76 protein-coding genes and 1 tRNA gene (1 of these 77 only partly in view) are annotated in these 51,405 nt (G+C 67.1%); 46 read left to right on the forward strand and 31 right to left on the reverse strand.

What is annotated here, in order from left to right:
* The 8 genes from IPJ61_RS19705 to IPJ61_RS19740 all read right to left on the reverse strand — a co-directional run.
* Nucleotides 1–373, reverse strand: a 373-nt coding sequence (locus IPJ61_RS19705) for a hypothetical protein (protein WP_297111942.1), incomplete at its 3' end; no start/stop codon positions are given.
* 10 nt (nucleotides 374–383) lie between these two features.
* Nucleotides 384–773: a hypothetical protein gene (locus tag IPJ61_RS19710; protein WP_297111944.1), complete on the reverse strand. Its 390-nt coding sequence runs from the start codon at nucleotides 771–773 to the stop codon at nucleotides 384–386.
* A gap of 203 nt (nucleotides 774–976) precedes the next feature.
* Nucleotides 977–1,576 (reverse strand): hypothetical protein, encoded by a 600-nt coding sequence (locus IPJ61_RS19715; RefSeq protein ID WP_297111946.1) that lies wholly within the window; start codon nucleotides 1,574–1,576, stop codon nucleotides 977–979.
* Nucleotides 1,577–2,074: 498 nt separating this feature from the next.
* On the reverse strand, nucleotides 2,075–2,917 hold the full coding sequence (locus tag IPJ61_RS19720; RefSeq protein WP_297111947.1) for an OLD family protein: 843 nt from the start codon (nucleotides 2,915–2,917) through the stop codon (nucleotides 2,075–2,077).
* Complete coding sequence (locus IPJ61_RS19725) at nucleotides 2,914–3,438, reverse strand: hypothetical protein (RefSeq protein WP_297111949.1); 525 nt, start codon at nucleotides 3,436–3,438, stop codon at nucleotides 2,914–2,916. Before IPJ61_RS19725 ends, IPJ61_RS19720 begins: the two co-directional genes overlap by 4 nt.
* Nucleotides 3,435–4,124 (reverse strand): N-6 DNA methylase, encoded by a 690-nt coding sequence (locus tag IPJ61_RS19730; RefSeq protein ID WP_297111951.1) that lies wholly within the window; start codon nucleotides 4,122–4,124, stop codon nucleotides 3,435–3,437. Before IPJ61_RS19730 ends, IPJ61_RS19725 begins: the two co-directional genes overlap by 4 nt.
* Entirely contained in the window at nucleotides 4,075–4,749 is a 675-nt protein-coding gene (locus IPJ61_RS19735) for a hypothetical protein (RefSeq protein ID WP_297111952.1), read from the reverse strand. Before IPJ61_RS19735 ends, IPJ61_RS19730 begins: the two co-directional genes overlap by 50 nt.
* A gap of 82 nt (nucleotides 4,750–4,831) precedes the next feature.
* Nucleotides 4,832–5,539 carry a hypothetical protein gene (locus tag IPJ61_RS19740; RefSeq protein ID WP_297111953.1) on the reverse strand — a complete coding sequence of 236 codons (708 nt, stop codon included), beginning with the start codon at nucleotides 5,537–5,539 and terminating at the stop codon, nucleotides 4,832–4,834.
* Between the two features lie 248 nt (nucleotides 5,540–5,787).
* Between IPJ61_RS19740 and IPJ61_RS19745 the strand changes: the two genes are divergently transcribed.
* From IPJ61_RS19745 to IPJ61_RS19760, 4 genes are all read left to right on the forward strand, one after another.
* Nucleotides 5,788–6,108 (forward strand): hypothetical protein, encoded by a 321-nt coding sequence (locus IPJ61_RS19745; protein WP_297111955.1) that lies wholly within the window; start codon nucleotides 5,788–5,790, stop codon nucleotides 6,106–6,108.
* Nucleotides 6,109–6,181: 73 nt separating this feature from the next.
* Nucleotides 6,182–6,319, forward strand: coding sequence for a hypothetical protein (locus tag IPJ61_RS19750; RefSeq protein ID WP_297111957.1), 138 nt, complete (start codon nucleotides 6,182–6,184; stop codon nucleotides 6,317–6,319).
* Between the two features lie 275 nt (nucleotides 6,320–6,594).
* A complete protein-coding gene (locus IPJ61_RS19755) occupies nucleotides 6,595–7,284 on the forward strand; it encodes a hypothetical protein (protein ID WP_297111959.1) in 690 nt (229 codons plus the stop codon).
* A 31-nt stretch (nucleotides 7,285–7,315) separates the two neighbouring features.
* Entirely contained in the window at nucleotides 7,316–7,681 is a 366-nt protein-coding gene (locus tag IPJ61_RS19760; RefSeq protein WP_297111961.1) for a hypothetical protein, read from the forward strand.
* Here the strand turns inward: IPJ61_RS19760 and IPJ61_RS19765 are convergent.
* From IPJ61_RS19765 to IPJ61_RS19775, 3 genes are all read right to left on the reverse strand, one after another.
* A complete protein-coding gene (locus IPJ61_RS19765) occupies nucleotides 7,678–8,349 on the reverse strand; it encodes a hypothetical protein (protein ID WP_297111963.1) in 672 nt (223 codons plus the stop codon). The two genes, IPJ61_RS19760 and IPJ61_RS19765, sit on opposite strands and share 4 nt — an antisense overlap.
* Nucleotides 8,350–9,331: 982 nt before the next feature.
* Nucleotides 9,332–9,937, reverse strand: coding sequence for a hypothetical protein (locus IPJ61_RS19770; protein ID WP_297111965.1), 606 nt, complete (start codon nucleotides 9,935–9,937; stop codon nucleotides 9,332–9,334).
* Nucleotides 9,938–11,212: 1,275 nt separating this feature from the next.
* A complete protein-coding gene (locus IPJ61_RS19775; protein WP_297111967.1) occupies nucleotides 11,213–13,099 on the reverse strand; it encodes a zinc ribbon domain-containing protein in 1,887 nt (628 codons plus the stop codon).
* A 93-nt stretch (nucleotides 13,100–13,192) separates the two neighbouring features.
* Here IPJ61_RS19775 and IPJ61_RS19780 point away from each other — a divergent pair, with 93 nt between their 5' ends.
* From IPJ61_RS19780 to IPJ61_RS19805, 6 genes are all read left to right on the forward strand, one after another.
* Entirely contained in the window at nucleotides 13,193–13,396 is a 204-nt protein-coding gene (locus tag IPJ61_RS19780; RefSeq protein ID WP_297111969.1) for a hypothetical protein, read from the forward strand.
* A gap of 7 nt (nucleotides 13,397–13,403) precedes the next feature.
* Nucleotides 13,404–13,640: a hypothetical protein gene (locus tag IPJ61_RS19785; RefSeq protein WP_297111971.1), complete on the forward strand. Its 237-nt coding sequence runs from the start codon at nucleotides 13,404–13,406 to the stop codon at nucleotides 13,638–13,640.
* A gap of 5 nt (nucleotides 13,641–13,645) precedes the next feature.
* The gene (locus IPJ61_RS19790) at nucleotides 13,646–14,224 is read left to right on the forward strand and encodes a HesA/MoeB/ThiF family protein (protein WP_297111973.1); all 579 of its coding nucleotides are present in this window, start codon (nucleotides 13,646–13,648) and stop codon (nucleotides 14,222–14,224) included.
* Nucleotides 14,225–14,970: 746 nt separating this feature from the next.
* Nucleotides 14,971–15,037, forward strand: a tRNA-Arg gene (locus IPJ61_RS19795).
* 641 nt (nucleotides 15,038–15,678) lie between these two features.
* On the forward strand, nucleotides 15,679–15,990 hold the full coding sequence (locus IPJ61_RS19800) for a S24/S26 family peptidase (protein WP_297111975.1): 312 nt from the start codon (nucleotides 15,679–15,681) through the stop codon (nucleotides 15,988–15,990).
* A 14-nt stretch (nucleotides 15,991–16,004) separates the two neighbouring features.
* Nucleotides 16,005–16,175 (forward strand): hypothetical protein, encoded by a 171-nt coding sequence (locus tag IPJ61_RS19805; RefSeq protein WP_297111977.1) that lies wholly within the window; start codon nucleotides 16,005–16,007, stop codon nucleotides 16,173–16,175.
* On the opposite strand, the gene IPJ61_RS19810 is transcribed toward IPJ61_RS19805, so the two are convergent.
* Nucleotides 16,154–16,420, reverse strand: a complete 267-nt coding sequence (locus IPJ61_RS19810) for a hypothetical protein (protein WP_297111979.1) — start codon at nucleotides 16,418–16,420, stop codon at nucleotides 16,154–16,156. The two genes, IPJ61_RS19805 and IPJ61_RS19810, sit on opposite strands and share 22 nt — an antisense overlap.
* A 188-nt stretch (nucleotides 16,421–16,608) precedes the next feature.
* Between IPJ61_RS19810 and IPJ61_RS19815 the strand changes: the two genes are divergently transcribed.
* Entirely contained in the window at nucleotides 16,609–17,403 is a 795-nt protein-coding gene (locus IPJ61_RS19815) for a hypothetical protein (RefSeq protein WP_297111981.1), read from the forward strand.
* Here the strand turns inward: IPJ61_RS19815 and IPJ61_RS19820 are convergent.
* Complete coding sequence (locus IPJ61_RS19820; RefSeq protein ID WP_297111983.1) at nucleotides 17,400–17,795, reverse strand: hypothetical protein; 396 nt, start codon at nucleotides 17,793–17,795, stop codon at nucleotides 17,400–17,402. The genes IPJ61_RS19815 and IPJ61_RS19820 overlap by 4 nt on opposite strands.
* Nucleotides 17,796–17,844: 49 nt before the next feature.
* Between IPJ61_RS19820 and IPJ61_RS19825 the strand changes: the two genes are divergently transcribed.
* On the forward strand, nucleotides 17,845–18,066 hold the full coding sequence (locus IPJ61_RS19825; RefSeq protein ID WP_297111985.1) for a hypothetical protein: 222 nt from the start codon (nucleotides 17,845–17,847) through the stop codon (nucleotides 18,064–18,066).
* Nucleotides 18,067–18,082: 16 nt separating this feature from the next.
* Here IPJ61_RS19825 and IPJ61_RS19830 read toward each other — a convergent pair whose 3' ends face one another.
* The 4 genes from IPJ61_RS19830 to IPJ61_RS19845 form a co-directional block, all read right to left on the reverse strand.
* A complete protein-coding gene (locus IPJ61_RS19830; RefSeq protein ID WP_297111987.1) occupies nucleotides 18,083–18,367 on the reverse strand; it encodes a hypothetical protein in 285 nt (94 codons plus the stop codon).
* 13 nt (nucleotides 18,368–18,380) lie between these two features.
* Nucleotides 18,381–18,788 (reverse strand): hypothetical protein, encoded by a 408-nt coding sequence (locus IPJ61_RS19835; RefSeq protein WP_297111989.1) that lies wholly within the window; start codon nucleotides 18,786–18,788, stop codon nucleotides 18,381–18,383.
* 144 nt (nucleotides 18,789–18,932) lie between these two features.
* Nucleotides 18,933–19,223, reverse strand: a complete 291-nt coding sequence (locus tag IPJ61_RS19840) for a hypothetical protein (RefSeq protein ID WP_297111991.1) — start codon at nucleotides 19,221–19,223, stop codon at nucleotides 18,933–18,935.
* A gap of 53 nt (nucleotides 19,224–19,276) precedes the next feature.
* Complete coding sequence (locus tag IPJ61_RS19845; protein ID WP_297111992.1) at nucleotides 19,277–20,914, reverse strand: P-loop NTPase family protein; 1,638 nt, start codon at nucleotides 20,912–20,914, stop codon at nucleotides 19,277–19,279.
* A gap of 131 nt (nucleotides 20,915–21,045) precedes the next feature.
* Between IPJ61_RS19845 and IPJ61_RS19850 the strand changes: the two genes are divergently transcribed.
* From IPJ61_RS19850 to IPJ61_RS19950, 21 genes are all read left to right on the forward strand, one after another.
* On the forward strand, nucleotides 21,046–22,608 hold the full coding sequence (locus tag IPJ61_RS19850) for an SNF2-related protein (protein WP_297111994.1): 1,563 nt from the start codon (nucleotides 21,046–21,048) through the stop codon (nucleotides 22,606–22,608).
* Between the two features lie 72 nt (nucleotides 22,609–22,680).
* A complete protein-coding gene (locus IPJ61_RS19855) occupies nucleotides 22,681–23,838 on the forward strand; it encodes a hypothetical protein (protein WP_297111996.1) in 1,158 nt (385 codons plus the stop codon).
* Complete coding sequence (locus IPJ61_RS19860; protein ID WP_297111998.1) at nucleotides 23,835–24,758, forward strand: AAA family ATPase; 924 nt, start codon at nucleotides 23,835–23,837, stop codon at nucleotides 24,756–24,758. Before IPJ61_RS19855 ends, IPJ61_RS19860 begins: the two co-directional genes overlap by 4 nt.
* A 72-nt stretch (nucleotides 24,759–24,830) precedes the next feature.
* Nucleotides 24,831–25,427, forward strand: a complete 597-nt coding sequence (locus IPJ61_RS19865; RefSeq protein ID WP_297112000.1) for a hypothetical protein — start codon at nucleotides 24,831–24,833, stop codon at nucleotides 25,425–25,427.
* Nucleotides 25,428–25,563: 136 nt separating this feature from the next.
* Nucleotides 25,564–26,118, forward strand: a complete 555-nt coding sequence (locus tag IPJ61_RS19870; RefSeq protein ID WP_297112002.1) for a hypothetical protein — start codon at nucleotides 25,564–25,566, stop codon at nucleotides 26,116–26,118.
* Nucleotides 26,118–26,483: a DUF7768 domain-containing protein gene (locus IPJ61_RS19875; protein ID WP_297112004.1), complete on the forward strand. Its 366-nt coding sequence runs from the start codon at nucleotides 26,118–26,120 to the stop codon at nucleotides 26,481–26,483. The genes IPJ61_RS19870 and IPJ61_RS19875 overlap by 1 nt, the downstream gene beginning before the upstream one ends.
* Nucleotides 26,480–26,863 carry a hypothetical protein gene (locus IPJ61_RS19880; RefSeq protein ID WP_297112006.1) on the forward strand — a complete coding sequence of 128 codons (384 nt, stop codon included), beginning with the start codon at nucleotides 26,480–26,482 and terminating at the stop codon, nucleotides 26,861–26,863. Before IPJ61_RS19875 ends, IPJ61_RS19880 begins: the two co-directional genes overlap by 4 nt.
* A gap of 110 nt (nucleotides 26,864–26,973) precedes the next feature.
* Entirely contained in the window at nucleotides 26,974–27,210 is a 237-nt protein-coding gene (locus tag IPJ61_RS19885) for a DUF3310 domain-containing protein (RefSeq protein WP_297112008.1), read from the forward strand.
* A gap of 80 nt (nucleotides 27,211–27,290) precedes the next feature.
* Nucleotides 27,291–30,077, forward strand: coding sequence for a DNA polymerase (locus IPJ61_RS19890; RefSeq protein ID WP_297112010.1), 2,787 nt, complete (start codon nucleotides 27,291–27,293; stop codon nucleotides 30,075–30,077).
* Nucleotide 30,078: 1 nt separating this feature from the next.
* Nucleotides 30,079–30,594, forward strand: a complete 516-nt coding sequence (locus IPJ61_RS19895; RefSeq protein ID WP_297112011.1) for a hypothetical protein — start codon at nucleotides 30,079–30,081, stop codon at nucleotides 30,592–30,594.
* 23 nt (nucleotides 30,595–30,617) lie between these two features.
* Nucleotides 30,618–31,085 (forward strand): hypothetical protein, encoded by a 468-nt coding sequence (locus IPJ61_RS19900; RefSeq protein ID WP_297112013.1) that lies wholly within the window; start codon nucleotides 30,618–30,620, stop codon nucleotides 31,083–31,085.
* A 40-nt stretch (nucleotides 31,086–31,125) separates the two neighbouring features.
* Nucleotides 31,126–33,252 (forward strand): Dam family site-specific DNA-(adenine-N6)-methyltransferase, encoded by a 2,127-nt coding sequence (locus IPJ61_RS19905; RefSeq protein WP_297112015.1) that lies wholly within the window; start codon nucleotides 31,126–31,128, stop codon nucleotides 33,250–33,252.
* 41 nt (nucleotides 33,253–33,293) lie between these two features.
* The gene (locus IPJ61_RS19910) at nucleotides 33,294–33,683 is read left to right on the forward strand and encodes a nucleoside triphosphate pyrophosphohydrolase family protein (protein ID WP_297112016.1); all 390 of its coding nucleotides are present in this window, start codon (nucleotides 33,294–33,296) and stop codon (nucleotides 33,681–33,683) included.
* Nucleotides 33,680–34,240 carry a 5' nucleotidase, NT5C type gene (locus IPJ61_RS19915; RefSeq protein ID WP_297112018.1) on the forward strand — a complete coding sequence of 187 codons (561 nt, stop codon included), beginning with the start codon at nucleotides 33,680–33,682 and terminating at the stop codon, nucleotides 34,238–34,240. Before IPJ61_RS19910 ends, IPJ61_RS19915 begins: the two co-directional genes overlap by 4 nt.
* Before the next feature lie 477 nt (nucleotides 34,241–34,717).
* The gene (locus IPJ61_RS19920; RefSeq protein ID WP_366505977.1) at nucleotides 34,718–35,467 is read left to right on the forward strand and encodes a DNA adenine methylase; all 750 of its coding nucleotides are present in this window, start codon (nucleotides 34,718–34,720) and stop codon (nucleotides 35,465–35,467) included.
* A gap of 6 nt (nucleotides 35,468–35,473) precedes the next feature.
* Entirely contained in the window at nucleotides 35,474–36,907 is a 1,434-nt protein-coding gene (locus IPJ61_RS19925) for a DUF4326 domain-containing protein (protein ID WP_297112022.1), read from the forward strand.
* On the forward strand, nucleotides 36,904–37,314 hold the full coding sequence (locus IPJ61_RS19930; protein ID WP_297112023.1) for an NUDIX domain-containing protein: 411 nt from the start codon (nucleotides 36,904–36,906) through the stop codon (nucleotides 37,312–37,314). Before IPJ61_RS19925 ends, IPJ61_RS19930 begins: the two co-directional genes overlap by 4 nt.
* A 47-nt stretch (nucleotides 37,315–37,361) precedes the next feature.
* Complete coding sequence (locus IPJ61_RS19935) at nucleotides 37,362–37,517, forward strand: hypothetical protein (RefSeq protein ID WP_297112025.1); 156 nt, start codon at nucleotides 37,362–37,364, stop codon at nucleotides 37,515–37,517.
* Nucleotides 37,518–37,528: 11 nt separating this feature from the next.
* Nucleotides 37,529–37,804 carry a hypothetical protein gene (locus tag IPJ61_RS19940; protein WP_297112028.1) on the forward strand — a complete coding sequence of 92 codons (276 nt, stop codon included), beginning with the start codon at nucleotides 37,529–37,531 and terminating at the stop codon, nucleotides 37,802–37,804.
* A 3-nt stretch (nucleotides 37,805–37,807) separates the two neighbouring features.
* A complete protein-coding gene (locus IPJ61_RS19945; RefSeq protein WP_297112029.1) occupies nucleotides 37,808–38,356 on the forward strand; it encodes a JAB domain-containing protein in 549 nt (182 codons plus the stop codon).
* 47 nt (nucleotides 38,357–38,403) lie between these two features.
* Nucleotides 38,404–38,622 (forward strand): hypothetical protein, encoded by a 219-nt coding sequence (locus tag IPJ61_RS19950; RefSeq protein ID WP_297112031.1) that lies wholly within the window; start codon nucleotides 38,404–38,406, stop codon nucleotides 38,620–38,622.
* A 2-nt stretch (nucleotides 38,623–38,624) separates the two neighbouring features.
* Here the strand turns inward: IPJ61_RS19950 and IPJ61_RS19955 are convergent, their stop codons facing one another.
* A complete protein-coding gene (locus IPJ61_RS19955; protein ID WP_297112033.1) occupies nucleotides 38,625–38,924 on the reverse strand; it encodes a helix-turn-helix domain-containing protein in 300 nt (99 codons plus the stop codon).
* A 365-nt stretch (nucleotides 38,925–39,289) separates the two neighbouring features.
* Here IPJ61_RS19955 and IPJ61_RS19960 point away from each other — a divergent pair, with 365 nt between their 5' ends.
* Nucleotides 39,290–39,496 carry a hypothetical protein gene (locus IPJ61_RS19960; RefSeq protein ID WP_297112035.1) on the forward strand — a complete coding sequence of 69 codons (207 nt, stop codon included), beginning with the start codon at nucleotides 39,290–39,292 and terminating at the stop codon, nucleotides 39,494–39,496.
* 214 nt (nucleotides 39,497–39,710) lie between these two features.
* Here IPJ61_RS19960 and IPJ61_RS19965 read toward each other — a convergent pair whose 3' ends face one another.
* Entirely contained in the window at nucleotides 39,711–40,265 is a 555-nt protein-coding gene (locus tag IPJ61_RS19965) for a hypothetical protein (protein WP_297112037.1), read from the reverse strand.
* Nucleotides 40,262–41,188, reverse strand: coding sequence for a DUF5661 family protein (locus IPJ61_RS19970; RefSeq protein ID WP_297112039.1), 927 nt, complete (start codon nucleotides 41,186–41,188; stop codon nucleotides 40,262–40,264). The genes IPJ61_RS19965 and IPJ61_RS19970 overlap by 4 nt, the downstream gene beginning before the upstream one ends.
* 26 nt (nucleotides 41,189–41,214) lie before the next feature.
* Between IPJ61_RS19970 and IPJ61_RS19975 the strand changes: the two genes are divergently transcribed.
* On the forward strand, nucleotides 41,215–41,460 hold the full coding sequence (locus tag IPJ61_RS19975; RefSeq protein WP_297112041.1) for a hypothetical protein: 246 nt from the start codon (nucleotides 41,215–41,217) through the stop codon (nucleotides 41,458–41,460).
* Between the two features lie 138 nt (nucleotides 41,461–41,598).
* Here IPJ61_RS19975 and IPJ61_RS19980 read toward each other — a convergent pair whose 3' ends face one another.
* Nucleotides 41,599–41,976, reverse strand: a complete 378-nt coding sequence (locus IPJ61_RS19980) for a hypothetical protein (RefSeq protein WP_297112043.1) — start codon at nucleotides 41,974–41,976, stop codon at nucleotides 41,599–41,601.
* 35 nt (nucleotides 41,977–42,011) lie between these two features.
* Here IPJ61_RS19980 and IPJ61_RS19985 point away from each other — a divergent pair, with 35 nt between their 5' ends.
* Genes IPJ61_RS19985 through IPJ61_RS20000 form a run of 4 tightly spaced genes read left to right on the forward strand, consistent with a single transcriptional unit; the run spans nucleotide 42,012 to nucleotide 43,196 of the window.
* The gene (locus tag IPJ61_RS19985) at nucleotides 42,012–42,311 is read left to right on the forward strand and encodes a hypothetical protein (RefSeq protein WP_297112045.1); all 300 of its coding nucleotides are present in this window, start codon (nucleotides 42,012–42,014) and stop codon (nucleotides 42,309–42,311) included.
* 22 nt (nucleotides 42,312–42,333) lie between these two features.
* Nucleotides 42,334–42,669, forward strand: a complete 336-nt coding sequence (locus IPJ61_RS19990) for a hypothetical protein (protein ID WP_297112046.1) — start codon at nucleotides 42,334–42,336, stop codon at nucleotides 42,667–42,669.
* 18 nt (nucleotides 42,670–42,687) lie between these two features.
* Entirely contained in the window at nucleotides 42,688–42,861 is a 174-nt protein-coding gene (locus tag IPJ61_RS19995) for a hypothetical protein (protein WP_297112048.1), read from the forward strand.
* A gap of 32 nt (nucleotides 42,862–42,893) precedes the next feature.
* Nucleotides 42,894–43,196 carry a hypothetical protein gene (locus tag IPJ61_RS20000; protein WP_297112050.1) on the forward strand — a complete coding sequence of 101 codons (303 nt, stop codon included), beginning with the start codon at nucleotides 42,894–42,896 and terminating at the stop codon, nucleotides 43,194–43,196.
* Here IPJ61_RS20000 and IPJ61_RS20005 read toward each other — a convergent pair.
* Both IPJ61_RS20005 and IPJ61_RS20010 read right to left on the reverse strand, forming a co-directional pair.
* Nucleotides 43,193–43,486, reverse strand: coding sequence for a hypothetical protein (locus IPJ61_RS20005; RefSeq protein WP_297112052.1), 294 nt, complete (start codon nucleotides 43,484–43,486; stop codon nucleotides 43,193–43,195). The two genes, IPJ61_RS20000 and IPJ61_RS20005, sit on opposite strands and share 4 nt — an antisense overlap.
* Before the next feature lie 13 nt (nucleotides 43,487–43,499).
* Nucleotides 43,500–44,294 carry a hypothetical protein gene (locus tag IPJ61_RS20010; protein ID WP_297112054.1) on the reverse strand — a complete coding sequence of 265 codons (795 nt, stop codon included), beginning with the start codon at nucleotides 44,292–44,294 and terminating at the stop codon, nucleotides 43,500–43,502.
* Between the two features lie 106 nt (nucleotides 44,295–44,400).
* Between IPJ61_RS20010 and IPJ61_RS20015 the strand changes: the two genes are divergently transcribed.
* Nucleotides 44,401–45,069 (forward strand): esterase/lipase family protein, encoded by a 669-nt coding sequence (locus IPJ61_RS20015; protein ID WP_297112056.1) that lies wholly within the window; start codon nucleotides 44,401–44,403, stop codon nucleotides 45,067–45,069.
* A 286-nt stretch (nucleotides 45,070–45,355) separates the two neighbouring features.
* Here IPJ61_RS20015 and IPJ61_RS20020 read toward each other — a convergent pair whose 3' ends face one another.
* The gene (locus tag IPJ61_RS20020) at nucleotides 45,356–45,700 is read right to left on the reverse strand and encodes a hypothetical protein (protein WP_297112058.1); all 345 of its coding nucleotides are present in this window, start codon (nucleotides 45,698–45,700) and stop codon (nucleotides 45,356–45,358) included.
* 4 nt (nucleotides 45,701–45,704) lie between these two features.
* Nucleotides 45,705–46,073: a hypothetical protein gene (locus IPJ61_RS20025; protein ID WP_297112059.1), complete on the reverse strand. Its 369-nt coding sequence runs from the start codon at nucleotides 46,071–46,073 to the stop codon at nucleotides 45,705–45,707.
* A 55-nt stretch (nucleotides 46,074–46,128) separates the two neighbouring features.
* Here IPJ61_RS20025 and IPJ61_RS20030 point away from each other — a divergent pair, with 55 nt between their 5' ends.
* Together IPJ61_RS20030 and IPJ61_RS20035 are read left to right on the forward strand one after the other, a co-directional pair.
* A complete protein-coding gene (locus tag IPJ61_RS20030; RefSeq protein WP_297112061.1) occupies nucleotides 46,129–46,602 on the forward strand; it encodes a hypothetical protein in 474 nt (157 codons plus the stop codon).
* Nucleotides 46,603–46,646: 44 nt separating this feature from the next.
* Nucleotides 46,647–46,856, forward strand: coding sequence for a hypothetical protein (locus IPJ61_RS20035; RefSeq protein WP_297112063.1), 210 nt, complete (start codon nucleotides 46,647–46,649; stop codon nucleotides 46,854–46,856).
* Nucleotides 46,857–46,860: 4 nt separating this feature from the next.
* Here IPJ61_RS20035 and IPJ61_RS20040 read toward each other — a convergent pair whose 3' ends face one another.
* From IPJ61_RS20040 to IPJ61_RS20065, 6 genes are all read right to left on the reverse strand, one after another.
* Nucleotides 46,861–47,070: a hypothetical protein gene (locus tag IPJ61_RS20040; protein WP_297112065.1), complete on the reverse strand. Its 210-nt coding sequence runs from the start codon at nucleotides 47,068–47,070 to the stop codon at nucleotides 46,861–46,863.
* A 19-nt stretch (nucleotides 47,071–47,089) separates the two neighbouring features.
* Nucleotides 47,090–47,398 carry a hypothetical protein gene (locus IPJ61_RS20045; RefSeq protein WP_297112067.1) on the reverse strand — a complete coding sequence of 103 codons (309 nt, stop codon included), beginning with the start codon at nucleotides 47,396–47,398 and terminating at the stop codon, nucleotides 47,090–47,092.
* Between the two features lie 102 nt (nucleotides 47,399–47,500).
* On the reverse strand, nucleotides 47,501–47,632 hold the full coding sequence (locus IPJ61_RS20050) for a hypothetical protein (RefSeq protein ID WP_297112069.1): 132 nt from the start codon (nucleotides 47,630–47,632) through the stop codon (nucleotides 47,501–47,503).
* 2 nt (nucleotides 47,633–47,634) lie between these two features.
* Nucleotides 47,635–47,808 carry a hypothetical protein gene (locus IPJ61_RS20055; protein ID WP_297112071.1) on the reverse strand — a complete coding sequence of 58 codons (174 nt, stop codon included), beginning with the start codon at nucleotides 47,806–47,808 and terminating at the stop codon, nucleotides 47,635–47,637.
* 19 nt (nucleotides 47,809–47,827) lie between these two features.
* A complete protein-coding gene (locus IPJ61_RS20060; RefSeq protein WP_297112073.1) occupies nucleotides 47,828–48,139 on the reverse strand; it encodes a hypothetical protein in 312 nt (103 codons plus the stop codon).
* A gap of 2 nt (nucleotides 48,140–48,141) precedes the next feature.
* Nucleotides 48,142–48,534, reverse strand: coding sequence for a hypothetical protein (locus IPJ61_RS20065; RefSeq protein ID WP_297112075.1), 393 nt, complete (start codon nucleotides 48,532–48,534; stop codon nucleotides 48,142–48,144).
* A gap of 48 nt (nucleotides 48,535–48,582) precedes the next feature.
* On the opposite strand from IPJ61_RS20065, the gene IPJ61_RS20070 reads away from it, so the two are divergent.
* The 4 genes from IPJ61_RS20070 to IPJ61_RS20085 all read left to right on the forward strand — a co-directional run.
* On the forward strand, nucleotides 48,583–48,873 hold the full coding sequence (locus IPJ61_RS20070) for a hypothetical protein (protein WP_297112077.1): 291 nt from the start codon (nucleotides 48,583–48,585) through the stop codon (nucleotides 48,871–48,873).
* A 94-nt stretch (nucleotides 48,874–48,967) separates the two neighbouring features.
* Nucleotides 48,968–49,534 (forward strand): hypothetical protein, encoded by a 567-nt coding sequence (locus IPJ61_RS20075; protein WP_297112080.1) that lies wholly within the window; start codon nucleotides 48,968–48,970, stop codon nucleotides 49,532–49,534.
* Nucleotides 49,531–50,850 (forward strand): hypothetical protein, encoded by a 1,320-nt coding sequence (locus tag IPJ61_RS20080; RefSeq protein WP_297112082.1) that lies wholly within the window; start codon nucleotides 49,531–49,533, stop codon nucleotides 50,848–50,850. The genes IPJ61_RS20075 and IPJ61_RS20080 overlap by 4 nt, the downstream gene beginning before the upstream one ends.
* 2 nt (nucleotides 50,851–50,852) lie before the next feature.
* Nucleotides 50,853–51,405 carry the 5' portion of a hypothetical protein gene (locus IPJ61_RS20085; RefSeq protein WP_297112083.1) on the forward strand. 23 nt of this gene lie beyond the right edge of the window, so 553 of the gene's 576 nt are visible here — the first part of the coding sequence; its start codon is at nucleotides 50,853–50,855; its stop codon lies off the right edge, out of view.

Consider the following 51,405-nt stretch of genomic DNA (forward strand, 5'->3'; position numbering starts at 1 on the left):
CGTCGATCGTCGCCCGCGCAGGCTTGGTCGACGTGCGGTGACGCAGGATGACGCGGACGTCAACGTCTCTGAGGTTAAACGTCTGCGCGCGCTCGACGGTGCCGGGCTCGACCGTGATCGTCGCGATAGACCCGCGCCGGCTCGGTGTGTTGTAGCCGGTCAGGCCGGCGCGATGGAGCTGCCGCCAAACCTTGTCGGCGTACGCAGGCCGCATGACGATCTCGATCCACTCGGGCGTCAGCTTGTCCAAGCCGCTGTCGATATCTTGCTCCACCAGCTGGGCGTACGTGTACGTCCCGGCACCGAGCCGCTTGAGCACGCCCGCACAGCGGTCGGCACGCGGGTCGATGATGGATGCATGGATGCGGCTCATGACCTAGCTCCTAGAACGGCGCGGGAACGCCGCGTGATGCCGCGACCGCGTTCATGCGCTGCTGGAACGCAGCCCACGACGGCGCCGTCAGTTGTGCGCCCGCCGTCGCCCAATCCGGGATCGGGTCCCAGGCGTCGGTAGCCTCGTCGTAGACGATCAGGCCGGCGCGGACGAGCTGGTTGAGATGATCACACACGATCTCGGCTTGGGTGTACGACGCGACCTTGCCCGGAAAGCCGTGCGCACGCCGTGCGAGATCCTGGACGGCCAGCGAGGTCAACCCCGGGCATCGTGCGCATACGCGATCGACCTCGATCCGCCAGCCGTGCACGTTGACGATGACGAACGGGCCCTCGGTCAGGAGGACGTGGTTCGCGAAGTATCCGACTTGTTGGGCCATGGTGATGCTCAGGCGTCGGTCGAGACGTAGCTGCCAGGTCGAGCTGCCGTGGCTTGAGGTCGGGGTCGTGGCTCGGACGCCCACGGCTCGGGCGCAGGTGCACCTTGAGCGTGCCACCCAGGAACGGCACGAGGTACGCGTACTGGATAGCTAAGCCTTACGTGTCCACCCGCTCTCACGTCTTGAACCCAGGCCGCGCAGGTCTACAGGCGCGTCGCCCACTCGCCGGACTCGGCGCAGATCGCGTCGGCGCACTCGGCCGAGACGCGCAGCCGGACCGCGCCGTTGTGCGGATAGACGCCGTGGTTGCCGGCGGCGACGTGCGACGCGCGCTGATCCTCGGGCATCCACTCAACGGTCATCAGATCGCAGGCGGGGCCTGAGTGCTCGCACTGCTCGCCGAGCCACGCGCCGCACTCGCAGCGGGCAACCTTGACCAGCGGCGCCGAGTAGGCGATCCGGTGCGTGCCCGACGGCGCGAGGTTGACGGCGTTCGACCAGTCGACCGCGTACCCCTCGGGGATTTCGCGCTCGACCGTCGCCTCGTCCTGCGCGCCGTAGGTGACGCGCGGCCCGGTCGCCGAGTCGAGGTCGATCACGATCTCGGTCGGCTCGACGGTGCGCGTCTGCTGGTCGGAGTTGTAGCCATCGTCCTCGGACTCGCCGCGCACAGGCTCAGCGTACAGGGTGACCGCCTCGCCACGCTCGTCGGCGAGCCGCTGCGCGGTGCGGTAGGCGGTGTGCTCGGGCAGGCCCGCGGCGAGCTGGTTTCCGTCGCCGGTGTCGATGCTGTAGTTCGCCATGATCAGTGCTCCATGTCGCCGGGGTTCCATTGCCGGCTACAGAAACCATCATAGCGATTCGGGCGCTAATCGCAAGTGGTGACCTGCGATTATTTTCGGCTTGGTTGATATCCCACGTGATTTCAGCTACTTACGGCTGTCTATGACGCCGCGCTTTTTGCCGATCCCGGACCCGCCGGAGGTGTCTGGGACACCGGATCCGGTCGGGGGCCGGCGGCCGGCGGCAGTCAACACAGACCTCGCGTTGCTTGCGGCGGACGCGAGCCTGCTGGCTAGCAGCGGCGATCTGACGGCGGCCGTCAGCCGTCGTACGGAGGCGCTTGTACCGGGCCTGGTCGCGCGCACGGCGGGCGGCACGGCGGGCGGCGCGGTTCCGGCGGTAGGCTCGTGCGCGCCGCCGCTGACACCGCTGGCAGCACACCCGGCCCTTGATGGCGACCAAGCCACACTTGACGCACTGACCGTTGCGGCGGCGGAAGTGGTACAGCTCGCGGGGCGTCACTTCCGGTTACGGCGTGCCTTGACGCGAGCCCGTGCTGCCTTGATCGTAGCAGCGGCCGGCTTGGTGAGCGGCGCGTCCACCCACGTCGCGAGATTGGCGATCGCGCGCTGCGCCGGTGCGAGCGTGCCGGGTACCAGCTCGATGTAGTTGGCCTCGGGGAGGTTAAGCGCGAAGACGGCGTGTGAGGCGACGATGAACTGGACATCGCCTGCATACACGCGCAGGAAACGCCAGATCGCATGTTGCGCCGCCAGGTCGAGGCTCCGGTCAGGCTCGTCGAGGAGGACCGTCGGCGGCCCCATAGCCCCCGTCGCCGCCAAGAAGCGGTCTGCAGCGTCGAGCCGTGCCTGCCAGACGTCGTTCACGCTGGTACGCTTGATGCGACGCTCGAGCGTCGGCACCGCGCCGGCCGCGATCTCGTCGATGAGCTGATCGAACCGGAACAGCGTCGTCTGACCCGCCGAGCCCTTGAACATCGTGTTGTGGAGCCCAGCGACGGTGAAGTCGTAGTCGAACGACCCGGCGATGAGGCCGACGGCGTTGCCAGGGTCGAAGCACCGAACGCCTTGCCCATCATGCTGGACTTCGGCACCGCTGAGATCTTGGTCAGCCAGCTCACCTATCGACGTGCTCGTCATGACAGGTTGCCCGCTCTGTTCGCAGTGGAACACCCGCGCGAGCAGCTTGATCACCGTCGACTTGCCGACGCCGTTCGCGCCCCACAAGACGTTGAGCCCTGGCGTGAACTCGAACGTCCGTGGCTGTGCCAGCGCAGTGACCTTCGGCAGCCACTTGATCGGCGTCTTCGCCGGGTCCTTGATGTCGAGCTTGTAGATCATGGCGGAGTCTCCAGATCGAGGTTGTCCGTCGGGCCGCTGTCCGGGAACGCTTTGGCGCGCACCGCGTCGAGCGCGAACGCGAACACAGGCGCACCGCTAGCGCTGTGCCGGTAACCCTGACGGTGGCGTCGCGGCGCCATGCGGGGCCATACAGACCACAACTGCGACATGTCGCTATCGTCACGGACGGTCCACCGGAACACAGCACCGGTACGCTCGACGATGTGCCGATCACTCCCGAACGCGCCGCCAGGCGTGGTCGCGACGACGCTGAGGTGCGCGACGAGCGCACGCCCCGTAATCAGCCCGTACTCGATGTCCGTCGGCGGCGTCGGCCATTGCTCGCGCGCGGCGACGTCGAGGAGCGCCGCGACGCAGTTGTCATCGAGGACAGGCGGCGCATCCGGATCGAAGGCTTCGCCGCGGTCGACGTGGTACGTCGCGTTGACCTCGCGCTCGACGAAGGTGTTGCCGAACCGGTTGTAGCTCCGGACGACCCAGATACGGTAGGCGACGTTCATGCAGCTTCCTTTCGAGCCAGCCGCGCTGACCACCCACCCCAGACATGCGCAGGCGTATACCACCGCTCACCCTGGCTGGGCGCACGGAGCGTATCGCCGATGATCAGCACGGCGGGGATGTGGCAGAGCGACAGTTGGGCGTAGGCCATGTGGACGGCCTTGGGGTCGATGTCCTGGCAGGTGACGTGCAGCGCGTGCTGGTAGTTGATGTTGGCGTCACGCAGTGCTGCCGCCATCGCGAGCGGGAAGGCGCCGGCGCCGACGGCAGGATCGCTCATGGTAACGTAGCCACGGTCCGCGATCTTCGCGCGGAGGTCATCGTCGATCTGTAGCTCGGCGGTCATCCGGCAGACGGAGAACGGCGTGAAGAACTGCCCGGCCCACTTGTTGCCTAGCTCCAGGTCCATGAAGGCGCGGCCGAGCACGTCGTCGATACCGTCCTCGAGCTGCAGAACGAGCGCCGCGAACGCCTGCGCGAACGCATCGAGCTGTGGCCGCGTGTACCGCTTGATGATCGCAAGGTACCGCGCCTCGCGCTCGGCGTAGTGGGCGAGGTCGACGTGGTTGCTGATCGTGATCGCGGCGATCTCGCAGAAGTCGCACCAGGCTTGCCAGATGCCGACGCCGTGGGCAAGGTCACGGAGAATCGTGACGAGCGCGGGCTTCACAACGAGCGTAGGCTTCATGGGTCCACGCGGACGTCTGCGGCCGTGGCGGGTCGGCGGTGTGCGGCGGCGGCGGCGCGACCGGCGCGCGGAACGCCGGGCCGTAGCCGTCGGGGCGTACGCCCACGCGCTGGCAGGCTATCCTGAGTCTCCAAAGGAAGACGATGCTCCCCAAACAAGCCGGCACCGAGGAGAGGGGCGGCTGGGGCGCGCGGGGCCGTGGCCGCGTGATAGCGTCGCCGTTATCCTGGACGACGTCGTGCCAGTGGTGGCCACCTTTCCCCAGCTTGAGACCCGCCATAACCTTGGCACCCTGGATGAGGGCCTCACGGTCGAGGCGCCAGGTACCTTTGGCGTGCGACGGACGCTTGGTCTTGCCCGGATCCTCGATGACGGTGATCAGGATGGCGGCGCCGAGGAAGGGCCAGTCCTGGAGGTAGATACCTTCCTTGTTGACCTTGTCCACGTCGACAACCTCAGCACCCTGGATCCAGTAGTTGCTGCCGCCCTCGAAGGCCGAGGTGAGCTGGCACCAGAGCCGGTAGTCGGTCGTGTGTTGCGGGGCCTCGTCGATGACCTTGGCGCTAGCTTCGTGCTGGAAGTTGAACGGGAAGTGGTCGTCGGTCGGAGTAGCGTCGGCGGTCATGGCGCACCTGAGCTGTTGTTCCCGTTGAACATGCCGGGGTCGCGTGCACAAGTCAATAAATCGCGTTTGAGAAACGCAGTTTTTATTTGCGCTTCGCGCGCTTGACTGGCGGCTTGATTGTGGGCGCAAAGCGCTTGAAGGCTTCGCCGAGGGTGGTGGGGAGGCGCGCCTTCTTCTCGTGGCGGCGGGCCTCCTTCTTGGAGATCTGCGCGAGCGTCTCGTTGAAGCGGACGTACTCGGTCCACTCCGGATCCTGCGGACCTGTCGACGACGCAGGCTTCCAAACGGCACCGACGGCACGCATGGCATACTGAAACGCCGTCAGCTCAGCCATGCTATCGATCACCTGAGTGGGTACCTCCAGCTTGTCGACGAGACACATGGACAGGTGGTCACCGACGCTGATGACGCCGGGCAGCTCGGAGTGAAAGGCCCAGCTACCCAGGTCATCGCCCCGAGGTAGGACGAAGTCAGAGATCAGGTAGTCGCCGAAGACGGGGTCGGCCGGATGGTCCTGCTTGTCGAAGTGGGCTAGGACCTTCTTCCACGCGGCACGAACGCCTACCTTGAAGGCGTCGAGCCCGTACCAGACCGTCTCGCCGTATTCGGTCGCCAGCACACGGTGCTCAACCTCGGGCGGAAACACGGGGCCGTGCGTGTACGTCGAGCCCTTCTTGTGCGGCTTGAGGGGCTTCTTGTTGACCATCTTCGACGGGCACTGCCGATTCTTCTTGTGGTAGTATGCCTCTTGGCCACAGGTCGTACAGTCGAGGTAGACCCCTTCGACCACTGGTACGTGATGGCGGCCTGCCAGACGTCTTCGCGCACCATGGCGAGACGGACGGGAAGGCGCTTGTCGTCGGCGGCTTTTTGACCCGAGGCCATGTCCCACAATGGACCCGTGAAACGTTGATCCTTGCTGGGTGGATTCGTTACGAGCAGGTCAGCGCAGTCAGCGTAACGACCTGAGCCCGCAGCGATCATCGTAACGAAGCCCGCTTTCGTCACGATGGTATCGGCTTTCTTCAAGCCTGCCACGTGCTTCGCACCTTGCATATACCGACCAAAGCGCACGCGCACGAGGTAGGGCACCGGCTCGTCGACGGTGTAGCCCTCGCCCAGGAGTCGCTTGATCCGCTTGAACATCGGCACCGACTGATCGGTCGGTTCGGCGTCATCGTCGACGGCACGCGGCATCGGCCGCCGCCAGAAGTGCTGTGCGTCTTGCACGACTTCTATGCGCCGCTCCCACAGCGCCATCAAGAGCTGATCGAACGTCATGTCCTTGGTCGCCGGCACGTCGTGGCACTGGTTGTCGCCGGGACCTTTTTCGACGAGATCCTCGCGCAGGCCGCGTAGCCACAGGTTCGCGGTGAACTCGTCTTCCTTGTTGATGTCCTCGATGGAGCCGTAGTCGTTGTACCTCGCGCGGATGGGCGGGGTTCGTACGACCCAGGCGTTGCGCGAGTCGTCGTCGTCGCCGTACGGCGACGCAACGAGGAGAAGACAACGGACCGGCGTCCCGCCGGTGATCGCCAACCCGGAGACGCTACAGGTGAAGGAGAAGTGACCCATGTTAGTTCGCCGCTCCGCTTTGACACCGCATGCAGCTGCACTTGTGTGCGGTCGTTGACGCGCACGGTTGCTGAGCCGTATGCCGTGCACGACACCTAGCCAAACGTTCCGCGCGGTTCCACGGCATGAATGGGATCAGGGCACACCCGATCGCGCATCCAAGCACTTCCCACAGGATCGTGTTCAGCACGTACCGACCTTCGCAGCCCACTCAGAGAAAGTCAACCGTCGCATTTGCGAAAATGTACGGGATGCGGTAGATAGACCGCCGTGGCTTTCAAGAACGCCAAGCAGTTGATCACCGAGACGCTGACGCTCGACTTCTTCCAGGACGATCCGCCTGCGATTCCGTACGTCTGGACGCCTGCCAAGGCAAGCTGCCCGCTCGTCACCGTCGTCGGCGAGAACGCCGGCGGCAAGAGCTTCTTCCGTCGTTGCGTGAGCGCCATCTGCCGCGAGGCGAAGCGCGAGATCATCCCGATCTCGATGGAAGGCCGCCGAAAAGTCGCCTATAACATCGGGCTCGTGTTCGTCTACGGTGACGAGGAGTACGAGGCGACGGGCGTGAACTCCATCAACACCGTGCTCGCCGGTATCAAGACGTGCCGCAGCCGCGAGACGCCGCACGTCATCTTCTGGGACGAGCCTGACATCGGGCTCTCCGAGGGCAACGCCGCAAGTGTCGGGCGCGCCATCGCCGACTTCACGCAGGATCCGCCGGAGCATACGATCGCCTCGATCGTCGTCACGCACCGCAAGTCGCTCGTCACCGAGCTGCGTGCTGCGGATCCACACTACCTGTACTTGGGTGACGCCGAGGCGCCACAGAACCTTGACGCGTGGCTCACGGCGGCGCCCGTCGTACGACCGCTCGAGGAAGTTCAAGAGCGGGCGCACGCACGGTACAAGGCGATCCAGCGGGTGCTCAACCGCATCAAGGAACGGCGATCGAAGCCGTAGCTTGCGCAGGCGTCTACCACGGAGTACAGTGATGGGCCTCTACGTATCACATAACTGTTTTCACGGAACTTATCGGGCCTTCAATCGTTGGCGGAAAGCGGTCGCAGCCTGCGCCGGTGTCAAGCTCGACGAGATGGAAGGGTTCGGCGGCGACATCACCTGGCCAGGTCCGCTCGCACCGGACGACCCGATCTTGTGGTTGCTGGCACACGACGATGACCGTGGTACCATTCCTGCCGCGGCCTGCGCTGCGCTCGCAGGCCGGCTTGAGGAGCTGGCGGGCAAGCTCACGACGCTCGACGAGATTCTAGACCTCAACCACGCCGCGACGGCGTTGCGCTTTGCCCGCGGGCTCCGAGCTGCCGTCGCTGCCGGTGAGGACGTAGAGTTCAGCTAGGGCTTAGGTGCCACGCGCCGAACGTACTCGGCGAACGACTCCTCGACGTGGCTCCCCTTCAAGTCGATGATGCTGCCGATCTCCGGCGCCGCCGGTGCCGGTCGCGTTGACCAAGCAGCCCACAGCGGGATGCACCCCGGACAGAGCCGGCCGTTTGTCCCGAGCTTCCGGCAGCCTGGACAGCCACCTAGGTTGAGGTCATCGGTCGGTGCGCCAGGCTGCGGGGCCGCCGGCAAGTCGGAGTTGTACGGCGCTGGGATCGGCGTGTCAGGCGCGGCCGCGCCGGCGTCAGCGAGCCGCCGACCGAGGCCGTGCTCGTAGCCCTTGAGGTGGTGGTACCGCGCGATGGCCGCGATCTCGGCCGTCGAGAACGGCCCGAGCTGGGTCTTGTCGAGCTTGGCGAACCAACGGCTGCCACGCGCATAGACACCGACGAAGCCGGACACCGTCCGCGGTGCGTCTGCGGGAACGTCGTCGATCGCGGCCGCAGGTCGGCCTGGCAGACGCGGCGTTGGCGCTGACGTGGCCAGGACACCCATGGCTTGCTGCCGTAGCACGAATGCTACGAAGTCATCGATGCTTAGCCCCACGGCCGCGGCCTGAGTCTCCAGCTTGGCCGTGAAGGTTGGTTCGATGTGAATTCGTAGCCCAGGCTTCGTGCGCGGCACGGAACGGACCATATCCCTAACTTCGTCCGTGCGTCAAGATCGGCGGATAGGTTAGGATACGTACGGGTACGGAGCGCGATCGGAACCGGTTAGGCGGCGGTTTCGGTACCGCAACGTTCCCTATGCGTCCCGATACGAACGCCGGATTCTAGTTTTCACGACGAGTGCTCAACTACTTACAGCGATGGGCAATGAACCCAGATTTTCCTTCACGAAAGTTGCTTATTATAAGATATTCTTTTCATTCATCGCTTCTCTCTTTTCTCTTATATATTCACACGTTGCATGCTATGCGTTCATGCCTGCTGGATTAGCCTTCAAGTTGTCCCTAAAGATTTTTTTGGGGAAACGGCCCAGGAACTCGGGGTTCTTGCTCTACTTGCCCAAAAAAAACTTCCAGCCGACTTCGTAGGATCATCCCGCACTCCTGAAATCTGACGACCAAGTACCCGTCGCTGTTGAGTAATCAGGCCGGCGTGAATGAAAGGATGACCTGTGGTTGCGGCAGGTCATGAAACCATGTAGGCTCCCTGCGATGAAAACTCGTCGCTGCCGGACCCCCAAATGTCCCACGATGCTTCCACCGGGGTCCCGGCAGCAATACTGTCGCCCATGCGCAGCTGAGCGAATTCGTGAGTCGAATCGCCAGTCTGTCTCGAATCGAGCGGCCGGCATCCGGGTACCACGAGCCAACGCCAACCCGGCACGCCAGGCCTCGACACAGTGGGTCTGCGACTACCTCCTGGCACATCCGTGCGCCTGTGGGGAAGCTCGGGTCGCGGCGCTGCTGTTCATCCAGACGGACGGGCAGCGAAGCCCCGTCGACCACGCCATCACGGCAGGTGTACCGCTTGCCGCGGTCCAGCTTGCAGTCGCCGGTTGTACGGTCCAGTGCTACACGTGCTGGACCAGCATCCAGATCATCACGCGCCCGACGTTCAAGTTCGCCTACCGCCTCGGGGCGATGCTCACCCAGCAGCGGTCAGGCAGCCAAGCGCCAGGCCGTGCCGTACTGCCGGCGGCGCCACAACCGCAGGAAGGCGGCGGCGGTGCTGGCGTCGAGCTGCAGGTCGAGGCTCCGAGCCCGGCCGACCTCCCAGCGCGCGAGGACGGGGTCGAGACCATGCCACAGGAGCCAACCGACGGTGCTCCGCAGGTGGACGTTGGGGACGACGCCGCCGCCGTGGCTCTGGGCGATCCAGTTGGCGAGGCAGGCGGCGGCCGCGGGCACGACGACGCCGTCGACGCCGGGCAGGAGCGTCGACTCGAGCGCAACAGCGGCGACGGCGGCGTAGTCAGCGGCGTTCGTCTGGTCCGCCGGCCGCGCCAACGTTGAGTGGAGGACGGGCGGTAGCGGCGAGCCGCCGTGAAGGATGCCGAGCGTCTCGAGGAGCTTGACGGCAAGGTAGCCGTCGTGCCAAGGCCGCGAGAACCAGGCGGCTTCATCCGTCTCGGCGGCGGTTCCAGCGACGACCTCGGTCGGGTCGGCGGACTGCTCGCCCTGCGGGCTGGTACGGGCCGATCGACGGCATCCCGCCTCCCCTTCCCGATTCCGCCGTCCGCCCGGGGGTGGTTTGTGACCTGCCACGGGACGCGTACCTTCGCACGGCGTGCGAAGGCTGTCAAGATCGACGGTGGCATTGCTCACAGGCGTTGCCGGCCTGCGGATGGACTGTTGGTACAGCGTGCGCGAGATAGGGGACCTCGCAGGCGATATCAGCCTGCGTATGAATTGTCATCGACCGGATCGAGCTGTCGCAGGCTTTATTCGCCTGCGTACGGTTCACGCTGCGGCCGACATCATCGCAGGCTTCATCTGCCTGCGTACGAGGCTCGTGGAGGTTTCGCAAGCGTTACCCGCTCGCGTACGGCGTATGGGTCAGCGGTGATTGGAGCACGTGCACGACGTCGAGCCTCGCAGACTTTACGTGCCTGCGTACGGGTTGTCAGGGCTACCTTGGCGCTGATGCGTAGCGGCACCAATGCCCTCGCAGACCTTATCCGCCTGCGTACGAATTGTCAGGCCCGAATCGGTGCATGTCGCCGTCGCGGGACCTCGACTCGCAGACGTTATCGACCTGCGTACGAATTGTCAGGCCGCCTGCGACGGCGCCAGCGCCATCGGCCAGGAGTACCTCGCAGAGGTTATCGGCCTGCGTACGAATTGTCAGGAGGTATGGCACGACGTCCTGCCCCATACGGTCGCGCACTCGCAAGCGTCTTCCGCCTGCGTACGAATTGTCAGGGGGGTGAGGCGGACTTGGAGTTGGACGTCACGGGTCTCCTCGCAAGCGTCTTCCGCCTGCGTACGAATTGTCAGGTGCCTCCCCGCGGTGGCTACCTGTGACGGCGATCTCGCAAGCGTTATCTGCCTGCGTACGAATTGTCAGCGCGCTCCGCAATCCGCGCAAGTACCGGGTCGTGATCTCGCAAGCGTTATCTGCCTGCGTACGAATTGTCAGACGTCGACGCCGATCGGAAGGCGGCCGAGGCGGCGAACTCGCAAGCGTTATCTGCCTGCGTACGAATTGTCAGCCGAGCTGTGGGCCCAGGTCGAGGCGCACGTCCGGAACTCGCAAGCGTTATCTGCCTGCGTACGAATTGTCAGCATGTCCATGAGGCTCCCGTGGACCCGCCCGAGGTGCGGCTCGCAAGCGTTATCTGCCTGCGTACGAATTGTCAGATCTATGGCATCGCTTGACGGCGCCGTCAACTGTCTTGACTCGCAAGCGTTATCTGCCTGCGTACGAATTGTCAGCGACCGCGCCACGCACGGCCCGCTGCTGCGTCGGCGTACCATCGCTCGCAAGCGTTATCTGCCTGCGTACGAATTGTCAGAGAACGGCTAGAATCCAAAGTGATTTCAGGTGTTTGTAGGCTCTGTGGCGAGCACCTCCGGCTTTGGGGCCTTCCGGTTGCGCCGGAACGTCTTGGGTTTCGTCGATGTCTCCGAAACTGTTGTTGCGAGCGGCAACGGTCGCAATGGTGGCAACTCGCCGCTCGCGAGCTTCTGGATCGTCTTCGCTGCCGTGTAGTCCTGGTCCTCGGCGAAGCCGCAGTGCGGGCAGACGGCATACAGCTCGGTGCACGGACCGCGGTTGTCACCGCAGGCGTCGCACCGCTGCGTCGTCATGTAGGGGTCGATCTCGCGGACCGTGATGCCGCGTGACTCCGCCATCTTGATCACCCATTCACGGAGGCGGCCAGGCGCCGTCTCGACGTGGGCGACGGCGGCCTGGCGCGCGCTTTCTGTGTCTGCCGTGTCGCGCGCGCGCATCCGGTCGATGCGGATCGTCTGTTCGATGCCGACGACGTCGTGCTCAGCCAGGGTGCCGGCGATCCACGTCTGCGTCCGTCCGAGGATGCGGCGTTGCTGCTGGTCGCGCAGTCCAGCCTCGTAGCCGCGGAGGTGGCCATCGCGCTTGAGGACGCCGAGCATGGCGACCACGAACCACGGGCCAAGCCACGTGACGACGTCAAGCCGTCCGGCAAGCACAGCTTCATGGACTCGGCGTGCGACGTGGACGAAGTGTCCGACGCGGCGCCAGCTATGCGCGTGCGCCAGCACCTCGGCAAAGTCAGTTGGTGCCGTCTCACGCCGTACGATCAACGCGTTGCGGAGTAGGTCGAGCTGAAGGTCGCGGTAGCTGCGGATGCTGTCGGCCTTGCCGCGCAGCGCAAGCAGGCTGTCGGGGATGACCAGTTCTTGAGCGCCTGTCTTTGTCGCGGCGTATGCGACACGGATGCCGCCGTCGACCCGCCGCCAGCCGATGTCGATGCCGACGGTGCCGGCTGCCGTCGGCGTTGTCCGTTGAACTGGCTCGGTGACGGTGAACTGGACTTCCCACCGTTCGCGCGCGGTCATCGTCGGTGTGCCGTTCCGGATGATGTGGGGTCGGTGCGTGACATGCGTCCGGACGACCTTGATCCACGCGATGCGGGCGTCATCCGGGATCTGCCGTTGCTGTCCGCGGCCCTTGGTCAGGATGTGGAAGCGCGTCCAGATGGGTGTCTGCTTGCCTGGCACCGTGCCCGTCCGGATCGACAACGTCTGGAACCGCCGCCCTTTGCGGTTGCCAGCACGGTCGACGGCATCCTGGGACGGCGTCCCGTAGCGGTCGCTGACGGGCATGCCGGCGTCATCGCGGTACTGCTTCGCGAGCGCGTAGTGATCTTCGGTGATCCGAACCCGACTGTCGGCCCCGCCGTGGAGCGCGCTGCTGGTCAGCGGCCGCGTGCTCTGAATCTGGACGCCTAGCGATTCCCAGGGCCCACGTACCGCCAGCATTTCCCACGCGGGCAGGCTTCGGACGGCGCGATCGTGGGCATCCTCGACGAGGAGATAGGTTCCCCAGAACAGGCCGGCGGCCGAGAAGTGTCCGCGGACACCTCGAACCATGGGTCCGCGGCGCTCGCGGATCTTGGTCAGCGCTTGCCGATGTTCGACTGTCTTTCCGCGCGCGACGCGAAGCGCGTGCAGCTCAGCCTTCAGCTGGCTGATCATCGCCTCGTCTTTCTCAACAGCGGTCAACGCGGCCGTCAACGCCGTCGTCCGATCCCGGATGGCTGTGTCCTCGAGATACAACGCGCCGACGGCGGCGCGTTCGCCGTTCTCGATCATCGCGAGCGCCCGGCGGTAGTCACCGGCGAGCCTGAGCTGGCGGTGGACTTCCTTGTCATCCTGCGCGCTGTACGGCTTCAGGAAGTACCGGTAGACGCGCATCGTGGTCGCAGGCTTCGGGTCGGTCACGTCGTGGCAATCTAGTCGATGATCGGCGCCATGTCAATTTTCGCGAACGAGAAAGTAGCCGAGGTCGTGGCGGTGTGTTAGGGTCCGGGGGCGATGATCGAACTTCGTGTGCAGCCGGGCCCGGCGATCACCCGTGTGGCGTTCTTGCAGACGCATCCACCGTACTCGATCGCGCTCGATGGGTACGTCCACGGCGCGCCGTTCCTCGACGTCCGCAACGACGGTCCGCGCCGCAACTTTAAGGACATGACCAACGCATGTGCGGCGGCCGTGGGACGTCGGTATCGCGATAGCTGAAACAGCGATGGACGCCGGCACCAAGATCATCAAGATCGGCGGACACCGTGCCGTCGTTACGTACAGCGCCCGCGGCTACGTCACGGTCACGTGCGCCGAGCACGCAGTCCTTCGCGAGTTGTCAGCTGAGGTCAAGCGTAGCGTCGAGCATGACGCAGCAGCCTGGGAGGCTGCGATCGGTCGTCTCGAAGTTGCTGCGATCAAAGAGATGCGACGGCAGATCCGTGCATCGAGGAAATCATAACCATGATGATCATCACCATCGTCGGCGTCGGCGCGCTCGGGTCGCACGTCGTCCAGTTCCTCCGCAACCTCGACGACGTCACACTGCGCCTGGTCGACTTCGACCGCGTCGAGGCGAAGAACGTCGCGTCGCAGTTCTACGGCCACCCGAGCGTCGGCAAGAACAAGGCGGTGGCGCTGCTCCAGCAGACGAGCTTCCTGTTCAAGCGTACCGCCGGTGCGTCGATCCCGCACCGCCTCACCGCAGACAACGTCGACGTGGTGCTCGGCGGTTCGGATCTCGTGGTCGATTGCGTCGACAACGGCGAGACCCGTCGGCTGATCCAGGCCTGGGTTCGCCGGCACAAGGTGCCGTGCCTGCACGGCGGCCTGGCCGCCAACGGATCGTTCGGCGTCGTGCTCTGGGACGACCAGTTCACCGTCGACGACGAGCCCAACGCCGGCGCGGCGACGTGCGACGGTGGCGAGCACCTGCCGTTCATCGCCTTCGTCGCCAGCGCGATCGCCATGGCAGTGCAGGCGTTCATCACGTTCGACGTCCGGCGCGGGTTCATGATCTCGCCGGTGGGGGTGCAGCGTGCGTGATGGCCTCAGCTGGGTCGTCATCGTTTGCTTCGGCGTGCTCATGGCTGTCATCATCGGCTCAGCTATCGCTGACTGCAACAAGCGTGAGGCGTGCCGTGATCATGGCGGCCACGTCGACGAGTACAACTGTCAGACGATCATCAGCTGCCATCCTGTCGGTAAATCGACGATCTGTACGCCGTCACGGGTCTGCGATTGGCGGTGCATCGACGCGCCGGCTGAGCAGCCTACGGGTGTGCCACGACGGTCGGACGGTGACGGTCGTTGCACGGGACTGGCATTCGGACGCAGGCCGACGATGGCTCCAGGTATGGGCCGTCAGCGTCGACATCCATAACCCGGATCGGCCCTGACGTCTTGAACGAGAAAAAAGATCCCGCCTGATGGTTGACGGATGTCAGGGTGTGGTGCTAGGGTTCTTCCTGCCTGAAGCCAAACACGACCGACCTCACACGCCTATATGGGTTCGACTCCCATCGTCACCGCGAGGTGGTGTAGCCTAACGGTAAGGCACTGGTCTGAAATACCGGCAACAAACGTAAACAAGGTCGGCCAACTCGGTTTCAGGCATTTACCCCGGACGAGGCCTCGGGGAGGCCACTGTTACAAGGAAACAGCAAAAAACTAAACGGCTACCCTCGCAGCCTTCACCGGCCGCAAATCCCCTGCCGTTCACATGCCAGCGTGGTTCGACTCCACGGTCCGGGACGTTTTCCGGGGTCAGGCAAACCCCACGGTGCTCACAAGCTAGCTCACCCTGGTAGAGCAACGGACTCCTAATCCGTAGGTACTTGGTTCAACTCCAAGGCTGATACACAAGCACCACCACTCGCCTGACCTCGGTTTTTTTCGCTCGCGTCTGCTGAATCCCCCCATAGCCAGCTAGCTGTACGGCGTTCCCTGGGTGACGATCGCTCACGTCGTACGGTTGGCAGGCACTCAGCAGGCGCGAGCACCTTTTCTTGACATGCTGTGTAGGCTACCCGTCTGCTGCGCAATTTAGCTGGCACTGCCTGTGGGGCGTCCACCAGTTAAGCGGAAAGGTAGGCGGTTAGCTCAGACAGCGTGTAGGCTAACCGTGAGGGTACCTTCGATGCGGCCCATCTTGCTGATCACCGTCTTGGCGGCTTGTACGGCGGCGCCGCCGGCTGCACCCGACGCAGCCGACGACAGCATCCGGTACCCTCGCCTCGGGCTCTTGTGCGAGTGTGACGAGGCCGGCGCGACCCCACCGTGCACGGCTGCAGCCTGTGGCCCAGGCGCGTCCTGTGACGGGCGTCGCTGCGGCGCCACCTGCACGACGTCGCAGGAGTGTCCCGCCGGTGCCTGGTGCGACCCCAACTCCGGATCGTGCTGGTGGACGTGCTCGACGGACGCCGACTGCGTCGACCCTGCGGTCGATCGGTGCGCACCGGTCGGCGCGTGCTACGGGCCCGTCCCCTGATGTGAACACCATGGCCTGGGCCGACAACTACATCAAGCGGTTGCAGGCTGGTGAGACCGTGCAGTTTCGACCGCGCGGTGACAGCATGCAACCACGCATCCAGTCGGGGCAGCTCGTCACCGTCGCGCCGCTCACGTCGTTCTTCGCGTTGAGCCGCGGCGACGTCGTGCTCTGCCGCGTCGCCGGGCATCAGTACCTCCACCTCGTCGATCAACTCGACCCGGTGGCGAAGCGTGCGTGCATCACCAACGCACGTGGGCACGTCAACGGATGGACAGCCGTCGGCAACATTTACGGCCGTGTGATCCGCGTCGACCCGTAAGAAAGGCAACCCCCGTGACCGTCGTCCTCGCCATCATGGCCGTGATCATCTGTATGAGCGCACCGTCCGCGGAGCTTCCCGCGGGCAGCAAGCACAGCTGGGTCGGCGCCGTGGGCTTCGTCGCCTGGGCCATCGCCGTCTGCGCCGCGTTCGCCGCCGTCGTCTACGTGATCGTCGAAAAATGACGGCTGCGTATGCATGGGCTCGACGGCTGCCTGACGCCGCCGTCTTCGAGATCCTCGACGGCCTGCATGACATGCTCGCTGAGGGCCTGCGTAACGCACTCCTTGACGAAGTCTGGCGTCGGTACTCGTATCCGCTTCACAACTGGATGAAGTCGGATCATGCGGATGGCGTCGTCGTCGTCTGCCGACGGCTCGTGGATCGGCTCGACGCCGACGAACGCCCAGAACGAAGCGGCGCGTTTCAAGACAGAGCCAAAGCCGTGCCGTTGACAGGTCATGCGCCTGGTCGTGTGATCCGGACGGACGGTGTGTTTGCGACGTACGCCGGTCGGTTCAGCTGCGCATGTGGCTGGCGTGCGGACTCAACCTGCGTAGGCGGCCAGGTTCGGATCGGGGCGCCTGCGTGGCCGCGGAAGGGCGCGTGGCTCACGGTGTGCCCCCGCGCATCGTCACCGCGCGCGCTGTTGCACGCACCGCAGGCGGGTTGGGCCGGGGCCTTCACTCGGTGTATCTGCGGATGGAACTGCGGCTCGAGCTTGTCGCCGGCCCGCGTTCGTACAAGAGGAGTTCGCTGATGCCCGGCTTGCCTGACTCGCTTGATGTCAACCTCCCGCCGTGGACCGATGTGAACATGACGTGGGACGCGCAGGTGTGGCGCGACGACGGTTACAACGTACAGCAGGCCACGTTGCTGGATACCGTGGCCGCGGCAGAGGCCGCATGGGCCGCGGCGCACCCTGATTTGGCCGCATGCATCAAGCGCCTGGACGCGATGGACGAGGTGGATGACGTGCTCGATCAGCTGGGGCTGTGGGCGTGCCCCTCTGGTGTCGACGTCGACGCCTGGCTTCAGACCGCCCAGACGGCTGTCGACGGCAACGTACCGGAGCAATGGCGGTCGATGGCACACGACATCATCCGGCATCGGCACGCGGTTGCGGCGCGCGGGGACGTGGTCGGCGCGGCCTGCGCGGCAATCCTGGCTGACCGTGATGCTTGGCAAAGGGCGCACGCTGCCAAGCAGTTCGTCAACCACCCCGCCAACAAGCCGGGCGTGCTCATCGCGTTGGCCGCAAAGGACGATCGGCCGATGCGCGTCTGGCTCATCGGCGACACCGTCCCGCGTGGCGTCTCGAGTGGGTGCTGCACTGAAGGCGTGAAGGACGACGACGTCGTCCTCTGCTACCGTGACCTGTCCGAGATCATCGATCTCGGCCGGCAGCGCTAGCGTCGCAGGAGCCGTGTCCCGAGGATCAGCGCGCCCGCGGCCGCGATGCCGCCGACGACCCACGGCCACCGCTTCGGCGTCGCGACCGCTTCAGGTTCAGCCGGTAGCGTCGCGGGCATCGCCTCGGTGACACCCGTCGGACTCGTCACCGTAGCTGTAGGCGTGGCCGCGTCAGGCCCGGGGGCTTGCGGTGCCGGCTTGCCCTCAGCTTGAGGCTGGATGCCTGAGTCAACCGCGGTGCGCGGCGTAGACGACGTCATCGGGTAGAAGGTCACCCCCGTGCTGTGCGGCTTAGGCGCGGGTTGGTAGGCGGTCGGGTCGGGCACGCCGTGGTAGTAGCGCGGCGCCGCTGGGAACGGGCCGTCGAGCCCGGGACGGTGGATGGTGAGCATGCCTACGTTGTACCATGACCGCCTGCTGGCGTGATAGCCTGTAGCTGTCATGGCCAGCTGCCCCAAGACCCCTGTCAAGGCGCGTGTCTACATCAACCGCATCGAGCCCGGTGCACAGATCGTCCGTTGCGGGAAGCCGGGGAACCAATACTACGTCGCGTTGAAGGGCCGCCGAGGCGCCCATGCCATCGTCGACTGGGACACGACGCCGGCGCTGGCCGCCGAAGCGCAGCGCCGACTCGACGCCGCGATCAAGCGCGGCCGGTGGTAACTACGGCGGCGCGGCGTTAGCAGCGTGGCCCGAACATCGCGCCCCGCCGGCACTCGACCTTGCCGTGCCGCATGAAGAACCAGTAGAGGTTGCCTTCGTCGTGCGCGGGACGCCGGCCGCCGAGCCGGATCGCGACGTACTCGCCAGGCTGCAGGCCCGCCTTGCGCGCGACGCGCGCGGCGACTTGTGCTGCCTGCGCGATGGTGTCGATGCGCGCGATGCGCTTGCAGCTCATGTATTGCTTGCGTGCGAAGGCGGGACGGTTGCGGCGGATGCAGATGTTCGCGTGGGTGGCGGCCATGCGCACAAGCGTATCAGATCTCGATCTCGACTTCGCGCTGCGTGAACGTGACCTTGACCGGGCCCTGGGTGGTGGTCAGCGTGTAGGTGTTCTCGTCGAGGCTCTTGAACTCCTTGAACCAGACCTGCCCGACGACGACGGCGGTCACCATCTGCGACTTCGCGCTGAGGTGGACCTTGATGGCCGCCGCGAGGCGCTCGGCGTGGAGCTGCAGCGTCGCGAGGGCTGGCTGCGCAGCTTCGGCAGCTCGGAGGACATCGACCCGGAGACGTCGACGACGACGACGTGGTTCGTCGGCTTCGGCTTGACGACGCGTGTCTGCGCGGCGGTTGGCGTCGGCGCGCGGACGAGGAACAGGTCGGAGGCGATCTTGTAGCTGGTGGTGGTCATCGCCCCTGGTGGTACCACCGGGGTCTGACATTTTTTTGAAGTCTACGCTAACGGCACCGGCGAAAAGCCGCGCCGTATTCTCGGAGTATCAGCCGGAGGTAGTAAACCCGCCCGGTGACGTACCGCTTAGGCTCGATATTACCACCGACGTACGAATCTGGCGGCGTGGCTGCCACTAGTGCACGTCCTTCGACCCGTGCTGCAACCGCCAGGCGCCGTACTTGTGCTGCGCCGCGTGCGCCTGTGCGATCTTGGCGGCGTCATCGGTCGGCCCGACGGCGAACGCCCGGTCGGGGATCTGGCTTGCCAACGCCGTCTTGCCGGTCGGCAGCATCACGACCGAATCCACCTCGTCTTGACCGAGCGCGAGCCCGACGACGTCCAAGAGGTAGTACGTACGCGCGCCGTCAGGATCGCGTCGGAGGAACGCGATCCGCCAACCCGCGGAGATGGTGCTGATGGTCATCGGCTTGGGTCAGGACGATATCACGGGACCATGACAGCCCGGAAGAAAGCCGATTAGTTGAGCGCGGTTTCGCCGGACGTCACCCGCCGCCGGATCGCGTATCGGCGCTGGTCGCCCTCGAGCGTCTCGTCTACCTCGTAGAGGACGCGGAGGTGCGGTGCCCGAAGGCGTTGCGCGAGCGCTTGCGGCGTCCGGACGAACGGGCGGTTGGCGGTTGATGCCATCGTCGACAGATCGCGGAACAGCTCTTGGACGGTGACCCACCGGGTCGTGTTCGGCTCGAACGCCGCCCAGTCGGCGAGGATGTCGAGGACGATGTCCGACTCGGCGGCGAAGGCGGTCCGCTCACGGGCGAGCGCGTCGAGCAGCGCCGGGACGACGATCGAGCTTTGCCAGCCCAGCGCGCGGCAGGCCGCGTAGGCGAAGACCTCGAAGTCACCGAGGCGCGTCGTCGTCCGGCGGGGTGGCTCGACGGCCAACGCCGCGACGACGCGGTTGAGGTAGTACAACCACTCGCCGAAAATCTCGGCGCGGCGTTGTTCGATGTACGCCGCGAGTGCGGCCGCGCCTTCGCTGCCGCGCGCGGTCCGCGGCCCGAGCCGGAGCACGATCGACCGGTCGACGACGTCGTCGCGTCGGAACGACCGGGGGTCTTTCGAGGCGACGGCGATGAACGACTGGGGGCGAATCTCGACGCGGCCCGTGTTCGTGTGGAGCTTGCGCTCGGCGCGGTAGCCCTTCGTGCAGTATGCGCAGACGTTGTCGGCGAGCCAGTCGATCGGGTCGTCGGGGTTGTCGAGCACCATGATCGGCGAGTGCAAGAGCGTCACCCAGAAGTCGCGGAGGCCGTCCTTGCTGACGGTGAACGGGTCGACGCTCCCGAACAACGCGTGCTGGATCATCTGTAGGATCGTCGTCTTACCTGAGCCCGGCGCACCCTCAACCATCAGCAACGGCTTCGTCGGGAACAGGTCCGAGAATGCCACCGCGAGCATCCAGATCATCAGCGCCTGAACCTGATGCTTCGGGCGCATGTGGCCGCCCGTGTCGAGGGCCCAGGTCACGCCTTGGAGTAGCCGGAACAGCGCGCCGTTGCGTCCGACGACCGGCTCGAGCGGGACGTTGCCGTTGTCGTCGTCGGCGAACAGCACGGGGCGGCCGTTGTCGATGATCTCGATCCCGATGGGCCCCGGCGTCAGGTCGCTGCGACCGAGGCGGCGTTGCCAGGCATCGTCGATGAGAAACGCGTTGGGCCCTTCGATCACGCCGGCGCCGGTGACGCGGTACATCGTGCCGTCGTAGCGCGACAGGTAGAGCGCGCCGTTGCAGTACGCAGCCCAGCGTCGGACCGACGTCTTGCGGCCGTTGTACATCGCGTAGCTCGCAAGCGCCTGCGTGACCTTGGGCGTGATCTCACGGTCCTTGGTGTTGAGGCCATAGACCATCAGCAGGTGGGTCGCCCAGCGCGCGTCGCCGTGGTTGAGCGGCAGGAGCTTGCGCGTGAACGCGCTGAACAGGTGCGGGTCGCTGTCGACCATCAAGAACTGGCTGTTGGTCGTCTCGGTCTCCATCCGCAAGATCGCCGCGGCGATGTGCTGGGCCGTCTCGGTGGCGGGTGCGCGGCGCATCGCCTCGAGAATGAGCGCGATGCTCGCGCGCTGTGCTGCGTACTCCGCGGGTAGGAGAGCCACCGGACGCGCACTCTATCAGGGGAGGCTGACGCCTGGCAGGGGTCGACGCACACGAACAACGTCTTGTGGTCACGCACGTCCACGGCCACAAGCGGTGGTGCTGACAGGGACCTGTGGTACAGGCCGTAGTCATGGACGCAGTTCGTCCCGCCGGCCGTTGGGACTGGTGGACCATCCCGTTTGAGTGGGCTCGGCAGCTCGGGCCGGTGCCTGGTGTCGTCTACCGGACCAACGGCACCGTCGAGGTGCACCGAACGCACTTGCCCTTGTTGGCCGCACACGGTCACCCGATCCCGGAGTTGACTGTCGGCGTGCCGCCGGTGCTGCCGAAGTCGTTGACGCTGCGCCCTTGGCAGACACGCGCGCGGACATGGATGGCCGACCGCCGCGGCTCACTGGTGGTCGCCGAACCCCGGCTCGGGAAGACACCGCTGGCGCTGAGCCTGCATGAGCCCAACGGCTTGTTGATGATCCTGGCGCCGCTCGACGTGCGCGAGGTGTGGCTGACCTGGATCGAGCGGATGTTCCCGGGCGCGCGCGCGGAGACGTTGGTCCTTGAAGGTACGGTGCCGGACATCGAGAAGCTCCGGCGTACTCGGTTCGTCTTCGCCCACTACGACATCCTGACGCACCAACAGGTTACCAGCGTCCGACCGCGCACGCTCATCGTCGATGAGATCCACCTGCTGTCCAACCCGACGTCTCAGCGGACGAAGGCCGTCCGGTTCTTTGCCGGCCTGGCCGACCGCGTCATCGCTCTGACCGGCACTCCGTTGTGGAACAAGACGCGTGGGCTGGGTCCCTTGCTGGCGATCACGAACCCCGGTGCATGGGGCTCGCACCACGAGTTCAGCCAGCGATACGCCTCGCCGACGATGGGTGAGTACGGCTGGGTCTACGGCGAGCTGTCCAACCGTGAGGAGTTTATGCAGCGGCGGACCGAGGTCGTCTTCGAGGCGCGGTGGTCGACCGAGGCACCGGAGTTGCCTGCGACAAACTACGAGGTCGTGGACGTGCCCGTCAGCGCGGACGATCTTGCCGTCCTCGACGAGACCGCCGCCGAGATGCGCGGCGCTCTCCTCGACACCGACGACAACACGATCGGTGCGTTGGCGCGGTACCGACAGGCGACCGGCGTCATCAAGATCGAGACGGTCGTCGAGCGGGCGATGGCGTACGCCAAGCCGCTCGTGATCTGGGGGTGGCACAAGCAACGCGTCATCAAGAAGATCGCGGATCGGCTCAAGAAACAAGGTCGGGCGACGTTCATGTTGCACGGCGATCTGTCGATCCAAAAGCGCACCGAGGCGCTTGACGCCTGGCGCGCGAGCCCGGACGGAATCCTCTGCGCGACGCTGGCGGTGGGGCAGGTCGGGCTCGATCTGTCGCACGCGACGACCGCGTTCGTGGTCGAGATCGACTGGACGCCGGCCGTCACCTACCAGACCACGATGCGGACGTTCGACGCCAGCCGACCGATGACGATCGTTTTTTTTCGTGTCGACCATCCGGTCGAGCGGATGCTTGTGGATAGCACGCGAGCGAAGATGCAGCGCGCCGACGTTTCCGCAATGCCTGCCGCCGGTTCGGCGTTCCGGATCGACGTTCCACAGGATGTGGACGACGGCTCGGTCTTGGACGAGCTGCGGGCGCTGCTCGCGGGCCGGTCGGCGGATTTCACCACGTGGGTCTAGCGTCCGTGTCAGGGCCCCGTGATAGGTATCCCTCGTCGCGGTCCTCCCTCTTGCGTTCCGCGGCCTAACCACATGAAACTACCGAAGCGTAAGCACAACTGCGCGTTGTGCAAAGCTCCGCTTGCGCCGTCGTCCTACGACGGGCTGTGGCTCCACCCGGAGTCCGCAACCTGCCAGGTCCACGTCGCGGACCACCTGGGGCTCTCGCTCGACGACCAGTACGGCGTCGATGCCGAGGGCATCTACACGGTGGCGGCCGAGCCTGCGGACGCGCCGCTAGGTGAGGGCGCGTTCTCGGCCGGCGTGATCACGACCGATGGCGTCGCCATGGTCACCTTGGGTAACGGCCCCTCGGCGTTCGTGTCGGTCGAGGCCGCGGCCAAGGCGCTGTTCGAGGCGGCCGGCCTGCCCTACCTGGGCGGCTCGTCAGGCTCCTACGGCTGGTCGAGCGTCTCGACGTTCCAGAAGTGCCCTTACCTCTGGAAGAAGACCTACGGCGCACGCGACGCGGCGCTCGGCGGGGATCTCTCGGAGGCGCTCGAGGTTGGCTCGATCGCCCACATCTTCCTCGCGATCCACTACAGCCGGTGGATCGACCCGGCGTACCCGTTGACGCCCGAGGATGCCCGCCGCTACTTCATGACGGCGAGCGTGACGCCGACGTTCGTCGACAAGGCGTGGAGCCTGTTCGACAGCTACCGTGTCTGGCACCAGGAGGAGTCGGCCTGGATGATCCCGCTCGCCGTCGAGGAGCTTGCGGTCGATCCGCGCACAGGCTTCAGCTGCCGGTGGGACCTCGTCTTCAAGGTCGAGATCGCGCAGCCGGGCATCTTGCCCGGCGTGTACATCTGCAACCACAAGAGCGCCGCCGACAACTCCTTCGTCACGCGCGAGCAGTGGAAGAACGACGGCCAGATCCTGGGCGAGATCAACCTCTACAACGCGCTTGGCTACCACCGCCGGTTCGGACCGCTGCGTGGCGCCTGCGTGAACCTGCTGATCAAGACGCAGAACCCGCAGTTCATCCGTGCGTGGGTGATGCCGCCGCCGGCGATCCTGCGCGACCACGCGAAGTCGTTGCTCTACACGACCGGACAGATGCGCATGGCCGAGGCGACCAACTGCTACCCGCGCATGCGCGCGGCCTGCGTCACGCGCTACCGGACGCTCTGCCAGTTCCACGAACACTGCGCCGGCGGCGACGTCGAGCGCGAGATCGAGGCTCCATGACTCTGCCGATCCGCATCCGGCCTGGCGCCGGCGACCAGTCGGGCACGAAGTACCGGACGTTCTGTTGCTACGGCAACACGCGCTGCGGCAAGACGCAGTTCGCGGCGACGTTCCCCAACCCCGTCTTCATCTCGGATATGTCCGAGCGCGGGTGGGTGACGCTCGAGAACATGAACGTCGAGGACTTCTATCACGCCGACCGCGAGATCATCGTGATGCCGGTCGGCGATCAGGTCCAGGTGACGATCGCGATGTCGCACGTCGAGCAGTGGGTCCGGCAGGGCTACTTCGACACGGTCGTCTTCGACTCGCTGACGTTCTACGCCGAGTCGTGGTTCAACGACCAACACCAGAAGATGCTCCGTACCGGCAGCGTCGACACGCGGTCGCTCTACGGCGCGATGGCGCAGCACCTCAGCAACCTCCGCACCCAGGTTCACAAGTGGCCGTGCAACGTCGTCTGGACGGCGCTCGCGACGCCGCCCGAGGACAAGTCGGAGGGTGGCCCGATGCTGTCGGGCAAGTCGAAGTACCGCTTCGCGGCAGGCTGCGACCACATCTTCTACCACCACAAGTACCAGCACGTGTTCCAGGACGCGCCGGGCGAAGACGGGACCGCACCGCCGCCCTACGAGGCGACCGTCTTCGAGGCGGTCACGCGGAACTTCCCCGGCTACGTCGTCGGCGGTCGTGACAACGGCAAGATCCCTGATCGGGTGCACTACCCGACGTATCGGCAGATCGCCGAGTGCCTGGGCCTGCCCGAGTTCGCGCCACGCCCGGCGCTGCCGGCCAATCTCTACGACGCCGCTCGCGCGGCGCTCGACAAGCCCGGCGCCAAGGCGCCGGCTGCGCCGGCGGCCCAGGCTCCGGCGGCGGCTGCGGCCGCGACACCCCCCGCGCGCACCCGCGCGCGCTGACCAGGATCACCGGGCACTCCGCCCGTGACAACACCACCGGTTCACGGAGCTTTCCGTGGCCACGAGGTACAGATGAGCGAGACCGAGAATTTCGTGTTCGATGGGTTCGACGTGGCCCCGGATGCCGCCCCGATCAAGGCATGGGACGGCAGCAGCAACATGCCCACCATCCCGGCGGGCGAGCACCTGTTCGAGCTGACGAGCCTGACCGTCGCCGACACCAAGGCCGGCGACGGCAAGAACCTCGTCGCCGAGTTCAAGTGCCTGAGCGAGGGCGAGGGCAACGGCGAGACCGTGCGCAGCTGGTTCCTGTGCGTCGGTCCGAAGGTCAAGCCGGGCCACAAGGGTCGCATCGCGGCCGTCTTCCGGGACGCGCTGCAGGTCCCCGGGATCAACCCCGTGAACCTCCAGTTCGAGACCAAGAACGCGGTCGGCCGGCGCATGTACGCCACCGTGACCCTGAAGCAGCGCAACTACTACGACCCGGTCACCGGCGAGGAGAAGCAGGCGACCAACGCCGAGCTGTCGGCCGAGCGTCCGGTCGAGGCGGCGGCCCAGCCGCAGGCTCCGGCGCCGGCGGCCGCCCCGGCCCGCGCCCCGTCGGCCCCGCCCGCGCGCCCGCCGGCCCCGGCGGCGCGTCCCGCGGCGCCGCCGCCCCGCGCGCGCTAGCGCAAGGCGAGCCGCAGGCTCGCAGTTCCTGAGTCCTACGGCGGCACCGTCGACGGTGGCACCCGGATGGGTGTGCAGGTGGAACTCCTGCCCGTATCGGCCAATTTCTTCGATCTCATCCAACCTCTACGTCCTCGTGAGGCGCATGCGCGACGTCGACTTCGAGCTGCTTCAATGGTGTCGTGATGACCGGTGCCCGGATGACTTCCTACATCTGGCGCACGGTCGTCGCGGTAACGTCATCCGTGTCGCGGCCGCCAGCGCCAACGCGGCCGCGTGCGCCGTCAGCGTCGCGGACGCCGTCGCCGCTAACGAAGCCGAAGCCGACACCGGCGATGACGCGGATGCGGATGCTCAGCCGCACGTCGGGACGACGGTGATCGAGTGCGCCTACGCGCACGTCCCGTTGCGTAGCCCGCGGATGTTCAAGCACATCTACTACGACGTCGTGAACGACTTTGGTTCGGTCGCCGAGCGGACGCTCTACCGTGCGATGCGGACGCTGGTTACCGACCGTCGGATCGCCTGCATCGCCGACCCCTCGGTCTCGTGGGCGACGTACCGGCGCAACCCGAGCACGACGTCTGGCTTCTACATCCGCTACGACTCGCCGTTGCTTTGGACGCCGGGCGGCCTGGCGTCCGTCTACGAGGCGATCGGCGACTACGCCAAGCCCATGGACTACACCTGATGCGCCTCGTCATCGTCGAGTCACCGTTTGCGGGGCGGGGCGACACACCCGCCGAGCGTGCACACGCAACGGCCGAAAACGTCCGCTACCTGCGGGCCTGCCTGGCGGACTGCCTCCGCCGTGGCGAGGCGCCGTTTGCGTCGCACGGACTGTACACCCAACCGGGTGTCCTCGACGACACGAACGCAGCTGAGCGCGCGCATGGCATCGCCGCCGGGTTCGCGTGGCGGCCGGCGGCACACGCGACGGTTGTCTACACCGACCGCGGGATGTCATCAGGGATGCGTGCTGGCATCGAGCACGCCGCGACGATTCCTGGGCACACCGTCGAGTACCGGATGCTTAGCGGAGAGTGGGCGCCGTGAAGGTCACGGTCAAGTCACGGCCAAGCACGTACGACGCGTACGACCTGATCGTCGACGTCACCGTCACGCGCCGGCGCCCCGGTCGGTCGCCGCCGTCGGTCAAGATGGTACCGGTCGGAGTTGCGCAGGGTGCCGGGTTCGTGTTCGGCAACGTCGTCGGCGGTGGCCTTAGCCCCGTAGAAGACACCAACCTGCGCAACGTGCTCGCGCGTGCCGTCTGCGCCCAGCTCTACTTGGGTGATCTCGCTGACTGTCTCTGCAGCGAGATCCCGGCGTTGACGACGGCGCAGATGCGGCGGTTCTGCGCTGCGCTCGAGAACATTCAGGCATTCAAGCGTGTGCTCGCGGGCGTGGCGTTGCCGCGGCTGCCGCGTCGATAGGAGGCATCGTCGTGCGTTGCATACGGACCGATGGGTGTAAATGTGGCCGGGTCGGCTGTCCCGGGTTTGGGGCAGTTGCCGCCGTGGCAGTTGATCGCATCGTTAGCGCGATGGGTACGGCCACGGAGGCCGTCAACCACCCCAACCACTACGGCGGCGCTGACAACCCGTACGAGGTGATCAAGGTGCTCGCAGCCTGGGAGCTGGAGGGCGACGCGATCCTGTGGAACGTCATCAAGTACGTCGCGCGGGCCGGCAAGAAGGATCCGGCCAAGCACGTCGAAGACCTGGAGAAGGCGCTGTTCTACCTGGACTACCGTATCAAGACACTCCGCAACAAGAAGTAGTCGCCCGGTAACGGGCACACGCAACAACTGACGGGCCTGTGTGACGGAATGGTCGCGCGACGGCCCCCGAGGTGATGCTGATGACGACCGAATTGACGCCGGCCCCGGAGATCGTCCGTGGGTCGGTAGACGGCGCGGATTGCGCCAACTGTCCGTTCTCGCGCGACGGCGCACCCAACCACCCCGTCGTCGGGGAAGGCCCCGCGAAGCCGTTGTTCATCGCCATCGGCGAAGGCCCCGGTCGCGTCGAGGCCCAGACCGGCCGGCCGTTCGTCGGCCCGACGGGGCAGCTGCTGATGAAGGCGTTTGCCGAGACCGGCATCGTGCGTGATCAGGTCTACCTGAGCAACGCGACGCTCTGTCAGCCGTTCCCGAAGGCCACCGAGAAGGACAAGCACGCGGCTGCGGTGACGTGTCGGCCACGGCTCGAGCGCGAGCTGATGGACTTCCCCGAGCGGCCGGTGCTTTTGCTCGGCGGTGTCGCCGCGAAGTCGTTGCTCGACAGCGTGACCAAGCTGCCGATCACGGAGATCGCGTGTGCGCACTTCGAGGTCGACGTCGACGGCTCGGGCCCGCGGAGCCTCATCCCGACGATCCATCCGGCCGCGATCCTGCGCGCCAGCGATGGCGGCGAGGACGGCAACAAGGGCGCCGAGAAGACGGGCGGCCACACGTCCGACCTCGGGTTCTGGTCGCTCAAGTGGGACGCGCTCAAGGTCAAGGCGCTCGGGGAGGGGCGTGACATCCGGCTGCGCATGCGGGTCGGCGAGGAGATCGAGTTCGAGCTGCAGGACCCGGCGCGCGCCCGACGGCTCGTCCGGGAGCGGCTCGCGGCCGCACGGCAGACCGGCCGGCTGGCGATCGACTACGAGACGTACGTCGACGACGACCTCCGCAACTTCGCCCTCCAGGCGTTCGTCGCAAAGATCCGGCTGATCGGGCTGGCCTCGGCCGGCAAGTCGTGCAGCGTCAAATGGGATCTGCTCGACGCCGCGACGATCGCCGACTACGCGGCCGTGCTCGCTGACGCGACGATCACCAAGGAGTACCACAACGCGACGTACGACATGGCCGTCTCGCAGAACCAGTGGTACCGGTTCGTCCACGCCGGCCCCATCGACTGTACGCTGCTCGGTCAGCACGCCGCGTGGCCCGGCGCCAAGAAGAAGCTCCAACACGTCGTCTCGCAATACTTCGCGGTCGGGCCGTGGAAGTCCGAGTTCCGCGACGCCGGCGACACGCTCACCGACGAGGCGATCTACAACGCGAAGGACGTCCTCGGCACCCACGCCGCGGTCGTCCCGACGAAGCAGTGGATCAAGCGGACCAAGACCGAGCGGGTCAACGAGATCGACAAGATGAAGGCCCACGCCGCGGTGGGCATGCACCTGCGCGGGTACCACGTGGACCCGGAGGTCAACGCCGAGATCGTCCGACGGCTCAAGGAGAACATCGACGAGGCGAACGCGATGATGTACGCCGCGTACGATCAGATCCGCGATCGGACGCACCGGATCCTGGCGGCCGAGAAGGCCAAGACGGCACGCAAGGGTGACGTCAACGAGGATGGGGCGCCGCTCGCGTATTCCGAGCGCGTCAAGGTCCGGTTGGAGGAGCTGCTCCGCGAGATCGACAAGGGCAAGTTCGTCTGGAAGCCGTCCAACGACGGCCACGCGACCGCGTTCCTCAAGGCGTCCGGTGTCCCGCTGTGGCAGACGACCAAGAAAGGCAAGACGGCCTCGGGCGCGGCCGTGCTCGAGGCGTTCGCCAGCCACGCCGTCGTCGACGAGTTGCTGCGCATGCGCGGCAACGAAGCCTTGTACGACATGAACGTCCGGATGTTCCAGTGGGTCCAGGCGTCCGACGGCAAGTGGAAGCCGCCGTTCGTCCAGGACGACGGGCGCGTCCACCCGATCTGGTCGCCGACGCAGATCTCGGGGCGGTACGGCTCGGTCAAGCCGGCGTCGTCCAACTGGACGATGGGCAACGAGACGCACGCCGACCCGAAGAAGCGGCTCCCGAATGTCCGCCGCCAGCTCGTCGCACCGCCTGGTCGTGCGATCGTCGCGTTCGACATGGAGCAGCTCGAGGCGCGACTGATCGCGGTCCAGAGCGGGGACCCGTTCCTGTGCCAGATCTTCGCCGACGGGCTCGACATCCACCACGAGTTCGGCGTGCTCGTCTTCCCGGAGATGACCGCGATCAAGGCCGCCGATCTCAAGGGCTTCAAGGGCAACGAGCAGTACAACATGTACCGCGACCTGACCAAGCGGTTCGAGTACGGCGCGATCTACGGCGGCAGCGACGCGACCGTCCACAAGGCCGTCTCGGCCGACGCGCCGCACATCACGCTGAAGATGACGTCCCAGGCGATCGTCAAGATGAAGTCGCGGATCAGCCACGTCTTCGCGTGGCAACAACGGTTGCTCGCCAAGACGTCGCAGCCGCCGTACACGCTGTGGTCCTACCTCCTCGGCCGCCGGCGCGTCTTCCCGATGGGCAAGCCACCGGCGACCGACGTCGCGAACAACCCCAACCAGTTCGCCGGCGCCGACATCATGGACATCGGCTACTCGCGGCTGCTCCCGCGGCTCGAGAAGTACAAGGGCTCGGCGTTCCTGATTCTCAACCAGCACGACGCCGACTACTTCGAGTGTGACGAGGGTGACGTGCCCAGCCTGGCGTTGGACATCAAAGAGTCCTTCACGCAGGAGGTCGAGGCCGTCAACGGTCAGAAGATCCTGTTCCCGTGCGACCTCAAGGCGGGCTACAGCTACGCCGTCGAGCCGTCGGACAAGCAGAAAGAAAAGCACCCCTACCTCGTGTGGCCGGTCGGCCGCCCGGGACTCAAGAAAGTGAAGGTCTGAGATGTCAACGATATCTGTCGCTCCTGGAACGTTGAGCTACCACCTCGCCGACGGCACGCGCTTGTCTGTCGACGAGTTCATCCACCGTGACTTCGCCTTTCAGCAGCACATGGGTATTCCTGTGCCGCACGCGAAGCTCGCCGGTGCGCGCATGTACTGGGACGCGGCCGATCCTGATGATCCTGGCTTCTACTTGACCGAGCCGCGCCGCCGAGACCCGAAGCGTACGGATAAGGTCTGGTACATCGTCGGCATCCACGTGCCTGTGCCGTGCCTCACCGTCACGCTCTGGTACTGCGGCCAGCGACAGGTCACGCTCGCACCGACGGCGCCCGACGTACTGCACCCAATCGCACCGATCGCCGTGGCGCCCGGCTTGACGCTGCGGATCGAGCAAGACTTCGGGTTGCACGGCACGCCGCGCGCGTGCACCCACGTCTTAACGCTCGCGGGGTATTTCCTGCGTGACGAGTTGTACGTGCCGCCGGCCCACGAGCTGGACCGGGGGTCCAAGTGAACATCGCTGCGCAGCTTGCTGAGATGCGGACACAGATCGCGACGCTCGTCGGCCGCCGCCTTGCTGATCATCCGACGTACCGCGCTTGGTTGGCCGGCAGCACCTTCGACACTGGTGGCGTCCACCGGCCGTCTGCCGAGTTCGTCGATCGTGACGTCGTCGTCCGGGTCGCCGCAGACGGCCAGTTGTCTGTTGTCGGCGGTGCCCCACCGGTCGTCGACGGACCCGCGCTGCAGATGCGGCGAGACGAGGAGGCTTGCATCTACGCGGTGTCATGCATGGCCCCCGATGCGATCGTGACGCTGACGCGCGGTGGTACGTCGCGGCCCCTGTTTGCGTGTACGGGCTTCGGCCTGAACACGGGGCGGTTTGTCCGGGCGACCTTCATGCCGATGCAAATCAACCACGTGCTCACGGTTACCGCGATCACGCCGTTGGTGTACCCGGTGACCGTCGTGTTGCACACGCTGATGCGGCAAGCCTGCGTGTGACCGGGGCTGTCAGGCCCCCGTGCTAGGTTCCGCGACGGTCATGCAGCTGTTCTACATCACCGCGGTCGGCAGCGGCCTCGCGCTGATCCCGCGGCTCCCGTCGGATTCGATCGATGCGCTTGTCACCGACCCGCCGGCGGGGATCAGCTTCATGAACAAGGCGTGGGACAAGTTTCGGGAGCGCGATGCGTTCGTCGACTTCATCACGCGGACCGCGCTTGAATGGTACCGCGTCCTCAAGCCTGGCGCCCACGGCCTTGTCTGGGCGTTGCCGCGGACGGCACACTGGACGACGTGGGCGCTCGAGGATGCCGGCTTCGAGATCCGCGACAAGCACCTGCACCTGTTCGGGACGGGCTTCCCGAAGGGGATCAACGTCGGCAAGGCGATCGACGAGAAGCTCGGTGCGGTGCGGCAGGTCGTCCAGTACCGCGCCGGCGCGATCGGGACGATCGGCGGGACGGCGAGCGGTACGGTCAGCGACCGCAGCGACAACGGCGCGACGTTGACCGCGCCCGCGACGGCGGAAGCGGCCCGGTGGGAAGGCTGGAGCACGGCGATGAAGCCGGCATACGAGGAGTGGATCCTGATCCGCAAGCCGCTCGAGGGGACGGTCGTCGACAACGTCCTGAAGTACGGCACCGGTGCGCTGAACGTCGATGGGTGCCGGATTGGCTACACGTCGGACGCTGACCGTGCCTCGGCGACGCCGCAAGGTCGTGTCACGAGTAAGCGCAGCGGCAGCGTTGGTGCGGAGCCGGACGCGGGGCGAAACCTTGCCCGCGTCGAGTTCGATCGACCTGAGACGACCGGCCGCTGGCCCGCGCACCTCTCCCTCGACGACGAAGCCGCGGCCATGCTCGACGCACAGAGCGGCGACGTCGGTGCAGCCGCGCCGGTTCAAGGCGATGAGCCGAGCGCGCCGATCGCGAACGCCTACAACAAGCGCAAGCGTGTTAAGGGCGCGTTCCACGCCGATAGCGGGGGTGCCTCCCGGTTCTTCTACGTCGCCAAGGCGCCCAAGCGCGACAAGACTTCGGGCGGCCTGGTCACGAACGACCACCCCACCGCGAAGAACACCGAGCTGATGCGGTGGCTCGTCCGGTTGATCACGCCGCCCGGCGGCGTCGTGCTCGATAGCTTCATGGGCAGCGGCAGCACCGGCGCGGCGTGCGCGCTCGAGCACGTCAGCTTCATCGGGTTTGATCTGGACGCCCACTTCGTCGACGACATCGCGACGCCGCGGATCGCCGCGGCCTACGAGGCCACCATGACAGGCGACGACGCCGAGGATACCACGGACATCGACATGCTCGCACCGACGACCATCCCGCCGTTTCTCCGCTGGGTCGGCGGCAAGCGCCGTCAGGCCCTCGACCTCGCCGTGCGCGCGACCGCCGCGCTCAAGCCGGGTGGTCGGTACATCGAGCCGTTCCTGGGCTCGGGCGCCGTCGCGCTGGCGATGCCGCCGGGGACGCCGATGCTCCTCGGCGACGCCTGTCTACCGCTCGGCTACCTGTGGTGGTGGCTCCAGCAGCACCCGCGCGAGATCGCCGAGTACGCCGCCGGCTACGGGCTCGCGCTCGACCAAGACTGGAACACCCAGGAAGGCTTCAACGAGCTGCGCCAGCAGCACAACGCGACGCCGTACAGCGACGCGTCGTGGGAGCCGTCGGCGCGGTTCCTCTGGCTGACGAGCGCGAGCTTCAACGGCGTCTACCGCGAGAGCAGCAAGGGTGAGTACAACGTCCCGTGGGGCCGGCGCGCACGCGTCTCGGTGCCGACGCCGGAGACCTTGGAGGCCGTCGCTGCACACATCGCGCAGGCCCAGGTCTTCCCGGGCTGGGACTTCGAGGACGTCATCGATCAGGCCGGCGCCGGCGACGTCGTCTTCGCGGACTCGCCCTACGACGGCCCCAAGGGGCAGTTCACGAGCTACGTCAAGACGCCGTTCGACGCCGACGCGCAGCTCCGGCTGGCGCGTGCAGCCTACCGTGCGCGCGAGCGCGGCGCGACTGTCATCCTGACGAACTCCGACACCGTCCGCATCCGTGACTTCTACGCGGGCTGGACGATCGAGTCGGCCCTTGAGCGGCGGCCCGTCGCGGCGGACCCCGGGCGCCGTGTCCCTGCGTACTGCGTCGTGATCAGCGGCGGCCCGCTGTGACGACTGGCATCGAACACCCCGCACCCCGAAAAGAAGGCACCGTGACCTACCAAGCCGACGCGCTCCGGACGGAGCACACCCCCGACTTCATCAACCCGGCGTTCTTCGGCGGCGACGTCGCGCACGCCCGGAAGATCGGTCGGCTCCTGCACGCCTTCCTCGGCCTCGCGACTGAGCTTGGTGAGGCGGCCGATCAGCTCAAGAAGCACCTCATCTACGGTAAGCCGCTCGACGAGGTCAACCTCGTCGAGGAGCACGGCGACTTCAGCTGGTACTCCAACTTGATGATCGACGCCATCGGCTCGACCTGGGAGGAGAGCTGGACCAAGAACATCGCCAAGCTCAAGGTCCGGTTCCCGGACAAGTTCACGCAGGCCCAGGCGCTCGCCCGGGATCTCGACGCCGAGCGGACGGCGCTGGAGACGCCGTGAGCCGGCCCGTCGTGCTGGTCGACGTGGACGACGTCCTCGCCGATTTCTACGCTGCGGCGCTCCGCGTCGCGGGTGAGATCCTGGGTCGTGACGTCTCGACCGAGTCCCGGACGACCTGGGACATCATCGACGCGCTCGGGTTCACGACCGCGCAGCGGGCCGCCTTCAAGCAAGCCGTCGGTCGGTCGGCGTTCTGTGCGAGCCTGTCGCCGTGTCCCGGCGCGCAGGTCGGCGTCGCGGCGCTCCGTGAGATCGCGGACGTCTACGCCGTGACGGCGCCGTTCGACGCGCTCTACTGGGTCAGCGAGCGGGATTGGTGGCTCAAGGAGCACTTCGGGTTTACGCGCAAGCAGATCGTCCACACTGACGCCAAGTACCTCGTCGCGGGCGACGTGTTCATCGACGACAAGGTCGAGCACGTCCGGCGGTGGGTTGATCGGCGCATCGGCACCGCCGTGCTGTGGGCTCAGCCGTACAACGCCGGCGCGGCCGTCGGCCGTGCGGCCCGGACGAACGTCTGGGAGGATGTCTATGCCCTCGCCGCCGAGCATCCGTGACGCCGGCCGGAAGCCGTGTTCGGTCTGCGGGACCGGTCAGATCGTCGCGATCGTCGCGGTCACGTTGACGGTGCCCGTGCGGTTCCAGCGTCGGCTGACGAAGCACGTGCTCCGCGACGCCGACGTCCGGCTGTGTAGTGCAGCGTGGGACCGCGCCGGTTTTTGTTGTTCGACACCTGGCTGTCGCGGGCCCGCGTGGCTGCGGCGGCGTAACGGTTGGGAGTGACGCATGTGGAACTACGTCAAGAAGGATGATGGCAGCTACGTGCAAGCCGCGTATCACGGCCCGGATGGAACGCCTGGACGCGCACCGGGATGCACAGGCGCTAGCCCTAAGCGCGATCGCAGCAAAGCTCTGGGACCCACGGCGATGAACCGATCCGACGACGATCCCCACATCTGGAATGGATGGTCGTGACCGCACGTCTACCGCCTGGCGCACGCGGTTGGTTTCCGTGGAACGGGTCTAAGCGATGGTTGCTCCACGACGTCGCTGAACTTGTCACGGCAGGCCTCAAGCCTGGTGCGCGGTTTTTCGATCCGTTCGTAGGTAGCGCCGCGGTATCACGCGAAATTCGGCGCAAGCAACCCTGCGTTGACCACGTGCTTGGTGACGCGAATCCGTGGCTGGCCGCGTTGCTCGACACCGCGCGCACGCCGGACCCGGTGCCGATCCCATCGAATTATCTAGACTTCGACTTCTGGCGGGGGTTGACAGACGATGAGGCTGGTCAGCTCGACGTGATAACACGCGCACAGCGATTTGCGATCTGTCTACACACGGCATGGGGGCACCGGTGGAAGACCGACAGCGCGGGCCGGTTTACGCAGAGTACGGCACCGCTCCAAGCTACGTTCTGTGAACCGGCGTACCTGCGCCGCCAACTCGATCACGTGTTCACGGTCAAGTGGTTGCGTGCCGCGGATATTGTTGTAACCGGTGACTGGCGTAGCACCGTCGCAACATTCGAGTACGGTGACCTCGTGTACCTTGATCCGCCGTACCCCGAGACGCTCGGGTACGGAACACAGACGTGGACGATCGCAGACCTCCTCGATGTCATCGATTGGCTTGCGGATGCGCGTATCAACGCGGTCGTAAGCAACGTCGCTGACATCGAACGCTTGCTCGTCCGCGCCGGGTTCCAGACACGCTGTTTGCTGAGTCCTACAGCCAGCCGAACGCGTCGCCAGCGCCGCGAAATTATCGCCTGGCGCTACCACTGAGGAGCTATGCCGACGGAACGACCTGACGACGATCCCCACATCTGGGACGGCGACACGTGCATGATCTGTTGTCTCGACGCCGTCGACGTCCAGACCGGCATGGATCAGGGCATCTGCACACCGCGGACGCGGGTTACACACGCGGCACACTACCGCTACGACGTCTACATCGGCCGTGGCCGCAAGAGCATCTGGGGCAACCCGTTCCGGGAAGGTGCCGACGGGACTAAGTCCGAGGTCATCGAGCGGTACCGAACCTGGATCCAGACCCAGCCGCAGTTGATGGCACGGCTGCCCGAGCTGCGGGGCAAGGTGCTCGGCTGCTGGTGCAAGCCCGACATCTGCCACGGCGACGTGCTCGCGGAACTGGCCGACGCGCCGCCGCCGAAGGTCACGGCGCCAGCGGCCACGACGCCGCGCGAGGTACTCCGTGAAGAACTCCGAGGTCGTGCTGCGGCGCAAGCAGCACGATACGTCACGCCTGACCCGCCGCCACAGTACGACGACGTCTATGAGGCCGGCGTCGCAGCGCTGAACGCGGACGCCGGTGAGGAAATTGTTGTACCGGCGCCTGAATGTCAGACCGCCGTGGTACCACCTCAGCCCGTGAACCTTGATGACTACGACACGACCGTCATCATCCTCGACGTCGAGACGACCGGCATCGATCGCGCGAAGGACGAGATCATCGAGCTGGCCGTCCAGTTCGGGTTCGGCGACGGTGACCGTCCGGGGCCGGGCGAGGTCTGGCGGTTCAAGCCGTCGATCCCGATCCCGGCGGAGGCGACCGCCATCCACGGCATCCGTGACGAGGACGTCGCGGCCGCGTCGTCGTTCGGCGCGGCCGCGGTCCACGTCGAGCAGGTGATCGAGGCGGCGACGGTCGTCGTCGGGTACAACATCGAGTTCGACCTGACGATGATCGACGCGGCGCTGCGGCGGGTCGGGCGCCGGCTTGATCTCCGCGGCAAGCTGATCATCGACCCGCTGCAACTCTGGCGGGTGTGCGAGCCGCGGACGCTCCAAGGCGCCCACCAGCGTTTCGTTGGCGCTGCGTTCGAGGATGCCCACAGCGCCGGCGCCGACGTCGCCGCGACGGGGCGCGTGCTCCTGGGCATGCTCGACAACTTCGGCCATGCCGGCAAATACTGGGACGAGATCGCGACGATCGCGTGCCCTGACCGTGCGACCTGGCTCGGCTTCACCACACACTTCATCTGGAAGGACGGCCGCGTGATCCTCAACTTCGGCAAGCACGCCGGCACGGACGTTCGGTCTGCTGCCGTCAAAGGCTACCTCGCTTGGATGCAGAAGCAGGACTTCCCGGCGCACGTCGCCGAGATCGCGAAGGCCGCCGCGGGCGCGAAGTCCGACGGTGAGTTCTTGCGGTTCGCCGCACAAGCCTACCCGCCGCCGCCTGCTGCTGAGGTGGCGCCGTGAGCCGGCTCCGGGTCGTTGCTGGCCTTGCCGTCGACGCCGAACACCGCGTGCTCGTCGGCCTGCGTCCGCCGGACAAGGCCTTCCCGGCGCAGTGGGAGTACCCCGGCGGCAAGGTCGAGCCGGGCGAAGGTGACACTCAGGCGCTCGTCCGCGAGTGGCAAGAGGAGCTGAGCGTCACGCCGGCCGTCGGTCACCGGATCGGACGGCTGACGCTCGTGCTCGACGTCACCGTGACCCTGTCCCTGTACCACGTCCGCATCGGCGCGCAGGTCCCGCAGGTCAACCTTGATGCGCACACCGCGCTACGGTGGGTGACGCCGTCGGAGTTGCTGTTGAAGCTGCCGGCCACGCCCGGCACGACGGCGTTCTACGCACTCGTCAAGGCGTACGTCGGCGGGCTGGCGTAAGCGCAGACCCGCTTGACACAGCCTGCACGCCATGTAACCGTTCACCCATGGCGTCCATCACTCTCCTCGGTCGTTCGCGCAAGCCCCGCAAGTCCCGCAAGTCTGCCTCGAAGGGCAGCTGCACCACCTCGAAGGGCCGGCTCCGCAAGGGCTGGCGCTACGCGAAGGGTGGCCGCTGCGTCCGCGCGAAGGGCAAGCGCTAAGGCGCTCGACCATGAGCGTCGCCGCGACCCGGTGGCAGCAGGACGTGCGCCTGCAGCCCAACAACCCGAACCAGTTGATCCGCTACAGCCCGACCTTCCCGTCGGGCGGCGGCGGATACAGCGCGTTCGGCTGGTCGCCCGTCCCGAACGAGGGCTTCAAGCTCTACTCGCCGGCGGGCGCACTCGGCGCGCCGTTGGTGCCCGGCTGGTCCGGCATCGCCAAGGTGGTCGGCGCCGTCTTCGGCGTCGCCGCTGGCTTCTGGCTGGCCCAGAAGAACCTGGGGTAGGGCGTGGCGCGTCGAGTCTCACGCGGCGGCCGTCGCACTGCAGTGCAGGGCCTCGGTGCCACGACCACGACCTGCAGCCCCCTGCCGGGGGCTGAGACACGGGTCTGCATCACGCGCCCGGCGAAGCGGACGAAGGTCCACACCGCTGACGACGCGTGTACGCTGCTCCGGCGCGCACGCAACGCCGACCGCGAGTCGTTCTACGTCCTGGCGCTTGACCCACAGAACCAGGTCCAGGGCGTCGAGGAGATCGCACGCGGCAGCGTCGGGGATGTCGCGGTGCACCCGCGCGAGGCGTTCAAGACGGCGGTGATGCTCAACGCGAGCGCCGTCATCATCGCGCACAACCACCCGTCAGGCAGCCCAGTACCGAGTGAACTGGACGTCGACTTGACCAAGCGCTTCGTCGAGGCGGGAAAGCTGCTCGGCATCCCGGTCATCGACCACCTGATCGTCGGTCAGTCTGGCTGCGGCTCGATCGCCGACGTCGACCCGATGGTGCTTCGTGGCGCACGCCGGCCGGCGCGACGCTACCGCATCCGGCGGCGCTGATGGCGGCTTGGCCCCCGTCCACGACTATCGACGCGCGTACACGCGCGTTGCTGAACATCCGCGCGACCGGCGTGACCGTCGTCATCATCACGGTCAACGGCACCATGACGTCGATGAACGCGGTGGCAGAGTCGACGGCGGGGCCGCCGCAGCCGACCGCGCCGGTGCCGGAAGCTCCGACCCGCCGGCCGCGGCCACCCCGCCCGCCGGTCCCGCCGTGGGCCAAGCGCGGCCGCGCTAGCGCCGGTCCGCGTCCGGGCCGCTGACGTCACTGCCGCAACGGGCTTGTGGGCGACCACGCGGCCGTGAACAGGCGCATGAGCGCCATCCCTCGGTCCGCCTCGTGGGGGATCTCGCGGAGCCGCATCAACGTGATGCGGTGACGTGCTCGCAAGATCGCACGGTAGACCTGTGCGGCTAGGCCTCGTGGCCCTGTGCCGCGGTCCTGTTCCCAGCGGTTGACGCTGGCGAAGGAGACGCCGAGGAAGCGCGCCATCTCGGCCTGGGTGAGCTGGAGGGCGGCGCGGGCGGCTCGAGCGGCACGCGCGCTGACCTGGCGTAGCGGCATCGCCGGGTCATACCATGCGCCGCTGACACCGTCAGCGTGGCCTGGTATAGTTCAGGCATGGGATGGCGCCGCCGTACACGTCAACGCCCGAGCCGGTGCAGCCGCCTGGCCTTCGCCAAGGCGCAGGCCAAGGGCCCCGAGGCCGTGGCCGTCTTCTTCAAGCTCTGCGGCGCGCCGCCGAAGCCCACCGCCGTCCGCCGCCGGCGGTAGCCTTGTCCCGATGACCGGCGTCGGCTACTGTCTGGGTATCATGGTGCAGCCCTAACAGTGATCGTGCCGCCGTCGGGGTCTTCGCGAACTTCCGGATCGCGATCGACAACGACTTCCGCGGCGAGTTTTCGTACGTCCAGTACCGGCGGTGGGGCGTGCTGCAGGTGTGGGAAGGCGGTCGGTACAAGACCGGGGCGCCGACGCGGCAACGTGCCGAGCACCGGATCTGGGTCCACCTCAACTACGGCGCGACGGGGTCGTTTACGAGCGCACGCGAGGCGGCGGCGCTGGTCGAACGCCTGACCGCGCTGTCGCCGGTCAGCCTCGACGAGTGGCGCCACTACCTGACGATCGGCGGTTAACCTGGATTCAGGCATCCCGGCAGGCGCGCATCATTTTCGGCTTGCTGACGCGTTCCGTTCCGCAGCGTATTCCATGGCGGTTTCATACACCGATAGCCACCGCATCACGACCGCATCCTCGGCCAGCACGCCGCTACGAATGAGGTCCGGGAGACGCCGCCGCAGGTGGCGCAAAGGTAGTCGGTGTAGCTTCGCAAGCCGCTGTTCGACATCCTCAAGTTCTTGCAGTACGGATTCTTCCGTCTCGCTGATCGCCTCGACGTCGAACGGACTCTTGTCCGTTGTGCTTTCCATATGGAGGCGACTGTAGCATCAAAGGTCCGGCGCGGCGCCGGCGTGCCGCTGCCAGCGTCGTGACCGGACACGTCGTGAGCGCGTACGTCTCGCAGCCACCGCGTCCGTAGTCGGGGTGTGGTGACTGTCCCGCAGCGCGTGCACACACCGCACGGCTCTTGGCGACCTGTTTCCGCCAGAACGCCTCGGTCGTCGGCTTGCGGAGGACGTCGCTGCTGAGCACGCCGCCGGCGTCGCACGCGACCTGGGCCATCGCCGTGTAGAGGCGCGTGGCGAGGCCGCAGCGGCGCAGGCCGGCGCTGACGTTGACCCACGCGACCTGCAGCCCGAGCGGGTCGCCGACGTGGTTCGCGAGGATCACGCCGACCCGCTGGCCGTGCTGACGTGCCTCGATGACGACGTCGTCGCCGAACGTACTCTTGCGGGTACGCGCGATCGTCAGGTTGGCGCACGTCTTGTGGCGCAGCGTGGTCATCGCTTGCGGGGTAGCCGTCGCATACGCTCGGCATAATCGACGATGTCGCCGCTCGGGACCATTCGGAACATACCGTCACCGATTGGGTCGGCGCCGTAGTCGCCCGGCACATCTGTGCGGATCGTCGTCCGTATCGGCGTGAGCGTATCGCGGTCGAGTTCGTAGCCTACGACCTCTGGGCGGGCCTGGTCGCGAAGCCGGTCTGGCGCACGCCGGCTGCCGTGCAGTCCGCGGACCTGCGGACCCACCGGCTTCCGCGGCGCCCGCGGCGTCCCCGTCCAGACCTCGAACGTCACGAACTTGCGCGACTGCGCGGCCTGCTGATCGACATACGCCTGTGCGTCGACCTGCGACGTGAACGTCCCGACGTAGCTGGCGTGGCCAGTCGTCTCATTTCGTTTGTAGACAGTGAAGGTGTCGTTGGGGCCCCGGAGTCCCGGCCGACGCACCTTGAACGCGCCAGCACGCTCTGCGCGCGTCTCGACGTCGAGTCCGGGCGGACCCTCACCGGCCTCGCGCATTTGCGCCCGCGTCGCAGGCGGCAGTCGATGCCACGCGCGCTCGGTCGCCTCGACGGCGGCGGCGTGTGCGTCCTTGGCGCGTTTGATCGCGGTCGCGTCGCGGGACTTCAACGCCGTCGTGACCGCAGCCTGTGCCACCCACTCCGCATGCTCGGCTTCTGGCAGCGTCGGCAGCGTCGACGTGGCCGTAGTCCGGCGCCCACGCGGCCCGTCGAGGTGGATCGTCGCCAGCTTGCTGTAGTACCGCTTGTCCTCGGTCAGGTGGTCGCAGGCAATCTCTCGGGCGATGCGGCGGTCGGCCGTGTGTTCCAGCTCGACCTTGATGCCGCGGGCCAGCTCGGTCTTGTCGACGTTGCGCGGGCAGCGGCCGCCGCGGGCCTTGCCTCCGGGGATGCGTTCCATGGTCCGGCGATGGTAGGCTGACCAGCATGAGCTTTCAAGTCATCGCATTCGGCGTCGACGGCGCCGTCGTCCAACATTTCACCACCGCACGCCGGGGCGCCCGCGTCGCCACGATGCTGGCCAAGGTCACCGGAAAGGCGGACTTGGTTCAGCGCCGCCCTGGCGGCCGACCGGTCCAGCTGATGACCTGCCGCCGTGTGCAGACCGGCGCTGCAAAGTGTACGCTGACCCTGGCGGGGCAGGTGCTCTTGCGTGACAAGAAGCGCCAGTGAGACGGTAGGCTTCGCCACGCCGGCCGGCCACCGGTCGATCAAGCTCATGACGTGCACGCGGCGGCGGCCCTACGAGGGTCGCAAGTACGCGCGGTGCATCCTCACGACCGCCGGCGAGACGTACCTGCGCGGGAAGCGCTAGCGCCGGCGCTGACGCGCGTCGCGTCGGCGTTCGACTTCAGCCTGCGCAGCGACGCGTTCGGGGCTCCACTTGACTGCGTACGCCGTCGACAGCAGCGTCTCCCACGGCATGTCTTGTACGCGCGCGCCCTGTAGTGACGCCGACGCGCCCCGACCCTGGCGCGTCCAACCGTCAAACCACGCACCGCATCGGCGCGTGGTCTTGATCGGCGAGGTCTTCCACGCTGTCGCCGAGCTGGAGTTGCGGTCTGCCATCCAGGCGTCGCGCTCGGCGCGCGTCAGGTTGCGGGCGACGACCTTCCGCTTGCAGCGGTCCTCCTTGAAGAACCGGATGATCTTGTATAGCTCGGGCTTGGGCTTGGACGCGCGGGGCATGGGGTGAGCTTACAAGCTGCGCTATGCTCGTGTCCATGCGCTACCTTCCCCTCGCCTGCATCGCCCGCCACGAGCCGGCGATGCGCGCCCGCGGCGTCTCGACGGTCGCCCGCTCGCCGCGTGGCTTCCTGACCGCCTGGAAGCGCGCCGGCGGCGACCCTGCGAAGCTGTCGCCCTACTGGCGGCAGCGCCGGGCGGGTTTCATCGCGCGCCACATGGCGCAGATGGAGCAACACCACGAACCGCCGCGGGGCCCCGATGGGGCGCCGACCCGCCGCCACCTGGCGTTGATCGCCTGGGCGTACAGCCCGGAGCGCGGTTGTCCGCGGCCGTAGGCGTAGTGGTAAGCTCGTGCGCATGGCCAAGCAACCTGTTCTCACCCGCGGTACCGTCGTCCTCCGTCCTGATAGCTGGGCACCGCGTGCCCCGCACGGGCGTGCGCAGCTTCGCCGTGGTCGCGCGATCGTGCTCCACGCGACGGCCAAGGTCGTCACGCTCTGTACGTTTCAGCCAGGGCACAAACTGGACGCGAGCAATCCCCACGTCGGGCGGTACACGCCGTCGGGCCTCAAGGCTGTCGGCAAGGTCAAGAAGATCCCCAAGGTCTGTACGCAGACGCATGCGTGGAAGAAGACCTTTTGGAAGCAGCACCCGATGCCCGTGGTTGCCTTGGCGCGCGCGCGTCGACGGTGACGTGGTACGCTCGGCAGCATGTACCTCCAGGCTACCCGTCACGCCCCTCCGCCTGTCCACCTCGGTGCCGCCTCGAGCACTGGCTGGATCGGCCCGCTCGCGCTCGTCGGCGCTGCCGCGGCGCTCGCCTGGGTCGGCTTTGCGGCCCGCGACCACCGGTTCACGCGCGGCCGGACGTCGCGTCGGCGGTGACACTGGCTGTGGCGCCTGGTACCATCGTGGGCATGGCTCGCCTTGCAGGTTCCAAGAAGCACCACGCTGACCAGCGCGACGCGCAGATGTCCAACCTCAAGCAGCGGTTGGATGCCGCTGAGGCGGCGCTTGCGCGTGGCAGCTGCGGCGCGGCCTATACCAACATCCTCGAGATGTGGGAGGCCAAGGGCGCGTCCGAGGCACACGGCCGCGAGGCGGGCTCGACGGCATGGTCCCCGCACACGAAGATCGTCGACCTCGCCTACGCCTTCACGACCAAGTGCCTGCGCGCTGAGCCCGTGACGTTGGGTCGTGCACGGCGCCGCCGGCGTTAGCGCCGCGTCCGCTGCAGCTCGGCCTTGCCGGCCTTGAGCAGCTTGCAGACAGCGACGATGACACCGCTCGGTGCGTCGTCACGCGCCCGGTTGGGGCCACGGCGTCGCTTGTAGTCGATCCGGCACGCGGCCAGCTTCGCGGCGCCCTTGTAGACGCTCGGCATACCCGGTGCACCACGACCTCCGGGATACGTCGTACGCGTAGCGCGCGCTGCGTACCGAAGCGCAGCGGCGAGGGTGGGCGTGCTGTGGACGGCGCCGTTCGGGAACCGGACTGTATAGGGGTTCATGCCCTCGACGGTATCACACGTCGAACAGCAGCACCTGCTCGGTGTTCGCCGCGATCGCCAGCACGTCGGCGCCCTGGGCGTACCCGGTGGCCTTCGTGGTCGCCCGCTGCATGTCCTTGGCGACGACGATCAGCCGCTTGCGGGCCCGCGGACCGGCGTTCTTCGGCTGGATGTCCACGTACCACGGCGTCGTCGCGGCCAGGTCGGCGCGGAGCGCGGCGTAGCGACCGTCGGCGACCGCCAGGTGCTCGCGCAGCTGCGCGATCAGCACGTCCTTGGCGCCCAGCTGGCTGTCCTTGGCGGTCAGCTGCGCGTCACGGTTGGCGATGTCCGCGGTGGCGGCATCCACAGCCGCGGCGAGGGTGTGGAGGTCGGCTGTCGCCGCGGCGGCGGCGGCGATCATGGCCTCGGCATGCGCAGCGGCCTGTGCCGCCAGCTCGGCCTTGAGCGCGGTGACCACGTCGGCGGCCTCGGCGGCGGCGATCTCGGCGGCGTCCGCGGCGGCCTGGTTGGCGATCTCGATGCCGGCGATGGCGGCGGCGAGCGCGGCCTCGGCGGCGTCGGCGCGGGCGATCGCGAGTTCTTCGGCGGTCGGCGGCGGCGCGAGCGGCGCGAGGTCGACCTCGACCTCGTCCGCGGGCGCGTCGGCGTCGGCGGTGGCGACCTCGTCGCCGACGCCGGCGTCGGCGTCGTTCGGCGAGGTGGCGGCGTCGACTTCGACAGCGACCTCGGCCGCCTCGACGGGCGTCGCGGGATCGGAAGTCGGCTCGGGGGTGGTGTCGCTCACGTCGAAGGCGGTGTCTTCCATGGTGCTGAGCATACGCACAGGCTCGGGATGGCGGCAAGCAGGCAGGTGCGGCTGGCTGTGTTTGGCCGCCCTGTCATCATCGCGGTGCCTGCGGTAGCTTACGGGGATGGCCTTGGAGATCACGCGCGACCGACCCTCCGTCGTCCTCTTGCATGGGCTTGCGCGGAGCCCGCGCGCGATGCATGGGCTCGCGGATGCACTTGGCGCCGCCGGGTACGTACCGCACCTCATTCGGTACTCGACATTGGCGGCGTCACCTCAAGCTGCCGCAGCGGCCGTTCAGGCCCAGCTCCAGGATACGTTCGGCACGCGCCCGATCTTCGCCGTCACGCACTCGCTCGGTGGTGTCCTGATCCGGTACCTGCGTAAGCCGCTTACGTGGAAGCGCATCGTCATGCTCGCGCCACCGAACCAGGGCAGCGCGATCGCGCGCGCGGTCCGCACGACTGTTGGGTCGGATGTGTTCGCACGGCTGCCCGCGGCGGCTCAACTTAGCACCGGCCGCCCGACCGACTGGCCCTACCCGCCGGCGCCGTTCGCCATCATCGCAGGAACGCGCCGGCCCGGTGTCTGGCATCCGGCAGGTTGGCTTGGCCGGCTATTCTTGCCGACGCACGAACCTTCCGACGGCACCGTCCTCGTGCGCGAGACGCGGTTGTCGGGCGCGGCCGCGTTCGCGACCGTCGACGCGACCCACACGGCGATCATGGATCACCCGGAGGCACAGCGGCTGGCGATCGCGTTTCTGCGTGACGGTGCGTTCCCCGCGCCGTGACGTCGGCGGCGATGGCATCGTCGATCGTGCGCGTGAAGCGCGCGACGAAGCGGGCCACGGCAGCGTCATCGGCGATCTCGCGCCAAGTCGTCTCGACGATGACTTGGATAAGGCGGACCATCCCGTAGACGGAAGCGCAGACACGGTTATAGGTATCCGTCGCGATTGCGTGGGCGTCTTCGGTACCCGCTATTAGCATCCGGTGCCGCCACCAGGCTGCGCGCTTGGCACGGTCAAGCGTTTCACGGCATGCCTGCAAGAGGATGATCTGGCGGAGCGTCATCGGTCAGTCGAACCCGAGGCCGCTTGGTTGGACTACCAAGCCGAGGTAGAGCAGGTCGGTCATCGAGACCGTCAGCGGTGCCGTCGTGTGCGCGATCAATTCGCAAACGCAGCGCAAGCCGTTGATGTGCTGACGGACCCGACGCGCCTCGAATTCACCAACGGGCCGCAACGGCAGGACGGGCGCGCTGTCTATGCCGACCGTTTGTGTACGGCGGGCGCGCAGCTCGTCGGCGGCTTCCGCGGCTGCGGTGGCCGCTAGCTCACCGGCGCGGCGTTCGAGGTCGACGATGCGCGCTTGCAGTTGTGCCAACAAGGTCGACGGCGGGACGGAGAGTTCGAGGGGCATGCTGTCAGCTTGGTACCACAGCACCGTGACATCGCGCCGCCATCTCGGCGTGCCGGACTCGGTCCGCGCAGGCTGTCTGAAGCCGGATGCTGAAGCGTGCTGTGGCAGCATCCCAGCGCGCGTCGCCGTAGAACGCTGCGAGCAGCGCGAGGGTCAGGTGGACCAACTCGGACACGCGCGCACCCGCCTCGTGTCGTGCTCGGAGGACGTGCGGGTTGTCGCCGGGGACCGCCCAGAGCCGGACGACGTTGTCCGTCGCCTGGTATACGCGCCGCGCGACGATGAAGATCGCGCGTTGGCGGTCGTTCATCCGCAGGCCCCGGTCGGGCGCGGGCTCGTCCGCAAGGTAGGTGAACAGTTCGTCGGGGTGCATCGGCTACGCAACCTACCACGCAGCCCTGTCAGGGTACCCTGGTAGGCTCTGCTTGATGTCCGATGCCACCGTCGACAAACCTGATCCCGAAGCCGCGCCCGTCCGGGCTTTCATTACCCGGTGGGCGCCGATCTTCGGCGAATCGCCGTTGTTCAAGCACGCCGTCGCGGCGTACCGCGCCGCCTGGTACGACGACAGCGACGCCGGCTGCGCGGACATGCGCGCCATCGTCCAGGATCTCTATGACCAGGCCGTCGCCGCGGGCCGCGACGTCTCCCAGACGTGCCTGCAGTGCAAGGCCACGGTTTCGTGCGCCCGCGAGCTGGGTTACTGTGAGCCCTGCGACGCCTGCGAGGCGGCAGCCGAGGTTGCGGACGCGGCGGCGGCTACGGCACGTGCCGAGGCGAAAGCTCGCCACGAACGCTGGTTGGCGTCGCTCTCACCAGCCCAACGCGAGATGCACCGGACCCGTGAGGCGGCGGCGATGTACTACATGATCAACGGCCTGATTCAGCGCAACGTGGTGTGACGCAGACGGCGCCGCGGGGTCAACGTGCGTGGTACGCTGCCGTGATGTCGGCCCCGCGGTTCAAGTGCTCGTTCGTGGACAGCGCCAAGCTCCGGATGTTTGTGGCCGCGACGCCGACCCGGCGCCAGGGCTGGGGCTTCGTCAGCGGCGCCGGCGCCGAGGTGCGTGCGAAGCGGCTCACCGTGCGGCAGGTCGATCGGCTCCGCCGGTACCTTGTGCCGTGGCGGCTCACCGCCGTGTGCGTCCGCGCCTGATGGGTCAGGCCGGGCAACGGATGTCGTAGCTCGCGGCGATCTCGCGTGCGGCCTCGACAGAGGCCGCCGTCACGGGCGTGCGGCGGTGGGCCCGCGGTGCGTAGAAGTCGTTGACGGACCGGCCGCGCGGCACGCGCTTGACGACGACGCGACAGCGTCCACGGGCGTTGACCGTGGAGACGGCGGAGGTGGCGAGACGCGTGGTGTGTGCCATCGTCTGATGGTGCGCAGCGTCAGCCGCACTCGGCAAGCCGCTCGATGAGGTTGTCGACCGCGCCGGGGTTCCAGAATCGGTAGCGATGGAGGCCACGATCGAGCAAGTCGATGGGGTCATCGCCGTCGTCGTGTCCCGTCGGCCCGACGCAGTCGACGAAGGTCGAGAACTGCCACAGCCCGCGCGGGTTCACGAACAGCGCGGCGGCGCGGTAGCCGTCAGACGGCATCGCCACCTCGGTCAGCTCGATAGGCCGGCGGAGGCGGTTGGCTGCGTCGAACAGGAACCACGCCAGCGCCGTCCCGACAGGGATCAGCTCGAACTTCATGACGATGTCACCGTCGAGCGGCGCCGATGCGCACCCCCATCGCTCGAGCACAGTCGTCAGGCCTGGGACACGTAGCCCGAAGAACGGGCGGAGCGGCGAGAACTAGAGGGTCGGCGCAGCGCTGCCCGTCCACGTCGGGGCGGGGATCCCGGCGTCGCGGAGGGCGCGGGGCAGGTTGCGCGGCAGCTCCGGCGGTGTCGTGGCAACGATGTCGCGGGCGTCACGGAAGTCCATGGTCAGGCCTTCGGCCGGCGTGGCTTCGACCGGCGTGCCGTACGTGTACAGCGCGCAATGGCCCTGTCGAGCGTGTCGATCCGGTTCGCGAGGTCGACGCCACGCCCGCCGGCGTAGACAAATTCACGCCAGAGCTGTGCGCGGGCTTTCTTCAAATCGTTGCACGTCTTGGCCATGCGGCGATTCTAGCATCGGTCAGGCGACCGTGACCAGCTTCCAGCGATACGGCGTGATCTCCGCGTCCTTGAGCGCCGCGCTGCACGTCGGCCGGATGACGTCGCCGACGGCGCCGTACTGATCGAACCGCGAGACCTGCCAGCCCGACCGCTTCGTGGACGGGTGGAGCACGGCCGTCCACGTCGGGTCACGGCGATCGACGAATTGTGCGGCCTTGAGGTCGCCGCGGCAGGTCCAGTAGCATCCCATCGTCCGCCGCTTGCCAAACGGCCGCGGGAACGGCCAGGGCCGACACCCGGTGATGTGGAGGGGGCTCTTGGTGCGGGCCACGGTCAGCTCCGCTTCCGGGCACGCTTCTTGGGCGCGCGCAGCGCGAGCCGGAATGCCCGGGCATCATCGTCGTCGCCGCGGAAACACCGCGCCGGCGCCCGGGTCATGGCCTGCGCGCGCTTGACAGCGCGCGGCTTCGCGCCAAGGCGGCCGCCGGGGTAGCAGCGCATCACGGCCGGCGCCTGCCACGGCGCGTCGGCGTAGATAGCCGCGATGCGTGGTGTGAGCACGTAGGCGTGCAGCGGCCGCGCGCTCCGACCGGCGTTGCGGACAACGTGTGCTGCCACGCGTGCCGCGGCCTGCGGCGCCAGCGCCTGTCGGTCCAGAATACGGTCATCGGACGTCGTCACGACGACGATGTAGTTGGCCTCCGGCCGCAGCTTCTTCAGTGCCATGCGGGCAAGCCTACCACCGCGCCTGAGGCTCGTGGTAGGCTTCCAACCATGCCCACTGCCATGACCCTCGACGGCACCAAGTCCGGCCCCGGCGTCTTCAAGCGCCTCCTCTCGCGCGTCGGTCTCGGCGACGACCGCGGCCAGTGGCTCGGCGACGCCTGGAGTGACGAGGCCGCGGCCGCGGCGCCCGACAACCCGGTGTCGGACTTCACCAAGGCCGTGTTCGGGTGGGGTGTCCTGACGTTCGCGCTCGGCACCGCCAGCATCCGTGGCTACCGGGCCATCCGCGATCGCGTGCCGACCAAGGCCGTCGCCGGTGCCCGCCGGCGTCGGCGGTAGCGCCCGTCGAGGAAGTCCGCGGGACCCGGACAATTCGGGGAAGCTCGCAAGGGGCTGGCGAGCCTGTCGGGCGCTGTGGTAGCCTGACCTCACCGTGGCCAATACGCTCAAGTCCCAGCTGACGTTCACTGACGTCGCGCCTGGCGCCACGGCGGTGCTGCCGCACGACATCAAGCTCAACGGCACCGACGTCGAGCCGGACCACATCACCTTCGAGAACCAGAACTTCGACTACGTCTCGTCGACGGCGACGACGCTCACGGTCATCAACAACGGCGCGGGCGTCGAGACCGGGCGAGTGCTCTGCGAGCTGTGGCACACGATCGAGCGGGTCTTCGGTGACGGCTCACAGAACTTGCCCAACAAGCCGTTCATCGACCGCGGCGTCAACCTGGGTGGTGGCGGCGGTGGGACGGGCCCGACGAACTGGCAGGCGTTCACGTACACGGCGACGGGCGTCGAGGGCGCGGCGTTTACCGTGCCCATCCCGGTCGCGCAACCCGACGCCAACTACGAGGTCTTGTGGCGGTTGGGGACGGTCGTCCGGCAGTTCAGCCTGGCGGTCGTCGACGGCTCCGAACTCGTCGGCGCGTTCGACGTCGAGACGACGACGGCGCCTGAACTCGGCGACCTCATCCACTTCAGCGTGTTCAACCCATGATCGGTGATTTCGCCTCCGACCGCTTCATCCTGCGGGACTGGCCCGTCGGGACCGCCGCGCTGACGTGGTACGTCCGACCGACCGGCGACGACAACAACAACGGCACGACCGCGTTGACGGCGTTCGCGACGCTCGCGCGGGCGCTGCGGGAGGTGCCGCTCTACGGCAGCAACCGCCCGACGATCATCAACGTCACCGGGATGACGATCGCGGTCGCGGAGTTGCTGCAGCTCGGCGGCGGCGCGCTGGGTGCGACGATCAACACCTACGCCGCGCCGGTCGTGCCCGACCTGCCGAACCGCCGCCAGGTCCAGCTCGTCGCGGATCTCACCGAGGTCCGGGCGTTCACCGTGACGGCCCAGGCCGACGACGGCATCACCGGGCTCGCCACGTTGACGGTTGCGGAGGCGATTGGTCCGAACGAGATCGACGACCTGCTGATGTTGGACGGCAGCGGTCACCTCGGCCCTGTCGTCGAGTACACGACCGGGGCGGGCCCGAACACGATCTACGTCGCGAGCACGGCGGCGTTCGATGCGGCCGTGAGCGCATACGCGCCCGGCGCGTCGCTGACCTACGGCGTGACGGCGCAGGGGCTGGACGGCGCGATCCACCTCAACGCGCTCGCGGACTGGTCGTTCCGGGGACTCTCACTCGCGTCGACCGATGACGCGAAGCAGGCCGCGATTACGGTCTGGGCGCACCAGCCCGTCGACTTCTACGCCTGCACGCTCAACGGCCTCCACACGGCTGGCGGCGCCGCGCCCGTGACGCTCTACGGGTGCGTCGTCCGGAACCAGGGGTTGATCGTCGAGGGTGGTGCGAGCCTGCTGTTGCAGAACGTCTTTGGGCGCGGCCTGACGATGACTTGCGCACGCGGCCACGCGACGCTCGATCAGGTCGTCTTCGACGCGTGCTCACCGTTCGGCGCTGGTGCGGGCTCGAGCAGCTCGCAGTTCTCGGCGGAGATCACGCGTGCCGAGGTCCGCAATGGCACCGGCGCGGGCATCAAGTGCCTGTTCGGGACGTGGGCGCTCTCGAACCTGCGCTGCACCGACAACTTCGGGTCGGGCGTCTACGTGCTGGGCGCCCTCGAGGTCGCGATGACCGCCGTCGTCGGGACCGGCAACGACTACGGCCTCGAGTGCATCCGCAACGCCTCGGTCACGACCGACAGCACCACCGCCGTCACCGGCGGCTCGGGCGACGTCTACCTCGGCAACGCCGGCACGTTCGCGTGGGCCGACTTCTCACCGGTGCTGCCCGAGACCGACATCGAGCAGCTCGTGCGCGTCTTCCACCAAGGCGGGGTCTGAGCGTGACGGCCTACGCAAGCAGCGGCCATCTGCGCCTTGGGTCCAAGACCAACGGCGCCGACCTCTACCGCGTCGCGACCGCGCCGAACACGGGCGGCGGCCTCGCCGCGGACCTGGGCTCGCTCGCGCTGGACAACGTCGCGGGCGTCGTCTACGTCAAGTTCGGTGCCGCCGACACCGACTGGGCTGCGCTGGGCGGCGGTCGGTACACGCCCAACGAGATGTGGGCTCAGCCGGATGTCGCGGCGTCACAGACGAACGTGCAGCTCGAGACCAACGTCTCGCAGCTCTTTGCGACCTGGCGTGCGCCGCGCGCAGGCTCGATCGTCGGGCTCGTCACGCGGTTTTCGGAGGCGATCACCGCGGGCTCGGTGACGCTGACGGTCCGGATCAACGGCACGCCCGGCACGCTCGCGGCGACCAGCGTCGTCGGCACGGGCACGCAGGTGACGCAGGCGCCCGGCGTCGACGCCTACGCCGCGGGCGATCTCTTGGACATCGCGATCACCACGACGGGCGCGTTCGCGCCCATCACCACCGACGTGGAGGCATACC

It is taken from the genome of Tessaracoccus sp. (assembly GCF_016714275.1).
Lineage (GTDB): Bacteria > Actinomycetota > Actinomycetes > Propionibacteriales > Propionibacteriaceae > Arachnia.

Bases quoted from the DNA above. Each gene is read 5' to 3' on its own strand.
- IPJ61_RS19710 (WP_297111944.1), bottom strand. From the start codon at position 773: ATGGCCCAACAAGTCGGATACTTCGCGAACCACGTCCTCCTGACCGAG.
- IPJ61_RS19715 (WP_297111946.1), bottom strand. From the start codon at position 1,576: ATGGCGAACTACAGCATCGACACCGGCGACGGAAACCAGCTCGCCGCG.
- IPJ61_RS19720 (WP_297111947.1), bottom strand. From the start codon at position 2,917: ATGATCTACAAGCTCGACATCAAGGACCCGGCGAAGACGCCGATCAAG.
- IPJ61_RS19725 (WP_297111949.1), bottom strand. From the start codon at position 3,438: ATGAACGTCGCCTACCGTATCTGGGTCGTCCGGAGCTACAACCGGTTC.
- IPJ61_RS19730 (WP_297111951.1), bottom strand. From the start codon at position 4,124: ATGAAGCCTACGCTCGTTGTGAAGCCCGCGCTCGTCACGATTCTCCGT.
- IPJ61_RS19735 (WP_297111952.1), bottom strand. From the start codon at position 4,749: ATGACCGCCGACGCTACTCCGACCGACGACCACTTCCCGTTCAACTTC.
- IPJ61_RS19750 (WP_297111957.1), top strand. From the start codon at position 6,182: ATGGGCGGGGTTCGTACGACCCAGGCGTTGCGCGAGTCGTCGTCGTCG.
- IPJ61_RS19760 (WP_297111961.1), top strand. From the start codon at position 7,316: ATGGGCCTCTACGTATCACATAACTGTTTTCACGGAACTTATCGGGCC.
- IPJ61_RS19780 (WP_297111969.1), top strand. From the start codon at position 13,193: ATGATCGAACTTCGTGTGCAGCCGGGCCCGGCGATCACCCGTGTGGCG.
- IPJ61_RS19785 (WP_297111971.1), top strand. From the start codon at position 13,404: ATGGACGCCGGCACCAAGATCATCAAGATCGGCGGACACCGTGCCGTC.
- IPJ61_RS19790 (WP_297111973.1), top strand. From the start codon at position 13,646: ATGATCATCACCATCGTCGGCGTCGGCGCGCTCGGGTCGCACGTCGTC.
- IPJ61_RS19800 (WP_297111975.1), top strand. From the start codon at position 15,679: ATGGCCTGGGCCGACAACTACATCAAGCGGTTGCAGGCTGGTGAGACC.
- IPJ61_RS19820 (WP_297111983.1), bottom strand. From the start codon at position 17,795: ATGCTCACCATCCACCGTCCCGGGCTCGACGGCCCGTTCCCAGCGGCG.
- IPJ61_RS19825 (WP_297111985.1), top strand. From the start codon at position 17,845: ATGGCCAGCTGCCCCAAGACCCCTGTCAAGGCGCGTGTCTACATCAAC.
- IPJ61_RS19830 (WP_297111987.1), bottom strand. From the start codon at position 18,367: ATGGCCGCCACCCACGCGAACATCTGCATCCGCCGCAACCGTCCCGCC.
- IPJ61_RS19835 (WP_297111989.1), bottom strand. From the start codon at position 18,788: ATGTCAGACCCCGGTGGTACCACCAGGGGCGATGACCACCACCAGCTA.
- IPJ61_RS19840 (WP_297111991.1), bottom strand. From the start codon at position 19,223: ATGACCATCAGCACCATCTCCGCGGGTTGGCGGATCGCGTTCCTCCGA.
- IPJ61_RS19850 (WP_297111994.1), top strand. From the start codon at position 21,046: ATGGACGCAGTTCGTCCCGCCGGCCGTTGGGACTGGTGGACCATCCCG.
- IPJ61_RS19855 (WP_297111996.1), top strand. From the start codon at position 22,681: ATGAAACTACCGAAGCGTAAGCACAACTGCGCGTTGTGCAAAGCTCCG.
- IPJ61_RS19860 (WP_297111998.1), top strand. From the start codon at position 23,835: ATGACTCTGCCGATCCGCATCCGGCCTGGCGCCGGCGACCAGTCGGGC.
- IPJ61_RS19865 (WP_297112000.1), top strand. From the start codon at position 24,831: ATGAGCGAGACCGAGAATTTCGTGTTCGATGGGTTCGACGTGGCCCCG.
- IPJ61_RS19875 (WP_297112004.1), top strand. From the start codon at position 26,118: ATGCGCCTCGTCATCGTCGAGTCACCGTTTGCGGGGCGGGGCGACACA.
- IPJ61_RS19885 (WP_297112008.1), top strand. From the start codon at position 26,974: ATGGGTACGGCCACGGAGGCCGTCAACCACCCCAACCACTACGGCGGC.
- IPJ61_RS19890 (WP_297112010.1), top strand. From the start codon at position 27,291: ATGACGACCGAATTGACGCCGGCCCCGGAGATCGTCCGTGGGTCGGTA.
- IPJ61_RS19895 (WP_297112011.1), top strand. From the start codon at position 30,079: ATGTCAACGATATCTGTCGCTCCTGGAACGTTGAGCTACCACCTCGCC.
- IPJ61_RS19900 (WP_297112013.1), top strand. From the start codon at position 30,618: ATGCGGACACAGATCGCGACGCTCGTCGGCCGCCGCCTTGCTGATCAT.
- IPJ61_RS19905 (WP_297112015.1), top strand. From the start codon at position 31,126: ATGCAGCTGTTCTACATCACCGCGGTCGGCAGCGGCCTCGCGCTGATC.
- IPJ61_RS19925 (WP_297112022.1), top strand. From the start codon at position 35,474: ATGCCGACGGAACGACCTGACGACGATCCCCACATCTGGGACGGCGAC.
- IPJ61_RS19935 (WP_297112025.1), top strand. From the start codon at position 37,362: ATGGCGTCCATCACTCTCCTCGGTCGTTCGCGCAAGCCCCGCAAGTCC.
- IPJ61_RS19940 (WP_297112028.1), top strand. From the start codon at position 37,529: ATGAGCGTCGCCGCGACCCGGTGGCAGCAGGACGTGCGCCTGCAGCCC.
- IPJ61_RS19955 (WP_297112033.1), bottom strand. From the start codon at position 38,924: ATGCCGCTACGCCAGGTCAGCGCGCGTGCCGCTCGAGCCGCCCGCGCC.
- IPJ61_RS19965 (WP_297112037.1), bottom strand. From the start codon at position 40,265: ATGACCACGCTGCGCCACAAGACGTGCGCCAACCTGACGATCGCGCGT.
- IPJ61_RS19970 (WP_297112039.1), bottom strand. From the start codon at position 41,188: ATGGAACGCATCCCCGGAGGCAAGGCCCGCGGCGGCCGCTGCCCGCGC.
- IPJ61_RS19975 (WP_297112041.1), top strand. From the start codon at position 41,215: ATGAGCTTTCAAGTCATCGCATTCGGCGTCGACGGCGCCGTCGTCCAA.
- IPJ61_RS19980 (WP_297112043.1), bottom strand. From the start codon at position 41,976: ATGCCCCGCGCGTCCAAGCCCAAGCCCGAGCTATACAAGATCATCCGG.
- IPJ61_RS19985 (WP_297112045.1), top strand. From the start codon at position 42,012: ATGCGCTACCTTCCCCTCGCCTGCATCGCCCGCCACGAGCCGGCGATG.
- IPJ61_RS19990 (WP_297112046.1), top strand. From the start codon at position 42,334: ATGGCCAAGCAACCTGTTCTCACCCGCGGTACCGTCGTCCTCCGTCCT.
- IPJ61_RS19995 (WP_297112048.1), top strand. From the start codon at position 42,688: ATGTACCTCCAGGCTACCCGTCACGCCCCTCCGCCTGTCCACCTCGGT.
- IPJ61_RS20000 (WP_297112050.1), top strand. From the start codon at position 42,894: ATGGCTCGCCTTGCAGGTTCCAAGAAGCACCACGCTGACCAGCGCGAC.
- IPJ61_RS20005 (WP_297112052.1), bottom strand. From the start codon at position 43,486: ATGAACCCCTATACAGTCCGGTTCCCGAACGGCGCCGTCCACAGCACG.
- IPJ61_RS20010 (WP_297112054.1), bottom strand. From the start codon at position 44,294: ATGGAAGACACCGCCTTCGACGTGAGCGACACCACCCCCGAGCCGACT.
- IPJ61_RS20015 (WP_297112056.1), top strand. From the start codon at position 44,401: ATGGCCTTGGAGATCACGCGCGACCGACCCTCCGTCGTCCTCTTGCAT.
- IPJ61_RS20020 (WP_297112058.1), bottom strand. From the start codon at position 45,700: ATGCCCCTCGAACTCTCCGTCCCGCCGTCGACCTTGTTGGCACAACTG.
- IPJ61_RS20025 (WP_297112059.1), bottom strand. From the start codon at position 46,073: ATGCACCCCGACGAACTGTTCACCTACCTTGCGGACGAGCCCGCGCCC.
- IPJ61_RS20030 (WP_297112061.1), top strand. From the start codon at position 46,129: ATGTCCGATGCCACCGTCGACAAACCTGATCCCGAAGCCGCGCCCGTC.
- IPJ61_RS20035 (WP_297112063.1), top strand. From the start codon at position 46,647: ATGTCGGCCCCGCGGTTCAAGTGCTCGTTCGTGGACAGCGCCAAGCTC.
- IPJ61_RS20040 (WP_297112065.1), bottom strand. From the start codon at position 47,070: ATGGCACACACCACGCGTCTCGCCACCTCCGCCGTCTCCACGGTCAAC.
- IPJ61_RS20045 (WP_297112067.1), bottom strand. From the start codon at position 47,398: ATGAAGTTCGAGCTGATCCCTGTCGGGACGGCGCTGGCGTGGTTCCTG.
- IPJ61_RS20050 (WP_297112069.1), bottom strand. From the start codon at position 47,632: ATGGACTTCCGTGACGCCCGCGACATCGTTGCCACGACACCGCCGGAG.
- IPJ61_RS20055 (WP_297112071.1), bottom strand. From the start codon at position 47,808: ATGGCCAAGACGTGCAACGATTTGAAGAAAGCCCGCGCACAGCTCTGG.
- IPJ61_RS20065 (WP_297112075.1), bottom strand. From the start codon at position 48,534: ATGGCACTGAAGAAGCTGCGGCCGGAGGCCAACTACATCGTCGTCGTG.
- IPJ61_RS20070 (WP_297112077.1), top strand. From the start codon at position 48,583: ATGCCCACTGCCATGACCCTCGACGGCACCAAGTCCGGCCCCGGCGTC.
- IPJ61_RS20080 (WP_297112082.1), top strand. From the start codon at position 49,531: ATGATCGGTGATTTCGCCTCCGACCGCTTCATCCTGCGGGACTGGCCC.